Source organism: Pseudobacillus sp. FSL P4-0506, assembly GCF_038003025.1.
Lineage (GTDB): Bacteria > Bacillota > Bacilli > Bacillales > Domibacillaceae > Pseudobacillus.
This window is the reverse complement of record NZ_JBBOOI010000001.1, coordinates 1,517,501-1,575,171: the sequence shown is the minus strand read 5'-3', so window position 1 is coordinate 1,575,171 and position 57,671 is coordinate 1,517,501. Positions and strand designations below refer to the sequence as shown.

The window sequence follows — 57,671 nt, the reverse complement described above, 5'->3', positions numbered from 1 at the left end:
GTGACGCACAAAAACATCAAATGTCGTTCCGCTTGAATCATGTTGAACATTGCGCGCCTGAAAATCATTTTCTTCTGCAAAACCGTAAAAAACAACCGGTACTTTTGCATGGATGCCTTGCAGGTATTCATCATCCCCACATGCAAAAATTCCTTTTTTCACTTTTAAGGCCATTTCTTGAAAGGCAGAAAAAACATCTTCCACATCAGCAAAGTAATCTGGATGATCGAAATCAATGTTCGTCATAATGGCATAATCAGGATCATAAGACAAGAAATGGCGTCGATATTCACACGCCTCAAACGCGAAGTATTCCGCATCCTTCTCCCCTTTCCCTGTGCCATCTCCAATAAGAAAAGAAGTCGGCTTTGCCCCGCTAATCACATGGGCAAGTAAACCGGTTGTCGATGTTTTTCCATGGGCACCCGTTACCGCTATACTCGTAAAGCTTTGCATAAAATCTCCGAGAAAGCGATGATAACGAATAACAGGTATTTGCAATTCATTCGCCCGTTGAATTTCCTCATGTTCATCAGGAAATGCATTTCCTGCAATCACAGTCATGCCAGGCTGAATATTATCAGCCCGAAAGGACAGGATGGGAATGCCTGCATCCTCCAGTGCTTTTTGAGTAAAAAAGGATTTATCAACATCAGAACCTTGCACGGTTTCACCTCGGTCGTGAAGTACTTGTGCAAGGGCGCTCATTCCCGAGCCTTTAATTCCAACAAAGTGGTATGTTGTCATAATAGAACCTCCAGCATTCGTCTATCCGTAAGCATTATATGTATTTTAAGCCATTTTGCCCTTTTATAGACGACGGACAGTTAGCATTTTACATTGAAACATTATAACACTTTTTTGGGCGGATGACTATGCAGCGTTTTGTTCTCTAATTAAAAAAGGAGGACGCCTTGATAGCGACCCTCCACAAATTACCTTTCAAGGAAAAAATCAGTTGGCGTTCGACTCATGAAGAGCCTGCAACTCTTCTTCTGTTAAAAGAACTTCCCGTGGTCTTCCGGCCCGCTGCCCGGAAACAAACCCTTGGGTTTCCATCATCTCAATCAACCGAGCAGCCCGATTATAGCCAATTTTGAAATGTCTTTGCAGAAGCGAAGTTGAAGCTCCTCCTTGTTGAACAACAAACTCGCATGCTTCCGGAAAAAGTTCATCCTCTGTTTCTGAAATGGCCGCTTTCTGCAAAAGCTCTTCTTGCTCAAACAAATAATTGGGTTCCTGTTCCTTTTGTACGTGCGCCACAATCGTATCAATTTCATCGTCGGATACAAACGTTCCCTGTAAGCGAACCGTCTCCGATGCCCCATTATTTAAGAAAAGCATATCACCGCGGCCAAGCAGTTTTTCTGCACCGCCTGCGTCGATAATTGTACGCGAATCTACTTGAGAGGACACAGAAAAAGCAATCCTTGTTGGAATATTCGCTTTGATCAATCCGGTAATAACATCAACGGAAGGACGCTGCGTCGCTACAATTAAATGAATGCCGCACGCCCGGGCTTTCTGAGCAATCCGGCAAATGGCTTCCTCTACATCTGCTGGTGACATCATCATCAAATCAGCTAACTCGTCAATAATAATAACGATATACGGCAAATGTTCACTTTTCCTGCCATGCTCTGCTGCTTTCTCATTATATTTGGTAATGTCACGGACACCCGAATGAACAAACAATTCATACCGCCGTTCCATTTCCTCCACTGCCCACTTCAAAGCAGCCGTAGCTGCTTTTACATCGGTAATGACAGGGCTCACTAAGTGAGGAATGCCATTATAAGGGGCCAATTCTACCATCTTTGGATCAATAAGCATTAACTTAAGTTCGTGCGGAGCTGCTTTGTATAAAAGGCTGACAAGAATCGAGTTGATACAGACACTTTTCCCCGATCCCGTCGCTCCGGCAATTAAACCGTGGGGCATTTTTTTCAAGTCCAACACGACCGGTTCCCCGGAAATATCAAGACCAAGAGCTGAAGTGAGTGGAGAAGAACTCTCTTTAAACGCCGGACTGGAAATAATTTCGCTAATTTGAACTGGACGACTTTCCTTATTCGGCACTTCAATTCCAATTACCTGTGTCCCCGGAATAGGTGCCTCAATTCGGATGTTACGTGCAGCAAGGCTCCGTTTAATATCATCTGTTAAATTGGTAATTTTACTTACCTTTACGCCCCGCTCCGGCTCGACTTCAAACCTCGTAACAGAAGGACCGACAGTCACGTTGACTACTGAAGCTTTTACATTGAAGTTTTTAAATGTTTCATTTAGAACTTCACTTTGACTCTCTACGAAATCTCCGCTTACTTCTTTTATAATAGGCGGGGATAAATACGTTTCATAAGGAAAGACGTAATAATCAGGTTCCTCATTGTCCATAGCCCCTTCTACACTTTCCTCCACAGCGACAGACGGCAGCAGGGTGCCTTCTGGTTCCTTTTCATAAGGCTGAACAGAGTTATCAAAGTCATCAGCTGGCTCTTCTACGGGTTTCTCAACCAACACCTGTGGCTCTTCTACGCGTTTTTTCCATAATTCACGATCCTGCTTTGACATAATAACATTGAACGGTGTTTGCCTTCTTTTGCGGCTTCTTTCTTCCGCTCGGGAAAAGTTTTTTTCCGCTGGCAGCTTTCCATCCGGATTTTCCGGAGGGGCTGGCTTTTCCTCCATGACCAACTCGAGATCAGACTCTTCCCTTAATAAAACAGAAGCTTCTTCTTCATACGGAGGCTCTACTGACATGACAGTGACTTCCTCTTTCACGGCGAAGGAGGATACCGCTTCTATATCAAATGCTTTTTTCTTTTCCTCGGGCTTAAATAAGAGCAGTGGTTCTTCTTTCGGTAATTTCGGTGAGGGCTCTTCTGTTTGAACGGAATCAGTCGGCTTGAATGCTATCTCTTCTTTCTTATCAATCACGACCTGTTGTACATCCACCCGTTCCTCGTCAATCGCGGCTGGCAATTCTTCTTTTCTCTCTGGCTTTCTATCAATATCTTTTTTCATTTCTTCGCGTTTAAATAAAAGCCCGGGTTCTTCTTTCGGTAATTTCGGTGAGGGCTCTTCTGTTTGAACAGAATCAGTCGGCTTGAATGCTACTTCTTCCTTCTTATCAACTACTACTTGTTGTACATCCACCCGTTCCTCATCAATTGCAGCTGGCAATTCTTCTTTTCCCTCTGGCTTTCTATCAATATCTTTTTTCATTTCTTCGCGTTTAAATAAAAGCCCGGGTTCTTCTTTCGGTAATTTCGGTGAGGGCTCTTCTGCTTGATCGGAATCAGTCGGCTTGAATGCTACTTCTTCCTTCTTATCAACTACTACTTGTTGTACATCCACCCGTTCCTCATCAATCGCAGCTGGCAATTCTTCTTTTCTCTCTGGCTTTCTATCAATATCTTTTTTCATTTCTTCGCGTTTAAATAAAAGCCCGGGTTCTTCTTTCGGTAATTTCGACGAGGGCTCTTCTGCTTGAACAGAATCAGTCGGCTTGAATGCTGTCTCTTCTTTCTTATCAATCACGACCTGTTGTACATCCACCTGTTCCTCGTCAATCGCAGCTGGCAATTCTTCTCTTTCCTCCCGCTTTGTCACTGTTTCATTTTTACTTACAGGCCGTTTATGAAACCCATATACGGGAGAAGGGATTTCTGTTGGTTTGAAAGGACCGGGAGACGGACGGTACGTCGTAGATGCCTTGACAGGCTGCTTGGAAGGAGCGGGCTCTTCTTGATGATAAGTATATTCCTGCTCCCGCCTATTATCTGAGAAATTCTGTTTTTCTAATTGCAATCGCCTCTCTCGTCGCGGCCGCTGTTGTACCTTCTCCTTTCTGGAAGGATACAACTCTCTGGAAGGATAGCGGTAAGCTATTTTGGTTTTCATCTCTTGTGTTTCTTGAGGACGTTCATGAAAAACAGGAGGGACCGGCAGCTCATCGGCTCGTTGTGAAGGCGTCTCCTCATATTTAGGCAGCTCGACCGGCTGTTCAAATTCTTCATCTATTTCTTCACGAAATAATCCCATTATTCTTTTGAAAAAACTCATTAAAATCACCTTTTCTTTTTAGAAAATCACTTCTTATTTTAACAGCTTTTACCGCTATGACGATAGCAAATAACAACATTTGAGACTTTTGCACCGAAAAGCCCAAAAAAGCTTGGAAACAGGTAGATGCTTCCAAGCTTTTTGGGGCTTTATTTATCTTTTTTTTCAACTGTCCGGTTTTTGGCCATAATGAAAATCGGCTCCAATTTTCCCTCTTCATAAATAAAAGAAAGTGCAGTGATTGGTACATGCCCCCCTGTAAAAAAGCTCATGGTCATCTGAGCAAGTACATCGTAACCCGTTTCATTGCGAATGTCTCCTATAATAAGTACATCCCCATGAGGAACAGATACTGTCATTTCTCCTTGTGCCTTTTCAGCCATATCTTTCAAAAACTTATCATTCAAAATTCGGCTGGCATCATAGCCGTCATTTGTATTTAGAAAATAAAATATATTGCCGGCGACCTTATCTTGTTTGGTGTCCGTTCGCAAAGATCGTAAATTAAAGCGTGCCATCTCACGAATGCGTTCTTTCGTCCAGCCTTCTTTTTTCATGAGCTGTTCGTCGATCAAACGATAAGTCTTTCCCAGGTCTAGGGCATAATAAATATTTGTTTCTGCCGTATGTTCATCAATAAAAAACGGGTTGCCTTCTGTTGCTTCCTTCGGAAAAGAAGTAGAGCGGATAACAGGAAAAATATTTTTTTCCTGATCAGACAAAGAATGCTCCGTTCCCATAACTGCCAATGCTTCCTCTGCGTAATATACCACTTCATCGATGGCTTGCTCCTTTTTCTCATGCCATTTGGCTACAATTCCTGGCAGAGAAACGGTAATTCCTTTTCCTGATTCTTTGTTCTCGATTCGCAGCTCATCTTTTTCGCGATCAAATGTAAACGAACGGTTTTCCTTTTGCAGACGTTCTTCAAGAATGCGCCTTAATTTTTTTGAGTCCACACTCTCTCCCCTTTCTCAATAAAGACGTCTGGCTGCCCGGCTGCCAAAAAAAATTGGCGTTGGCCGATAAACCAGACGTTTGCTCTTTATAATCCTTCGATAAACTGTTCAATTTCTTCCTTCGTTTTTCGGTCCTTGCTTACGAAACGGCCAAGCTCTTTGCCGCTATCAAAAGCAACGAAGCTCGGTATTCCAAAAATGTCCATATTGATACATAAATCAAGAAAATCATCACGATCTACATATACAAATTGATATTCGCTGTATTTTGCTTCGATTTCCGGCAGCACAGGTTCAATTACCCGGCAATCCGGACACCAATCAGCTGAAAATAAAAAAATACGCTTTCCTGATTCCTTCAACTGTTGAAATTCTTCCATTGATGCTAATTTCTTCACCCTTATTTCCTCCTGTCGAGATAATCATCTAGCTGGCTTAAACCAGTCTTTCGTCACATCTTTTAATATGAGTAAGCTTATCACAAGATGTCCGGCAAAATGAAGCAGAAAGACTTGCATGCGCTCATCACATCGGAACTAGCTACAGTTAGAGCGGATGCCCTATAGTCACTGATACATAAAGAATAAACCTACACTCATTTTTTATTATTTAGCAAAAATTGCCCTAACAATAATTTTGCTACGTGAAAGAACATTTCATCCCTCGTTACCAGACCATTCGTAAAAACACCAATAGCTCCTTCGTGCTGGCGAATCTCTTCACGAGCCGTAAATTGATCCATTACTGGGCCAAGCTCTTCACCACCACGAAGTGACTCCGCTACCTCTTCAGGCAGCAAGATTCTCGCTCCACCGGCTGTAATAATTGGATGCTCCTTAACAGCAAGAGCTCCCCAATTACATAAAAACAGCCCCTCTGCGGTTTCCATGACCCCTCCTTCAAGACCAATACCCATATGAGCTTTCGTTTCCTTAAGAACAGCCATCGCCCGATTAACTGCGCCTTGTCTCGTTTCTTCATCAGAAAACGGCTGTTCCCTAACCCCGGAAGGAACAGACAAAGTAACAACGTCTGCTTCTAAGTTAGCTGCTTCTACCGCCTTTTCTACAGCCAGCTTCTTCGCTTGATTGGATGAGCCAATTGCTATTTTCATTTTATTTCCTTCTTTCTCTGTTAAATTCTTGACCCTTTCATATGGCTTTGTCAAAACAAAAACAGGCGCCTTTTGTAACAAGCGCCTGGCTGTTTATCAGCTTCCTGCCTTCAAAGAATCGACCGTTGCTCTGTCGCTTGCTTTCACGAGGCGAATGAGCAATTCCTTCGCTGCTGCGTAATCATCCACATGGATAATGGAAGCATGTGTATGGATATAGCGCGAACAGATGCCGATAACCGCACTCGGCACTCCCTTATTGGACGTATGAACACGGCCAGCATCTGTGCCCCCTTGCGAGATAAAATATTGATAAGGAATATTATGACTCTCAGCTGTATCAAGAATAAACTCTCTCATCCCTCGGTGAGTAACCATTGTCCGATCGAAAATACGGAGGAGAGCACCTTTTCCTAACTGGCCAAATTCCTTTTTGTCACCGGATGCATCATTTGCCGGACTTGCGTCTAGTGCATAGAAGATGTCCGGATTAATCATCTCAGCGGCTGTCTGGGCACCACGCAGACCGACTTCCTCTTGTACAGTCGCACCAGAGTAAAGATGATTCGGTACTGTTTCATCTTGAAGCTCTTTTAACAGCTCAATGGCAAGTCCGCATCCATAGCGATTATCCCAGGCCTTAGCAAGAATTTTTTTCTCATTAGCCATTGGAGTAAAAGAGGAAACTGGCAAAATGGACTGGCCTGGTTTGATACCGATCTTCTTTGCATCCTCTTTATCGTCCGCCCCAATATCAATAAGCATATTTTTTATTTCCATCGGTCTCTTGCGCTGCTCCTCATTAAGTAAATGAGGAGGTACTGAGCCAATAATACCGATAACGGGACCGTTGTTTGTCATAATTTGCACACGCTGGGCGAGCAGCACCTGCCCCCACCAGCCGCCAAGCGGCTGAAACCGGATCATGCCATTATCTGTAATTTGCGTTACCATAAAGCCCACTTCATCCATATGACCGGCAACCATAACGATGGGGTCATTGCTTGCTCCCTTTTTCACCCCAAAAATACTTCCAAGGCCATCTTGCACAATCTCATCGGCATACATTTCCAACTGCGTACGCATGAATCGGCGCACATCATGCTCGTTTCCAGGAGCCCCCGGGAGTTCCGTTAACGTCTTAAAGAGTTCCATTGTTTCTTTATTCATGCTCTACTCTCCTTTTAAAGTCTGAATTGCCTTCATTCTACAGAAAGATGGACTAAACTTCCAGTTTAGACTATGGCAATTTTCTGAACATGGATGACAGAAGTTTCAGCATTTTTTAAATTAAGGTATACTTATATCAGTCTATTAAAAACAGGGGTGAAAAATATGAGTATGAATTGGGGAACTTTTATTTTGGGAGCAGCTGCTGGAGCAGCCAGTGCTGTATTTGTACAGCAAAGCTTAACGAAGACTACATATGTCTCAGCGGAAAAAGCATTGAAAGAAGTCAAGGAAGCATTTAAATCAGAGGGCGCTATTGACGGTTCTTGGATCAAAATGAAACCGGAACCATTGAAGAAAGTGGGCATGGACAAAATGGTTTATAAAGGCGGGATTTCCCGTACCATTGGTCAGGAGAGAGAACAATTCGAGTTTATCGCTGACTCTAGAACAGGCGCCATTATGGATGTATACAGAACCTATTAATGAACAGACTGCTCAATGACCATGAAGGTCATGACTACTGTAGGCGAACGAACAATAATGGCTGGTTTGCAGCTTAAGGGCTGTCCAAGTGGACAGCCCTTTTCATTATTCATTTTTAGTTTCCGATCATAGCTTTTTCTCGCTTCACCGCTGCTATCATTTCTCCAGCTTCATTCCACTTTATCGCTCGGTAGACAGCATCATGATAAAAGAAAAACCAGGCGTTTTTTTTCATTCCTTCTGGCAGCCATTTCTGCTTCGCAGCAATAGAATCCATTGGATAATCGTCATATGCCAATACCCACAGTACATTTTGATGAGCATGCGTTGGCATTAAGTCCGCCATATGAATGAGCCATTCTCCATTGCTTTCAATAATAATAATCGAATGGCCATTGCTGTGACCGCCCGTATGGATCATTTTAATTCCCTTTACCGGCTCAGCCTGTTCTTTATAAGTTCGTACCTGATGCTCAATCGCTTCCCAGTTTTCTTTCCAATACGTATTTTTTGAGCGGATATTCGGGTGCCGCATTTCCTCCCACTCGGTTTCTGACGTATAAATAACAGCGTTTGGAAAAGCTGGCACCAACTTGCCTTGTAACAGCTTGGTTAACCCTAAGGCATGATCAAAATGCATATGAGTCATCAAAACAATATCGATATCAGCAGGTGTAACCCCTAATTCCGCTAGACATTCTTCCACTCTTGATTCCTCATCTACCCCGTAATTGCGTATTTGCTTTTCTGTTAAACGCCCATTTCCAATCCCTGCTTCAATTAAAATATTTTTCCCATCTAACTGAAAAAAAATAGGATCCGTTCGCAACTCAACCTGGTTTTTTTCATTGCTGGCATACTTCCTTGACCACAGTGGCCTTGGTACAACACCAAACATCGCTCCGCCGTCCATATTTGTTACTCCGCCATTTAACCAAGTTAGTGTAAGATCTCCCACCGTTAACGTTTCCAACTGTTTGTCCCCCCTTCATTTGTACAAGTTTATTGTAGCACTTATTGAAAAATTGCGTCATTTATCAATACTTTTTAAAACTTAAGAGGCAAACAGCTGATGAATAATTAATTAGATATTTGTTCAACTTAAACATGTAGATTAAAGAAAGGGGTACACATCATGATCAGATTCAAACACGCTACTATTGCTTTATTACCATTTGTCTTATTGTTCGGATGTAATAACGATAATGCAGCGGATGAACGCCGGGGCGTAGATATTGAAAACGCTCGATATAACCCGCCGAATAACAGAAGTTTTAATGAAGACCGAAACGCGATGAACGATCCGAACCTTACCCTTGATGATAATACTAACAATCGTAACGATAACAACGTGACAAATAACAACACCAACGACAATAATAACGGAAACGTTAACGGAATGGCAGTATCAGACCGAGCAGAAAATCGATTAGAAAAATTAAAGGAAGTACGTACGGCAAAAGTAATCGTGACAGATCAAAATGCCTATGCTGCCGTTTTGCTCAGCAACGGCAAGCAGGATCAGCTCACTAATCAGCTTGAGGAAAAAGTAGCTAATGAAGTAAGAAAAGCCGATCCTAACGTAAAAAAAGTGTATGTGTCAGCTAACCCTGATTTTGTTCAACGGATGCAAGGATACGGTGACAAAATTGATGAAGGTCGTCCAATAACAGGTTTATTTGATGAATTTACAGACACGGTGCGTAGAGTATTTCCAGACGCCCATTAAACTGTACGTCCGTGCTCATGAATAAAGAAAGAGGCCCTGACAGTTTTTGACTGACAGGGCCTCTTTCTTATCAACAGCAAAAGCTGGTACATGTCAGCGATATTTTGCTTCAACCCGATAAATACGCTGGCCTTTTTTGGAGAATTTCTCCTCATATTCCGTCATAATATTGCCTTCGAAATCACTTTTATGAAGATCTAGACTTAAGAATGTCAACAGCATCCCATAGGCGGAAAAACTCTTCAAGGAATATTCGAACAAACTTTGATTATCTGTTTTAAAGTGAATTTCGCCGCCGTCCGGCATGATATCCTCATATAGCTTTAAAAATGTTCGGTACGTCAGTCTTCGTTTTTCATGGCGTTTTTTCGGCCATGGATCAGAAAAATTCAAATATACTCGACTGACATCTCCTTTTGCAAAATATTGGGCGAGATTTCTAGCGTCAGCATTCAATAGCTTTAGGTTCGGGAGTTCTGCTTCGATCAGACGATCCAGCGCCGTTACAATCACGCTTTCATATAGTTCGATACCAATGAAGTTTACATCTGGATGAGCTTTTGCCATTTCTGTAACAAACTGGCCCTTGCCCGTCCCTACTTCAATATATATAGGCTGATCGTTATTAAATACGCTTTTCCAATTGCCTCGATGATTCTCTGGAGTTGGAACAATGTATTGTGGATAGGCCTCGATTTTTTCTCTGGCCCATGGTTTATGTCTTAATCGCATTCTGGCACCTCATTAAAAAAGTTTCGTTCAAACCATATCATGCTTGTCTTCCACATTCAAGAGAGAATATGAGACAAGTCCCGAAAGCCTTCCTTCATCTCCCGAAGGCGGCCCGTTTCTTTGTTCCATTGAATGGATAAAAGCGTCTGAGCTAGAAAATACCACTTCATTCGCAAAGCAAGATGAGCAGTATAAACAAGACCGTATTGAGCAAGCCACTCTTCCCAGTAGGTTTCTTCAATATAGGTATACAACATCATCCCCAAATCTACAGCAGGATCAGCAATCAACGCTCCATCCCAATCAATTAAATACAATTGATCTTCATCTGACAACAGCCAATTATTATGATTAATATCTCCGTGGCAAACAACATATTCTCCATGACCAATTTCAGAAAGGCGGCTATGAAGAAATCGAAGGGCCTTTTGGACATGCTCATCACTCTTTGTTTCCTTATCAAGCTGTCGCTCAATCTCGGTTAAGATCATGTTCGGCTTCATTGGCTCTTTACCAAGCTTTTCGAGCATGGACAACAACGGCTGGGAAGAATGAATTTTGCTCATTAGCCTGGCTACCCTGCTGTCTCCCATTTCAATTGGAGCAAGCTCGCGTCCTTTCAGCCAATGCTGGGCCGTAATGACGTCTCCATTCTCCAGTCGCTTTGTCCAGATCAGCTTCGGAACGATCCCTTCAACCGACAAAACTGCCAAAAAAGGAGAAGAATTTCTTTTTAAGAATAATTGCTGCCCTCCATGCTTGGCCGCGTAAGCCTTTCCTGTTGCTCCGCCGGCTGGAGTGATTTCCCAATCTTGTCCAAGTAAGTGTTCCACCGTTAGTCACCTTCATTTTTGTTTGGCTCATTTCATGCCCGAATAAAAAAGACAGCTATCGCTTGATCATACAATAGCTATCTTCGTATTATGACAGGATTCACTTTTTATCTGTCATTTACGCGCTCATTTTAAAAGTTATCTAATATTTTAACATGAAATACTGTCTTCGGCTAGGTATTTCGCGCATGCCAACAAATGGTCATCTCATAAGGAAAACACTTTCATCAGTCGTCCTGCTCCTCCGTGTCGCTTATGAATAAAAACTCTTCCTCTTCATCCCACTCCGGACGGCGGACACTCGTTGTCTGTCCAAATTCTAACACGCTTTTTGCCGCTTTTAATTGAATGGTTTTTAACGGGGAAGGCATCTTCCTCATTCGGTCGATCCAGGACAGAAATGATCGGTTGTCTACTACCTCCAATCCAAACGGCGGATCAGGGTAATCAACAAAACCATTACGCGAAATAATGGCTTTTCTTATAGGAAAGTCAAGCTCTTGTCGCTGAAATACATTCTTCAGCACTGCTTCCATCCGGCTCAGCGCAAGTGTAGGATTCAATACCCTGCCTTCCTCTTCTCCCTTTCTTTTCAGCCAAAAACGTTCTCCCGATCCGATGTATACCGACTGCTCTTCCCCTTCTAAAAATGTTAGACACCATACTTCAGTCGGTGTCAATAAAAGGATATCAAGCTCCATTGGCGCCTTTTTTAATTGGAGAACAGGCTCATACATAACGAGAAAGCTATCCGGCAGGCTTTGCAGCAAAAATTTTAGCCGCTCATCATGAAAATAGCGCGGATCAATATATGATTTTTCCCTCACTGTTGAACTTGCCCATTTCAGTTGAAAGTTGAACAGCTGATTGAGAAACTTATGTCTTAACTCATCGAGGTTCGCTACCGAGTTCACTTCAATAGTATCAAACAACGACCTATCCTCTTCCTCTATTGAGGCTGATTCTTCCGCTTTTTCACGCAGAAAAAAAGACTTAAGTTTCTGCACCATCCCCCTTCCTTCCGTCTCTTCCTCAGGTTCTTCGTCAGAAAGAAGGCTTGCCTCGTCTTCCCAACGATTTCTCTCCCAAAACTGCCTCATGCTTTCCCATTGCTGTTTCTTCAGACGGGCAAACTGGGCAGGATAATGAAAAATATCTGTTTCATATCTAGAAATATAATCCTGTAGCTTAATCAACTGCGCCATGTTTCTTTAGTCCTTTCCCTCACCTGTATGTAATTGGATTATTTGCTTCTCTTTATATTTCGGACTCCTGTCCAAATAAGTTTCGTATAAAACGACCGTTTCCGCTAAAAATTTTTTATTTAGCTGTAATTGTGGCAATTGGAATGGAGATTCTCCTTTCCATTTTCTAGCGACGGTAATATGTGGGCTGAACGGCCGGCTGTCTAATTTAAACCCAGCTTCACGGCATGCAGCGGTAACAGCGGACTGCAATTCATTTAGACGACTTTCCTGTTTAACTCCCGCCCAGAAAATGCGCGGATCTGTCTTTTTACCGAAAAAGCCTAGTGAATCAATGATGAGCGGAAAAGCTTCAATATCCTGCACAGAGGAAGTAACGAGCGAAAGAGCTGTTTCAAGCTGCTTTTCTTCTGCTGCTCCTAGAAAAGCCAATGTAAGATGCAAATCTTGCTCGTGAACAAAGCGGGAGAATGGAAGCTGCTTTTCTTGAATTTGTTTGTGAAGCGTTTCTTTTAGCTCAGTCGGCAAAGGAAGGGCGAAAAAATAATGATTATGGCTCATGTCAGCTACCCCTTTATCATTGGTTTTCCTCCTATTTTACCAAATATCCGGAGTGTTTCACAAATCGAAGAAAACAACAATTCCTGTCTGCATTGATTGGATTAATCCGAATTAATATGATAATAATAGAAGTAAGAAAAATGGATGGAAGGATGAGCAGCATTGAAAACAGTTAACAACATCGCCGAATTAATCGGGGATACTCCTCTTGTAAAATTAAATCGCCTGGCTCCTGAACAGGGAGCAGATATATATTTAAAACTGGAGTTTTTCAATCCAAGCAAGAGCGTAAAAGATCGCGCAGCTTTCAATATGATTATTGAAGCAGAAAAAGCAGGCCTCTTAAAGCCTGGCTCTACTATTATCGAGCCAACAAGCGGCAACACGGGGATTGGTCTCGCTATGAATGCAGCAGCGAGAGGCTATAAAGCCATTTTAGTCATGCCTGATACGATGACCAAAGAGCGGATTAACTTATTAAAAGCATATGGTGCAGAAGTAGTGCTCACACCTGGTAATGAAAAGATGCCTGGCTCCATTCGAAAAGCGGAAGAGCTTGCAAAAGACATTCCTAACAGTTTTATCCCCATGCAATTTGATAACCCGGCTAACCCAGATGCTCATCGAAAAACAACAGCTGTAGAGATTTTGGAAGCTGTAAAGCAAATTGGCAAAAATCTCGGCGCTTTTGTCGCTACAGCTGGCACAGGCGGCACCATTACTGGCACAGGTGAAGCATTGAAAGAACAAGTTCCCGGATTAAAAGTTCATGTAGTCGAGCCAGCTGGTTCTCCTGTCTTATCTGGCGGTAAACCAGGGAAGCATAAGCTCGTTGGCACAAGCCCTGGCTTTATTCCAAATACACTTAATGAAGACGTATATGATTATATTTACAAAATTGAAGACGAGGATGCCTATGAAACCGTGCACCAGCTTGCTCGTAAAGAAGGAATCCTTGTAGGCCCTTCTTCAGGCGCCGCTTGCTATGCAGCGATCCAAACGGCGAAAACTCTAACAAAAGACGATATTGTTGTATGCATCGCCTGTGACACGGGTGAACGTTATCTATCAAGCGACTTGTTCCAATTATAATAAAAACGCCCTTCCATTAGTGGAAGGGCGTTTTTGCTAAAAAGGATGCCGAGCCTGAAATCAGTCCACTGGTCTTCTAGCCAGTCGGGCAAGATCATTTATTGTCGAGCCAGCTCCCAAATGGCCTGTGCGTAAATAGCTGTGGCTTTCAGCAAATCCTCAATAAACATATATTCGTCTTTTTGATGGGCGACATCTTCCCGACCAGGAAATAGAGCGCCGAATGCCACACCTGTTTCCAGACTGCGAGCATAAGTGCCTCCGCCAATCGAAAGTAGCTTTGCTTGTTCTCCGGTTTGTTCCTCATACACTTTACAAAGGGTCTGAATGAACGGATGATCTTTATCGACATGATGAGGAGAGCTGTCAGAGAAGTGTTGAATTTTAAATTGTTCTTCTGCCAGTCGTTCGATTAAAAATGATTTTTTCTCCTTTAGAGGAAATGTGACCGGATAGCGCATATTTAATCCAAGCTTTCCGCCAGTACCCTCATTGAATGATAATTTTCCTACATTGATGGTCAAGTCTCCGGTTATTTCATCTTTATAGTCAATTCCTAGCTTTCTTCCGCGTGATTCTTCGAAGAACAATCGGCTTGTCAGCTTAAAGAAATGGGCAGCTTTCTCATCCAGCTCTCTGCCGGCTAAAAATTCAGCCAAATAAAGACCTGCATTTTTTCCGAGGTCCGGCTCCATTCCATGAGCAGAGATTCCTTTTAATTCCAAAATCAATTTTCCGTTATCAATATGGAAACGACCATCCAGCCCATGCTCGTCAACGAATGCCCCGTAGCTTTGAATGATCTCCGTCTGTCCGCGATTCACCGTAACAGCCGCTTTTGCATAGTCCGGCACCATATTATATCTTCTGCCTGATTCAAAAGAGTGGACAATGATATCACCGGAACGGCTTTGCATCGTCTCTTCTGCTTGCTGGACAAGATCAAAATCAGCAATCCCTTTTTCTGCATAAATAATTGGAAAGTCAGCGTCCGGTGCAAAGCCAACAGATGGCATTTCTTCTGTTTCAAAATAACGTTCGACACAGCGCCATTCACTTTCCTCATCCGTGCCAATAATCATCCGCACTCGCTTATGTAAAGGCAAACCAAGCTCCTTAATTATTTTCATGGCGTAGTAAGCGGCCATCGTTGGGCCTTTATCATCAATGGCTCCACGGCCGAATATTTTTCCATCTTTTATTTCACCGCCAAATGGGTCCGTCGACCACCCGTCCCCTTCCGGCACCACGTCTACGTGACATAAGATGCCTATGAGCTCTTCTCCTGATCCAAACTCTAAATGACCAGCCAGGTTATCTACATTTTTCCCTATAAATCCATCCTTTTCACCAAGATTTAGCATAAAATCAAGCGCCTCTTTTACCTGCTCACCAAGCGGAGCTGAAGATGTCGCTGCTTCTTCATTCAGTACACTTTTAATGGCAATTAAGGATCGTAAATCCTGCAGGAGCTCCTCCTGCCTTTTCTCTACTTCAGCCTGCCAATTAATTTTTTCCACTGACTTTTCCTCCCATCCATCATTTTCTTTATTTTACCTTTATCTCCTCTAAAAAAGTATTATTAACCCTTACTAGCACGATTGCAATAAAAAAAGCGGTCTGTTTTGTTAGTTTTATGAAAAAAAAGGGTAAATACTATATGAAGTTTCATGAATTTAAGTATTTTTTCTAGAAAAATAAATATAAATGAGGTAAAATACAATTGTCAGACATCTTACACATTTAAGTAAAGGAGCTGTCTGCGTCTCATTAACTACATATAATGAGAAGCATTGAACTTCTCAATAACCGTCGTCTGTTGTATGCCTCTGTGAAAAAAGATGAGGGAGTGGTTTTTTGAAACCTTCAACAAATCGGATGCTAAATCGAATCAAATCAGTCTATATGTTTATTAAGGAAAACGGGACTGTTTCGACTCAAGAAATTGTGGATGAATTTGGTATCACTCCTCGCACCATTCAAAGAGATTTGAATGTGTTAGCTTACAACGACTTGGTCATCAGTCCAAGCCGTGGCAAGTGGACAACGACACAAAAGAAAGTTCGAATGACTTCATGAACAAGCCCCTGCCTGAATTGGCAAGGGCTTTTTTTGTTATACATAAAATTCTTTCGAAAATCCGACAATATTTATCTTATGATTCTTTCTCTCCACTTTTCAAAAGTTCTACTTCTTCTTCCGTCAGCTCCCGGTACTCACCAAGCTCCAATTCCTCATCCAGTTGAAGCGGCCCCATCGAGATTCTCTGCAAGTAAACCACTTTTTTCCCAACTGCTTCAAACATTCTCTTTACTTGATGAAACTTTCCTTCTGTAATCGTTAATTCAATATCTGAGCGAAGTCCACTTTTTAAAATATTCAGTTCTCCTGGTTTGGTCACATAGCCATCATCCAGGGAAACCCCCTTTTGAAAAGCCTCTACATCTTCTTCGGTTACTTCGCCGTCAATCACCGCAAAGTATGTTTTAGGCACATGCTTTTTAGGAGAAAGCAGTTGATGGGCAAGTACGCCGTCGTTTGTTAGCAACAGCAGACCCTCTGTGTCTTTATCAAGACGGCCGACTGGAAACGGCTTGAATACCGCATGTTCCGGCCCTAGCAAATCGATCACCGTCTCTTCCCTTGCATCTTCTGTTGCTGAAATCACACCTGGTGGCTTATTCATCATTAAGTAAATAAACTCACGATAATTTACTTCTTCCTCATGCAGCATAACCTGATCCTTTTCGGGGTCAACATGTTGCTTAGCATCTTTTACCACTTCTCCATTGATCGTGACTGCTCCAGTCTTTAATAATTGTTTGACTTCCTTGCGGCTTCCATAACCAACATTTGCTAACAATTTATCAATTCTCATTGTTCTCCTCCTCTGTTTATTATTTAGTACGTGATAACATTAATACAGTTGTGATAATAAAAAAGGTGCCGAGCCATTCTCCAAATCCAAATGGTACGGATAGTAAAAAGACAGATAAAAATACGGCAGATAATGGCTCAACACAGGCGAGAAGGCTCGTTTCCGACGCACGCAGATAATTAAGACTCTCTAAATAGAAATAAAAAGCAAGCAGCGTACCAAAGATAATAACAAAACTAACCGCCGCTACTGTGGCAAAGGAGAACATTCCCTCCAGCTTCCAAGGAGGATGAACAAAGCTGAAAACAACACCGGCTACTGTCATTGCCCAGCCGACTACTAAAATGGAGCCCCATCTTTTTAATAATTCAAGCGGATGCAAAGTGTAGAAAGCGAGCGCTACGGCTGAACTGAGCCCCCAGAATAAAGCCGTTCCAGAAATCGTCAGTTCGTTTGGGTTTCCACCAGTTACAAGAAAGAAAGTTCCGAACACAGATAAAAGAACAGCAACTACTTCCTTTGAAGATGGGCGTGCCTTTGAGCGAATGGCAAGATACAAAACAATCAACACGGGAGCCAAATATTGCAAAATGGTTGCTGTTGCTGCATTTCCGCTTCTAATGGCCGCAAAAAATGTATATTGAACACCAAGCATGCCAAACAAGCTGAAGAGAATGAGAGACGGCCAGCTAAACCGGTCTCTCCACATACCAAAGATGGATCTTTTTTCTTTTATTGCCGCGAAGAGAAGCAAAAGCAAGCCCGCCAGCAACAATCTCACTGTTACAAGCCATTCTACTCCAATTCCTTGCTTCTGGAAAAGAAATTGGGCGATTACACCGGATGCCCCCCAAAATAAGGAACTGGCAAGAACCATAATAATCCCCTTTGTTCTTGATGAATAAGCGAGTTCTTTTTCCACATTCCCCCTCCTTTCTTTCTCATTAGAAAAGCAGTCTCCTTCAAAAAAGAAGCCTGCTTTTCTAATCATTCATTAAGCTCTTACTCTTTTAAACTTATTTTTTATCCGGTCAAGTCTCGTTCCAAACAGTGCCGTTGCCAGTCCGGATCGGAAACTCAAGAAGAAATAAATCGCTGCACCAATCACCGCGCAGACGGCGATCAAAAGCGTGCTTTGTATTTTGCTGTCTGCATTGAACAGCGGGTGAAGAATAAAATAGACGATGTACACTGCAGCTGCCATAATTAAATTAAACACTGTGATTTGGCCAATCTTTCTTCCGATCGAACGAAGAGAGTAACCAGAATAATATCTAATAACGAGCAAGTTAATTATAATTGAAGCCCCATACCCAATCGCTGTCGCATAGATGGCGCCTTCTCCCTGGAACAGCTTAATTAGCGGCATGTTGAGCACCAGTTTCAACAAAATGCCAAACAGCAAGCTGAATACTGTAAACCGCTGCTCATTGATTCCTTGCAGAATAGCTGCTGTCACAGTGAATAAAGCAAACAAAATGGCAACCGGTGCATATACCCGTAAAATATCTGTGCCTAGGCTGCTATGTTCATAAAACGCTGTATAAAAAGGCTCCGCAAGCAGCATAATTCCAACAACAGCTGGAACAGTTAAATATAAAAGAACTTGGAATGTCTGATCGAGCTGCTTTTTAACTCTGTCAGGTTCCCCTGACACGAAAGAGCTTGTCACAAGCGGGACAAGTGTCATGGCAAAAGCGGTTGCCAATGAAACGGGGATAATAACGATTTTCTGTGTGCTAAAGTTGACAATTCCGAACACAGTATCTGCGATTTTTGCCTGTCCGATTTCTGCCATTGCTCGGTTAAAGGTAATGGTATCCACAAGTTGGTAAAGCGGGATCGCAATGCCGACAAAAATAAACGGAATGGCATATACGACGATCTCACTATAAATATCAAAGAGCTTTACGTCTGCATGGCTTTTATCTTTTTCAAGCAGTTCATTTAAGTGGTTTTTCCGCTTCTTCCAATACCAAAACAGAACAAGCAAACCGAATAAAGCCCCGACAAATGCTGCGAATGTGGCCACACCAATTGCCTTTACAACCGTTCCATCTAACACATTTAAAACAATATAAGCACCGACAAGCAGAAAAATAATACGAGCAATTTGTTCAACTACCTGAGATACAGCTGACGGTCCCATTGATTGATGGCCTTGGAAAAATCCGCGCATTAGGCTCATGAACGGAACGATAATGAGGGCAAAACTGACGGCGCGAATGACATAAGCCACTTCTTCCGCCGTATAAATCTGTTCTTTATCAACGATCATAATACTAGCGAACCAAGGGGCACAAACATACATGATAAGAAACGCAAGGAATCCTGTTATAGACATAATCATAAGACCTGACTTAAACAACCGGCGCCCGATGGCATACTCACCAAGTGCATTATATTTAGCTATAAACTTAGATACGGCGAGCGGGACACCTGCAGTGGCTATACTGATGAAGATTGTATACGGCACGTAGCCATATTGATAAAGTGACGTCGCTTCTTTTCCAACAATTGAGTAAAATGGAATAACGTAGAACAATCCAAGGAACTTGGAAATAAATGTTCCCAACGTTAAAATGAATGTTCCTCTGATAAGCTTCGAAGACATAAAAATTCCCTTTCTATTCCGTTAAGATAAATACAAATGCTAAAAATCAGTTTACCTCTTTCCTAACGTTCAGGCAATTTATTAAACAAAAATTTCTTATTACTTCATAAAATAAATAGTTTACTTTGTTAAGTATTTTCTCTTAAAATAGTTGAGTGCAAAAGAGAGCCCTAAGGAGGATGATCATGGAGAACAATCGGCACACGAAAGAGAAAATGAATGAATTGGCTGCTGTCTTACGGACATCTTTCCGATCATTCAAACGTGAAATGTCGGTTTTTATTGGTGATAAGCTTACAAATAATGAGTACTCTGTTTTAAAATTACTCTCCTCTCCGGATGTAAAAACAGTCACCGAAATTTCAAGAGAGCTTGGTGTGTCTGTCAGCCATATTACTAATTTAACGGATTCACTCGTTAAAAAGGAACTGATTATGCGCCAGCGTTCTGCAACAGATAGAAGGATTGTACAAATTTCCTTAACTGAAAAGGGCGCAAAACTCACTAATGAACTGAAAAAAAAGAATGCTCAGTTCTTATATGAAAAGTTCGGACAACTGACACCGGAAGAGCTTAACACATTCATTGAATTATTTAAGAAGATTCAATGATTTTTTCGGGTAATAGTTAATAAAGTTAACTATTAATATTATGAATATTTAAAGGAGTTGTATGTAAATGAATGTAAGAAGAATCGTTCTCTTAAACGTTTTAACGATTGTTATTTTAATCGGCGGCGGTTTTCTCGGTTATTACTTTTTTACTCAGACGAACAATTATATAAAGACAGATAATGCAAAAATTGATGGCCAACAAATGGCGGTTGCTGCTCCAGCGGCTGGAAAGCTTGTCAGCTGGAATGGCGAGTTCGGAGAAAAATATAAAGCGGGCGAGAAGCTTGGTGAAGTTGAAACTCAATCTCCATCTGGAACTGGAACAATCAAAGTACCAGTGACTCTTCCACAAGATGGAACAATCGTTGAAGAAAAAGCTGTAAAGAACAGCATGACTGCTGCTGGAACACCACTTGCTTACGCTTATGATTTAAATAATCTGTGGATAACAGCGAATGTAGATGAAACAAAACTTGAAGATCTTTCTGTTGGTGAAAAAGTAGATATTTACGTAGATGCCTATCCAGACACTACTTTAACAGGAAAAGTGAAAAAAATTGGTCTTGCGACAGCCAATGTCTTCTCAATGCTGCCGTCAAGCAACTCTACAGCTAACTATACGAAAGTTACACAAGTCGTGCCGGTAACTATTTCCATTAATGATCAGAAGTCATTGGATATTGTACCTGGCATGAATGTTTCCGTTCGCATTCACAAATAAGGAGGAGGGATACATGGCATCAGCTTTTCTAATTGGTTACTTTATTTTAGCCGTTATTGTGGTAGCTTTTGTGAACAAGCGTCTGGCCGCAAAACGCAAGAAGACAGAACCTGATTTGCCTGTCGCAGGAAAAGAAATGCCGCAGCAATCAGCTATAGCTGTCCAGCAGGAAGATGCATCTCAGCAAACAGCAGTACCAGAGGACATTCAGCAAGAGGCCCAAGAAGAAACAAAAGCTGAAGTAGCTGAAGAAATCCATTCCTCTTCAGAAGATGCACCACCAAAACGGGTTGGTCCCGTTCTTGCTGTGCTACTGTTTGGAATGTTTGTGGCCATTTTGAACCAGACGTTGATCAATGTCGCTCTGCCGGTTATGATGAGTGACTTTAACGTATCAACAAGTACGGCTCAATGGCTGATGACCGGCTTTATGCTTGTCAATGGCATTATGATTCCAATTAGTGCCTTTTTGATCTTAAAGTACGGTTTTCGAAAATTATTTATTTTGTCGATGATTTCTTTTACAGTTGGGTCTATCATTTGCGCCGTCTCCGGCACATTCACTATTATGATGGTCGGACGTGTAATCCAAGCGATCGGTGCAGGTGTGCTCATGCCACTCGGAACAAATGTCTTCATGACACTCTTTCCACCTGAGAAACGTGGAGCTGCCATGGGAACAATGGGGATTGCAATGATTCTTGCTCCTGCAATTGGCCCGACACTTACTGGCTGGGTCATCCAGCATTACGAATGGAACGTGATGTTTTATGGCATGTTCATTCTTGGTGTAATTGATATTTTACTGGCCATTCGCCTGTTCCATCTTAAGAGTGAAACGGTTGATTTGAAGCTCGATGTGTTCAGCCTCATTACTTCTTCTATCGGATTTGGCGGGTTGCTATATGGCTTTAGTGAAGCTGGCAACAATGGATGGGACAGTGCAGAAGTTATCCTATCCCTTGTCATTGGAATTATCTCTCTCGCCGTTTTCGTTTGGAAGCAACTTGTTTCGGAAACACCGATGCTTAACATGAATGTATTTAAATTCAATATGTTTACCTTTACGCTTATCATCAACTCAATTATTACGATGGCACTATTCGGCGGTATGCTTTTGTTGCCTATTTACCTACAAAACATCCGTGGCTTTACTCCGATGGAATCCGGGCTTCTCTTGCTTCCTGGAGCATTGATCATGGGTCTAATGGGGCCGATCGCAGGAAAGTTGTTCGATAAATACGGCGTTCGTTGGCTCGCTGTTATTGGTCTGGCCATTACAACCTACGGGACGTTCGAATTTACGCACCTAACATCTGATACCCCGTATCGCAGCATCCTGATGATTTATATTTTGCGCTCCTTCGGGATGTCGCTCATTATGATGCCGATTATGACGGCTGGTATGAATGTGTTGCCGATGAAACTGATCGCTCATGGTACAGCCATGTCCAATACAATCCGTCAGGTGGCTGGCTCGATTGGCACAGCCTTCCTCGTTACCATTATGACGAGACAAAGCACCTTTCACATGGCGGATTACGAAAACCAAGTAACAACAACAAATTCTTTTATTCAGGATAAAATCAATTCGTTAAGTCAAGCATTTGGCGGCGGAGAATCCGGACATATGATGTCAATCATGTCGCTCTACAGCGAAGGAATGAAATTGTCCACCATTAAAGGTATTAATGATGCGTTTGTTGTGGCGACAATTTTAGCCGCTATCGCATTCATACTCTCTTTCTTCCTTCCTTCGAAGAAGAAAGCAGCCTAAGAGAACCCTTTAGGGTTCTCTTTTTTTCTATTCATTGACAACCGATGAATAAATCAACTACTATGAAAAGAATTGCTTAAGAAAGAAGGGATTCCATATGGACTATGATGTAATTATTATCGGTGGCGGTCCTTCCGGTTTAATGGCAGCCATTGCAGCCGGTGAGCAAAAAGCGCGTGTATTGCTTGTTGATAAAGGCAGCAAGCTCGGCCAAAAGCTTGCTATATCAGGTGGCGGCCGCTGTAATGTAACCAACCGCCTACCGGTTGATGAAATCATTAAGCATATCCCGGGAAATGGTCGTTTTCTATATAGCGCTTTCTCTGTTTTTAACAATGAAGATATCATTCGTTTTTTTGAAGACCTCGGTATTGCCCTAAAAGAGGAAGATCACGGGCGCATGTTTCCAGTAAGCAATAAAGCGCAGTCAGTCGTTGACGCACTTCTTAATAGGATGAAAGAGCTCAACGTTGAAACACGTGTGAACACGGCCGTGGCCGATCTGCTATTTGAAAATGGCCGTACAGCCGGAGTCATTTTCCGCGACGGCCAAACCATCCGCAGCCACTCTGTCGTTATTGCTGCAGGCGGCAGTTCTGTTCCACAAACTGGTTCAACAGGCGATGCTTATCCGTGGGCTGAAAAAGCGGGCCACACAGTAACAGAGCTCTATCCGACAGAGGTGCCGGTCACTTCGGAGGAACCATTTATTAAAGAGAAAAAACTACAAGGACTTTCTCTTCGCGATGTAGCTGTAAGCGTTCTGAACCCTAAGGGCAAGCCAATCATTACTCACCGCATGGATATGATTTTTACCCACTTCGGCATATCTGGTCCCGCAGTGCTGCGCTGCAGCCAATTTGTCGTTAAAGCGCTCAAGAAAAGCAAAACAGGTGAAGTATTCATGGCGATCGACAGCCTGCCTGACAAAAATGAAGAAAAGCTTTTCCAAGAGGTGCGCCAACAGCTCGCTGATCATCCAAAAAAAGCGGTGAAAAATAGTTTAAAAGGGTTGCTTCCTGAGCGCTACTTGCTGTTTTTACTGGAAGAGGCGGAGATCCATGAGGAAACACCAGGAAACGGTATTAGCACCGAGAAAATCCGCCAGTTTGCGCACTTGTGCAAGCAGTTTCGTTTTGCTGTCAACGGTACCCTGCCACTGGAGAAAGCCTTTGTCACCGGCGGTGGTGTTTCTATTAAAGAAGTGGACCCAAAAACAATGGCTTCTAAAAAAATGCCCGGCTTATTTTTTTGCGGTGAAGTACTCGACATCCATGGTTATACAGGCGGCTACAATATTACCTCCGCACTTATTACTGGTCGGCTGGCTGGCTCAAATGCTGCCCAGTGAAAAAAGCAGAGGACATTTTCCTCTGCTTTTTTCTTTACATCAACAAAACCGATTTTCGTTTGAGACGCTTTGGTTAATGCGTGTCCGCCGGGATACTTCCGTATGACCATTCACCTGCGAGTTTGTACGCTTCGGTCTCGTCCAATTGTGGTGAAACTTTTGAGAAGTCGGATCAAGCCAATCTTTTCTGCTCATCATTTTCACCTCACCGTAAATTTGTGAAAGGATATTCAACTGCTGAATATCCTTTTTAGCTTGTGTTAAAAGCAGGGAAGTATGTTTTTCTTGTTTACTTTTTTATGGCAGCCTAATTGTTGATATTCCGTGCATAAGTGATGATACCAGCTCTGCATGCCCGATATCCCTGCCTGATTCAGGATATGTTCACTTTGATTCCAGTTAGGCCTTTCTCCTTCTCAATTTCTCCAATAAAAAAGCTGCTCCCCTTCTGATGAAGGGGAACAGCTAAGCACATTATTTTGTTTCGCCGGTCCATTCAAGCATGCCGCCTGCCATATTACGGACTTTAAAACCTTGATCGCGCATATAATAGCAGACATTTTCACTGCGTCGGCCCGAGCGGCAGACAAAAATATATTCCTTCTCTTTATCAAATTGATCTAAGTGATTCGGGATGGTTCCCATTACAATGTGTTTAGCCTGCGGAATTTTACCGCCTGCCACTTCCTCATCTTCCCGTACATCCACAATTTCCAACTTTTCACCGTTGGCTAATTTTTGTTTAAGTTCTTCAGGTGTAATTTCTGGAATTGGCTCCATCTGTACCATCCTCTCTTTAGTTTGCTACGATGTTAACAAGTTTGCCCGGCACTGCGATGACTTTACGTACTGTTTTTCCGGCAACCTGCTCTTGCACCTTTTCATCGTTCATTGCAATTTGTTCCATCTCTTCTCTCGTTGCTTCCTTGGAAATCATTAATTTTGCTTTCATTTTGCCGTTTACCTGAACGACAATTTCCACTTCGTCGTCAACAAGCTTAGACTCGTCATATGTTGGCCATTGCTCATAACTGATTGTACCTTCATGGCCAAGCTTTTCCCACATTTCTTCTGCCAGATGCGGCGCAACCGGAGCAAGCAATTTAACAAAGCCTTCTACGTATTCTTTTGGAATAGCTGTTGCTTTATAACCCTCGTTAATGAATACCATCATTTGGGAAATAGCCGTATTAAAGCGTAAATGCTCATAATCCTCTGTCACTTTCTTCACTGTTTGATGATACACTTTTTCAAGCTCATTGCCTGAGTCTGTAATTTTCTCACTCAATTCGCCAGTCTCCTGAATGAACAAGCGCCAAATGCGGTCAAGGAAGCGGCGGGCACCGTCAAGTCCCGTTGTAGACCAGGCAATGGAAGCATCAAGCGGCCCCATAAACATTTCATACAGGCGAAGTGTGTCGGCCCCGTGGCTTTCCACGATCTCATCCGGATTTACGACATTTCCTTTCGATTTACTCATTTTTTCATTGTTTTCTCCAAGAATCATTCCTTGGTTAAACAGCTTTTGGAATGGCTCTTTCGTATGAACCACACCGAGATCATATAAAACTTTATGCCAGAAGCGGGCGTATAATAAGTGAAGCACAGCATGCTCTGCTCCTCCAATATAAATATCGACCGGAAGCCATTCTTTTAACTTCTCTTCAGAAGCGAGCGCCTCGCTGTTACGAGGGTCGATAAAGCGCAAATAATACCAGCAGCTTCCCGCCCATTGCGGCATTGTATTTGTTTCACGCCGGCCTTTTTTGCCCGTCTCTGGATCAATGACATTAACCCAATCATCAATATTAGCAAGCGGAGATTCACCTGTTCCACTCGGCTTAATTTCTGTTGTTACAGGAAGCATAAGCGGCAATTCTTCTTCCGGAACAGTGCTCATGGTACCGTCTTCCCAATGGATAATTGGGATTGGTTCTCCCCAATAACGCTGGCGGCTAAACAGCCAGTCACGAAGACGGTATGTTACTTTCTTCGTACCAATGCCTTTCTCTTCAAGCCATTCAATCATTTTCTGAATCGCTTCTTCTTTATTGAATCCGTTTAAAAAGTCGGAGTTTACATGTTCGCCATCGCCAGTATAAGCTTCTTTTTCAACGTCTCCGCCGGCTACTACTTCCTTAATCGGCAAATCGAATGCTTGAGCGAACTCATAATCACGCTCATCGTGTGCTGGCACGGCCATAATGGCTCCAGTTCCGTAGCTCATTAATACGTAATCAGCAATCCAGATCGGCATCTTTTCTCCATTTGCCGGATTGATTGCATAAGCACCAGTGAAAACACCAGTTTTCTCTTTGGCAAGATCCGTGCGCTCCAGGTCACTTTTCGCTTTAATTTTATCTAAATAGCCAGCCACTGCCTCTTTTTGTTCATCTGTAGTAATTTTAGCCACAAATGGATGCTCCGGCGCTAAAACCGCATATGTTGCTCCAAAAAGTGTATCTGGTCGCGTTGTGAACACAGTAAATGTTTCATCATGACCATCAATAGCAAATGTCACTTCTGCTCCCTCGGAACGGCCGATCCAATTGCGCTGCATGTCTTTAATGCTTTCCGGCCAGTCAAGCTCCTCTAAATCTTCGAGCAAACGATCAGCATAGGCTGTAATTTTCAACATCCATTGCTTCATCGGACGACGTTCAACAGGATGGCCTCCCCGTTCACTCTTGCCATCAATAACTTCTTCATTGGCAAGCACAGTACCGAGAGCCGGACACCAGTTCACCGCTACTTCATCAATATAAGCGAGGCCTTTTTTATAAAGCTGCAGGAAAATCCATTGCGTCCATCTATAATATTCCGGGTCTGTCGTATTAATTTCCCGGTCCCAATCATAAGAGAAGCCAAGCGATTTAATTTGGCGGCGGAAGTTATTAATGTTCTGTTCAGTAAATTCTGCCGGGTCATTTCCTGTATCCAATGCATACTGTTCCGCTGGCAGTCCAAACGCATCCCATCCCATTGGATGAAGAACGTTATACCCTTGCATCCGCTTCATGCGTGATAGGATATCTGTTGCTGTGTAGCCTTCCGGGTGGCCGACATGAAGGCCAGCCCCTGATGGATAAGGAAACATATCAAGCGCGTAAAATTTTGACTGTCCTCTTTGTTCCTGTGTTTTGAATGTTTTATTTTCTTCCCAATATTGCTGCCATTTCTTTTCAACCTTTTGATGATCGAAACTCATCTGTAACACCCTTCCATGTTGAATATTAAAAAACTCCCGTCCCATAATTGGGACGAGAGTATATTTCCCGCGGTACCACCCAGATTAGTGCCTTCATTTGGCACTCTGCTTGACGTCTTTAACGCAGATCGGCGGCAGGCACTACTGTTTATGGTTCGCACCTGCGATTCCAAGGCGAGTTCATGGTATTCCGGACTGGCTTGCACCTCCCGCCAGCTCTCTAATTCCGAAAATCGTCACTACTATTCCTCATCATCATCTTTTACTTATTCAATCTACGACTATTTTAGACAAAATTGCCCACAGTTGCAAGCTTAAAGAGAAGATATGGAAGGAGATGGTACTTCATTTTTCTTTTTTAATGGCCGATCGTAAATCATTGTTAGTCCCATGCTAATAAGCAAGAAAGCCATCAGAGTGATAAATAGTATCGGCATGCCGTATAGATCCACGAGAATCCCGCCGAGCACCGGTCCAAACATCCGTCCGGCTGTTGCGGTGCTATTTACGATTCCCTGGTAAAACCCTTCTCTGCCTTTTGGTGATAATTGGCTGGCTACGGTCGGCACCGCCGGCCAGACAAACATTTCACCGATAGTTAAGATAAGCATAGCGGCGAGAAACCCTCTAAAGTCGCTTGCAAAAGCGGTAATAGCAAATGATCCCATGAAAATAAGAATTCCAATCATAATTTGCTTTTTTAAATTATCCTGAAAAGCCCGAACAAAAAAGTTAACGAGCGGCTGGCCAAACACGATTAACAAGCCATTAACTGTCCATAGAAAACTGTATTCTTTCAGGCTGATATTTATTTCTTGTGTATAGTTTGCGATAGTCGACTGCCATTGAACATAGCCAACCCAGCAAAGCATATAAGCTGTACATAGTATGAAAAGTGCCGTCATCTTGCTGCGGTTCTTCACTTTGCCATTTTCCGCAATGACATTTGTTTGTACTCCGGTCACATTGGCCATTTGGCGATAACCAAAAGCGGCTATGAGAAAGAAAACAACAAACATAGCCAAGTTGGCCGCAAAGATATAATTAAAGGAGAAAGAAGCAACAAAACCACCCATTGCAGAACCTAGCGCCACCCCGGCGTTTTGCGAAATATACACAGCATTAAATGCCCGGCGTCCTCCTTTTGGCCAAACCGCACCAACAAGCGCGTAGACAGCCGGAAAGATCGCTCCTGATCCGAAGCCGACAATCGTTAAAAAGATAACATAATGGGGCCAGTCATGCCACATTGTCATGCCAGCCATCGCAATCAAATTTAAGCCTGCCCCAAGTAAAATCGTTCTGTAACCACCAAGACGGTCAAATAACGCCCCACCGAGCAAATTGCCTACAACGGTAGCCCCAGCATTTAACATTAAAACAATCCCTGCTATCGACAAGGATTTTCCTAATTCACCATGTATGTAAATGGTATTGAGAGGCCATAAGAACGAAGCACCTGTCACATTAATCACCATGCCGATCACTAACAACCAAACTGCTTTTGGCATACTGTATCCCCTCCTGTTTTATTTAATTATTTCGAGTTCCAAAATAGTATTGTAGATCGCCAAGCCAAATTTTTCAAGCCGTTTTCTGAACTTAAAATTCTGACTAATCTTCCACGGATGAAGCTCGCTTTCTATTGCTTATTCATGATAAAATTTCCTTTATGCTGCAGCATTTGCCCAGCTTGAAAGAGAGGGTGAGTTTAATAAAGATGAATCCATTTCCTTACGCAAGTGACAATAAGCGCTATCATACATGGAATTATCATTTACGCAATCATTTTGGACATAAAGTATTCAAGGTTGCGCTGGACGGAGGGTTTGACTGCCCAAATCGCGACGGAACAGTCGCATTCGGCGGCTGCACCTTTTGCAGTGCCGCCGGGTCGGGTGATTTTGCCGGCAGCCGGTCTGACAGTCTAGAGAAACAGTTTCACGATATTAAAGGAAAAATGCATCAAAAATGGAAGAACGGCAAATACATGGCCTATTTTCAGGCATATACAAACACTCATGCTCCCGTAGAAGTGCTTCGCGAGAAATATGAAACTGTTCTTAGCCAGGAGGGTGTCGTCGGTTTATCGATCGCTACACGCCCGGATTGTCTTCCGGATGAAGTAGTCGAATATTTAGCTGAACTAAATAAGCGCACTTACTTATGGGTGGAACTCGGTTTGCAAACTGTTCATGAAAAGACGGCACAACTTATTAACCGGGCACACGACTTTTCTACTTATGTAGAGGGGGTAGAGAAATTGCGCAAGCATGATATCCGCATCTGTTCCCATATTATTAACGGCCTCCCTCTTGAGACACCCGAGATGATGATGGAAACAGCGGAGACAGTTGCCCGCCTTGATGTTCAAGGAATTAAAATTCATTTGCTCCATTTGTTAAAAGGCACACCAATGGTGAAGCAATATGAGAAAGGGCTGCTTGAGTTTTTATCTCTTGAAGACTATGTGAATCTCGTATGTGATCAGCTCGAAATCTTGCCGCCGGAAATGATTATTCATCGCATTACTGGCGATGGATCTATCAACTTAATGGTTGGCCCAATGTGGAGTGTCGATAAATGGACCGTGCTCAATGCCATTGATGCTGAATTAAAACGGCGTAACAGCTTTCAGGGCGCACGACACCTCGAACTTTGCAAAAAAGGTGAGAAACGGATTAATTATTAAAACTGGTGGACTTAAAATAAATGCTGGCTGTCGACTTTGTCGACAGCCATGTTTTTTATCAGCTTAAATAGCTTTTTTAACGGCATTTAAAATATTGTACATTTGTACAAGAAAATTTTTTTATCTAGCATTTATAGTAATAGGGAGCTTATCCAGATGTTAACGAAGTACATGCCTAACAAACGCCAGCCTGCAAAACCTTTGAAATGTATGCACTCTCCTTAGATTTATCAAAAGAAGGAGGTCCAAAATGAGCTTTGATAAAAATCTTGATGATTATAACGACGAAATGGAACGGGAGAAGAACGACGTCCAAAAGGTAGACGTTTTCATTGAAAGAGATGGAGAACGAATTGTTGCTAAGTCCTCTGTTCCTGAAACAACCAAAATTGTTATCGTTATTAATAATCAATTCACCAGCGCACCAAATACTACGCAAATTGCGAGCGGGGCTGGAAGAAATAGCACAGCAGGAAATAATGCCGCGATTGATTCGTCAAACACCGAACAACAGCAAAGTGTGGGAGCGGAAGGAGAAGCCAAAAACTTCGGCCTAAACGGCGATCAGCAAGAGCCGCATGAAAAACATGGAAGCTGGAAAGATGATGAGGAAGGAATTGTCATTGTTATCAACAATCAGATCAATCGATCCGAAGAAACAGCAGGAGCGACTCAGGTGGCAAGCGGCAGTGGAACAGACAGCGCCGCTGGAACAAATGCAGCCGTCGCGAGCTCTAATACGAAACAGCAGCACGCTGTCGGCGGAGACGGCATTGCAGTCAACGATGGCGAGAATGGCGACCAAGAGGAAGTCTAATGCCAAGCTTTAGTAAGAAAGAAAACCCGCTCTTTGTAGCCAAGAGCGGGTTTTCTTTCTTACTCCTTCTCCTCAGTTAAATCTTGAATGGCGACTCGTGTTCTTTCTTCCAATGGGCCTCTTAAATGAACAGTTGCCATTTTCTCCTCTTCATGCAGTTCGTCAATCCAAACGGAAACACCTTGGAATGTTACATCAATATCTGCAGATGAAGATACGATTTGTTTTGCTCGTTTTATGTCCACATTACTTACCTCCTAAATGATTTCATGCGCTTATTTTTTGGAAGTAAGTAAATTTTATACCTCGAGCTATAAGGAGAATCCCTAATGATTCATTCTCCCTTATCCAATCAATAATGACCCTATATTTTGACTCTCACCCAGCAGCATCCGTCGATTAGTCGAATTCTACGCGTATCCCGCCTTCGGGTATAGATGTTCCATTCTTTACAAGGAACATCCACTATACTTTGTGTCGTCTAATAGCTGGCCTCAATCAGGCAAGCTGTCTCAATCTCAAAATAAAAAACCGGCGCATTAGCAGCCGGTCTTTCTCTTCTATTTACTTATCAGTACTTTTAATGCCGGGTGCTCATCCGCCAACTCCCTAAGCTGGTCCATCACACGTTCCCGCATTTGTTCTGGTATTTGCTTTAGGCTCTTTTCTGCTTCCTCTTCCTGGTCAAGGTCAAGGCACGCAAGTATCCTTCCGACATAGCCTTCTATTTTGAAAGGGGCTTTTTTAATAAGTGCTTTATATTCTTTTAGGGCTGCCTTTGGTTCACCGAGGAAAAGAAACGAATCTGCGAGCATTTCCCGGACATCTGCATCAGCAGGATGCTTCTCCTTTAGCATAAGCAGATATTCCTGGGCCTCCTTAATATATTTGTCTTTTCCATTTTCTGTCCCATGTGCCAAAGCTGAAGCAGCTGCTTTAAAACAAAAATTGTCATCCTCATGCCGTTTTAAATATAATTTTAATACCTTTAATGCCTCGTCTGCTACCTCTCGCTCTAAGTAAAAAGAAGCCAGCTGGCTATAGTTCTCAGAGTTATCAGGATCTAACTCAATTGCCTTTTCATATAAAGCGATAATCACACTAATTAATCCAACCGTCTTCAAACCGCCAGCAATCTTCTTCCATATGCCGCTTTTCTCTTCCTCGAGCTTTTCTATATAAGGGACAAGTGCACTGCCGCTGTTTCTATATATAGCTGCTGCATCTTCTGAAGGTAGCTTCATGCTTTTGATCAACTTTTCAATTTTCAATAATTTTCTCGAACTGTACAGAGCTTTCATCCATGGGGCATACAAATGTTCATTGGTCGGTTCTTTTTGAATCAATGTTTTTATTAAGGCCAAGGCCTCTTTCTCCTGCCCGTTATCGGTATAAAACTCCGCCAATTTCGCTCTCAAGTTTACAGCTTCTTCTTTCTCAAGTAAATGGATCGCTTCTCTCGTCTCCAATACTTCACTAAGGGCAGCCAAGCGCCATTCTTCATCGATTGTTCCTTGCAGATTGATCAAATGATTCTTTAATTTCTGCCGCTCGGCTGGAGAGGCCATCCACTCTGCAAGCTGCTTTATCTCGCATGCTTGCGGAATGGCTTCAAATACGCGAAATCGATACTTTTTCGCCTTCTCTATATCGTCCGCTTCTTCATATAAACCCGCCAACTCTTCATGGGCAGCAGTAAAATCAGGATCGATTTTGATGCACTCCAGCAAATGACGCTCGGCAAGCTTATGTTTCTCCAACGCTCGATACAGTTTTCCGAGGCGATAATGAGGAAAGGTGTTCTTTTTGTCAAGCTCTACCGCTTCCAGCAAAAGCGATTCAGCTATAGAAAAGTTTTCCAGATCCTCCTGAAAAATCGCCTCATAACAATACAAATCACTTAACGGATACTGGGTTCGAAGCTTTTGCAAAAAAGTGAGCGCGCGGTGAATAAAAGGCGTATCTTCTACATATTCAACGTATAAAGAAACCTGTTCTCCTAATCCGCTGCCTTGTATTAATCCTGTTTCCATAAAATCAAGGCCAAGCTCCTTTTCCTTGTCTTTTTCAGCTTCTTCCATCATCATGGCGCCAGCTCTTACGTATATATCGGGGTTATCCGCAGGCTCAGCATAACAGCGAATAACATTTTCAGCCCGCTGCCAGTCCCCTTGCTTAATAATTGACTGTGCTTCGTATACTGCCGCAAGCAGTTCTCCATCGCTGTCAAGCTGCACAGCCTGTTTATAAGCTTCCTCCGCATGACTATACATCTCACGGCCCATGCGCGTATGACCGATATATAACCAAAGAATTCCTGTTTCTTCCGGCACCACTTCCTCTGTCCCTATTTGCAAATATGCTTCTGCCCGCTCCCACTTTTCTTCATTCATTCGAATTTCGGCAATGCGCAAATAAGGATAGGGTACTGCAGGATTCATCTCCATTGCACGCTTTAGCCACTTAATCGCTCGGCTATCCCCCATCTCCATATAGCAACGGCCAATTTCATATATATAATAATGATCCTGTGGATAATCCTCAGACAGCTTTTTAAACTCAGCCATCGCCTCTTGAACTGCTTCCGACTCCAATAACATAAGTGCGTATGTTGAGCGAATAAATTCATCTGTTTGCGCTTGCTCAAGCGCTATAAGCGCCCATTGCTGTGCCAACTGAAACTGCGAGAACTCTGCATAACATCGCGCTAAGTAGGCATAAGCAGAAGGCTGAAAAGGATCTTTCTCAAGTGAACGCTTTAAATGAAAAATAGCTCTCTCTGTTTGATCGTTCTGATAATCTACGATTCCGAGAAGAAAATGGGCGTAAGCATTTTTTTGCTTGATATGATGCATGGCACGTTCGAATTCCTCGCCAGTTTGGTCATGCATATAATAAGAATGAGCAATGAGCAGCTGGATCTCCTCATCATCCTCACCAAATCGCTGTTTTACGTTTTTAATCCACTTATTCAGAAATGGCTTAGCTTTTGGGTGCTGAATCATCGTCAAACCGATAATAGAAGAAAAAATTTCCTCGTCATTTTCTGTCAGATAAGCGAGAAAATCAGCAACGACTGCTTCCGCATTCTCTTCCATTTGTTCTAAATAGACAAATATTTTTTGAAAAAACTTATGAGTGCGCAGATCTAGCTGTTCAAGCATCTCTTTTTGTTCTCCCTGAACAAACACGAGCGAGAGCCGATCTTTTAATCGATAAGTGTGCGCAGCTTCTTCATAAGGAACAAGCAGTGTTTCCAGCTCGTTAGGATCTTGAACAAACAACACTCCAAGTCTGTCATCATACCCGGTAACAAGCTGAACATGTGACTGGTTTTCAATCAGCATATCGAGTACGACCGGACATCCGTTATCAATGAAATGCTTGTATAACTCGACCGTCCCTTTAAAAAATGCAGAGGAGAAGCCTAAAGAAGCCATATAATCAATAGCTGTCATTAACTTGGAGCCAGTCACATCAAAAACGTGCTCGGCAACTTCATCCTGCGACACATTTTTTCCAGCTGTTTGCATCATCATTGAAAGGGTAGCCGGTACACAATAATTCAACTTTTGCCGAATTGGCTGAATCATGATTTGTTGATAAGCTTTATTCGGATCTATTGTCCGTTCACTAAATATTGTCTTTTCTAGCACTGTTTTGTGTGCGGCAATCCATTGTTTTAATTCATCCCACTTTTCCAGCTTGTAAAGCGCTTCGGCTTTTAAATAAATGAAATAATCCTTGTTTTCATGAAAGGGATTTTTGTTATTTAAATAATCAGCATGATCAAGAATCGCTTGGAAGTCACCAGCCAGACGAAAGCTACGCATTTGTTCCAACTGAAATACAGGGCATTCTGGGAAGACCTCGGTTCCTTTTTGCAGCATGTGAAGTGCTGCTTCGTGATTTCCTTGCCTTGACAACAAATCTACATATACGAGCAAGCTGACGTCACCACGTTCGTGAAATGGCAGATCAAGCCCTTTTTTCACTATCTGTTCAGCTTGTTCCCAATTATTCGTTTCTAAATAGAAATCCGCTAGCTGATCGGGCGACAACAAATTGCCTGACTCTTCAATGAGACGTATATAATCGGCCGCTTCCCGGTAGCGGTGCAATTGGCAAAGTGCTTTGACAAGCAAAAGCCAAGCCGCTTTTTTTTCTTCGAGCGTCAAGGAATCGACGCCTTCATCAAACAAGCGCTGTTTCATCTTTGCCTCCGCCTCTAGACTCTTTCCTTGTTCAAGCAGGCTATAACAATACCAAGAAAATGTGCGGACAGAGCGAAAGCGCTTGTTGGCAGCCGTTGCTAAAAAATTGCTGTATCGATACATTGCTCCGGCATCGGCCAGCCGGATCAAACGGTAATATTCATCTTCAGTTTCCACTTGTGCAAGCCACTCCTGCAAAGCATTATATGATTTAAGTGCCCAGAGCTGCTGAATTGTCTCTATCAAGTCCGAAACAGTTTTGACGTAAGGCGGCTTTGTGACTACTGTGTTCAAAAGGCAACGCCCTTTCTTTTTTTTATTTTTCCACCACTATTATTCTAGTAATTATATGCATTATATCAGCAACCGTTTATTTTATGTATAATCATCAGAGACTATCTTAATTATTTAAGCTGTGAAAGAGGGATATGCAATGAATGTAGATGGAATTCTTCCGTTCGCACGCATACTTTTAGAGAAAGCTATAACTAAAGGCAGCGCAGCGATTGATGCAACCGTTGGCAATGGCCATGATACGGTATTTTTAGCCAAGCTTGTTGGCGAAGAGGGGCATGTATTTGGTTTTGATATTCAGGAGCAGGCACTGACTAATACAACTGTCCGTCTCGAAGAACACCAGCTAAGTGAGCGGGTCACTCTATTTGGTTGCGGCCATGAACAGGCAGCGGCACTTATTCCTGCTGAATGGCAAAGCCAGTTAAAGGGAGCCGTATTTAACCTTGGCTATTTGCCAAAAGGAGACAAATCTATCGTTACAAAGCCAGACACTACCATTGCCGCTGTAGAGCAAATTTTCTCCATGCTTATTTCCGGAGGCATTATTGTGCTCGTTATTTATCATGGTCATGAAGAGGGAGCAGTGGAAAAAGAGAAGCTGCTTAGCTTCGTAGAAAACATCGATCAACAAAAAGCTCACGTCCTCCGTTACGAATTTATCAATCAGGCAAATCATCCGCCGTTTATTATAGCCATTGAAAAAAGGTAATTTTCTGCGCTCTGATTATCTAACAACCATTTGAATCCTTTGTCTGACCATCAAAAAAGCAGGCTATAGCCTGCTTTTTTATAATTCAGCTGCTTTTGCCAGCAGCTCCATTGATTTTAATTTGTCCTCGAAATGATACATAATGGACACAGCCATGATATTCTCCGTTTGATATTCCTCACTAATCTGCTTATATTGTTCACGCACACGTTCAGGACTCCCAATCACCATTCGCTTCCTGTTTTCGCAGATAAATTTACGTTCATATTCACTGTAACGGTAGGGTGCTGCTTTTTCAGGGCTCGGTGTGCCGTTCGACTTCATGCCTTGGGCCGTCATCAACAAGGATAGATCCAGGCTGGAAGCCAGCCACTCTGCCTTTTCATCCGTTTCAGCACAAATAGTGAACACAGCCACCATGCTCTTTGGCTTTGAAAGCCAGGGCGACGGCTGAAAGGAGTTCAGATAAGCAGCCAGACTCTCTTGCCCATCCTCTCCGTTGATAAATTGGGCAAATGTGTATGGCAATCCTTTTTTTGCCGCAAGGAGGGCGCTTGCCGGACTGGAGCCAAGCAGCCAGACATCCGGCCTTGTTTGAATGAGCGGTGTGGCTTTCAGTCCTGGGTAAGGTATATTCTCTTCATCTCCCGCAAGATAGGCTAGTAATTCATCAATCTGCTCAGGAAAACGGTCCACTTGGCGATATTCGCCTCTATTAAGCGCCAAAGAAGACATTGGCATGCCACCCGGTGCCCGACCTATCCCCGCATCAATTCGGCCAGGAGCCAACCCTTCGAGCACTCGGAAATTCTCCGCTATCTTGTAGGGGCTGTAGTGGGGAAGCATGACTCCTCCGGAACCAATGCGAATGGCCTTAGTCTTAGCTGCCAAATAAGCCATCAATACCTCTGGCGAAGATCCAGCAAGACTTGAAGCGTCATGATGTTCTGAAACCCAGAAACGTTCATATCCTAGCGCTTCAGCATGACGAGCAAGCTGAACGGTTTGCGCTAGGGCTTCCTCTGCTCCCATCCCTTCTGAAATTGGCGATTGATCCAATATGCTTAATTGTAAACTCACTGCGCCATCTCCTTTTATTTCTGTCCATCTTTCTTCAACGAAATGTTGTTTTATGGAACAATCGCGGGAATACTTGCTGCACGTATCTGTACATTCGGCCATTAAAATAGAAAAAGCGGGAAACTGCTCCGCCTCTGCGAATGACTTTTTTGGAGAGCTTGTAAATGCCTGTTTGTTCATAAACTTTGCTATCCGATAAATACACACCTAGCAGTCCACGATTGATCAGTTTATGAAAGCGAGAATCTTTTATCCCTTCTATCTGCTCGTCCGCCTTCTCCATAAAATAAACGAGCCGCTCAAACAATTGTTTTTCATCCTGATAATAAAAACAGAAATTTAAATCTCCACCTTCCCGGTCTTCCTTCTGATCAATCAGATAATCAAGCAGAATGTGAAGCCCCTGTATATAGGGAAAATAACTGTTTTTTATTTGCTGTGCCTGCGCATGGCTTAATGGCTCATTTAAGCCGTATGATACTAAACAAAAAATAGCAAGCGTCGAACCGGTACAAGCAGAGAATTCGTACCATTCCATTTGCGGCCACTCATCTTGGTACTCTTCGAACCATTTAATCAGGCGGTGCTCTCGTTCTTCTTTTTTAACATGCTTATGTATTTGTAAATCACAATAATAACGGCATAGCTCTTTAAGGTGAGGGGCAATCACCTCATACCCCTTCATTCCAGCGAGCACAGACTGACATGTGGTCACTAACTCAGATAAGTAACCGCCATCGTTTTGATCCATCCGGCCACGGTAGTAATCACGAAGCGGGACGCCCGGCGTCAGAGAATCTTCCATCGATTCATGAAGCGCAGCAAAATCAGCTGGATCAAGGGACGTACTGCGGTCACAAAGATTGTCGAGATAATCACTGATGGTCTGGTAGGTAACAATAAAGCGGACAGCCTGAACGAGCCGGTCTCTCGACAATAATGCCAGCACAGCTCCTCCTTCGCAATGAAACGTCTTATGTTCAATGCTGGAGAGAGCCTGGCGGCGCAGTTCTTTATTTGGAATCATCCCTGCTTTCTCTTTCCAATATTGCAGCTGTTCATGCACGACAGGAAACACTTTTTTATAAATATTGTGCATTAGATGAAGCGGCGTTACTGGTACAGGCATTGTGTCACCTCACTCCTCAATCACATATCCTAGTAAACGCAACCGATTTTCCACGAACCCTTTCGCATAATGGAAAACTTCCTCTCTCTCTGGCTCGTTAAATATTTCATGATAGAGTCCCGGCCACTCTTTATAATGCATCTCTGACAAATCGAGCCGGTGAAACCATTTTCTGACGCTTTTTTTATCGACAATCAAGTCATCCCCCGCCTGCATGACAAGAAGCGGAACATCAGGCACTGCCCCTGTCTTTAAATCAGCCGTCTTGATGGCTTGAAGCAGTTCGCGGTACCAGCGAACTGACACTTTATTTACATAAAGCAAATCTTCTTTATCTGCTTGTCTTACCTCTTCATTTCTTGTCGCCATTTCAACTGTCAGTCCGGAAGAAAACTTCACTGAGGGCGAGAGTGAATTCAAACCGTGCGATAGAATATCCATTACTTTAGGTGGCGTATGATTCATACCGAGACAAGGCGATGACAAAATCACGCCTGCTGTCTCCACTTCCATCTCCTGCAGCAGACGAATAGCAATTAGCCCTCCCATGCTATGTCCTAATATAAATAAAGGCAAATCAAATTGATACGCTGCCTGCACCCAGTCTTTTACTTCCTCTATATACTCATTAAATGATGAAATATGTCCTCTTTTAGCTCTCGATGTCATGCCTTGGCCGGGCAGGTCGCCCATCACTACATGAAAGCCGTTTCTGCGCCACATTTCAATCAGCCAACCATAACGGCCATGATGCTCCATCGCCCCATGAATCATAACGATGACACCTTTCGGCTGTTGTTCTGTTTCCCATTTCCACATCAAGCATCTTCCTCCGGCTTTTTGTAATCCTATACGTTTGTCTTCTATTATACAAATCAAATCGTTTTAGATAAAATAATAAGCAAGTCCATCCTGCTTTCTGTTGCAGGAAACATAAAAGGAGGAGAGAAAAAATGATCTATCCTTATAACAATAAAACTCCTATTGTTGCTGATTCTGCTTATATCGCCGATTATGTAACAATTACGGGAGATGTAACTATTGGCGAAGAAACAAATATTTGGTTTAATACTTCTATTCGCGGGGATGTAGCCCCGACTGTAATCGGCAAAAAAGTGAGCATTCAGGATAATTCTGTATTGCATCAAAGCCCGAACAACCCGCTTGTTATTGAAGATGAAGTCACAGTCGGCCATCAAGTTATTTTGCACAGCTGTAAAATTAGAAAAAAAGCTTTAATCGGTATGGGTTCCATCATTCTTGATAATGCAGAAATTGGTGAAGGAGCATTTATCGGGGCCGGTAGTCTTGTTCCCCAGGGAAAAGTCATTCCTCCTCACTCCGTGGCATTTGGCCGGCCGGCAAAAGTGATTCGCCCAGTGAATGAGGAAGACAGAAAAGATATGGAGCGCATTGTCAGAGAGTACGTAGAAAAAGGACAGTACTATAAAAGCATACAAAAAAAGCCTGAAGACCGTTAAAGAGTCTCCAGGCTTTTTGCTGCTTATTAATTTGATGCCTGATCTTTTAAGATTTCAGCTTTGTCTGTTCTTTCCCAAGGAAGATCCACATCTGTACGACCAAAATGTCCATAAGCGGCTGTTTGTTTATAAATTGGACGACGCAGTCCAAGCATATTAATAATGCCCGCTGGACGCAGATCAAAATTATTGCGAACAAGTTCAACAAGCACATCTTCAGAAACCGTTCCTGTGCCGAACGTATCGACAGCAATTGAAACAGGCTGAGCTACACCAATCGCATAGGCGAGCTGGACTTCACATTTATCAGCAAGGCCGGCCGCAACAATATTTTTTGCTACGTAACGAGCTGCATAAGCTGCTGAACGGTCTACCTTTGTTGGATCTTTACCGGAGAATGCTCCGCCTCCATGGCGTGCATAACCACCGTATGTATCCACGATAATTTTCCGGCCTGTTAAGCCCGCATCTCCTTGAGGTCCGCCGATAACAAAACGGCCTGTTGGATTGATAAAGAACTTTGTATGTTCATCGATTAATTCTGCAGGGACCATCGGGTCAATGACATGCTCGCGCAAGTCGCTTTGAATTTGTTCAAGCGCAACTTCCGGATGATGCTGTGTCGAAATAACAATTGTATCGATTCTTACTGGCTTGTCGTTTTCATCATATTCAACTGTTACCTGAGTTTTACCATCTGGACGTAAATACGATAACGTTTCTTCTTTTCTAACTCTCGTTAATTGACGGGATAATTTATGAGCCAATGAAATCGGGAGCGGCATTAATTCTGCTGTTTCATTACAAGCAAAACCGAACATTAAGCCTTGGTCACCCGCACCAATCGCTTCAATTTCTTCATCGCTCATTTGGCCTTCACGTGCTTCAAGAGCCACGTTCACACCCGCTGCAATATCAGGTGACTGCTCATCAATGGATGTCAACACACCGCATGTATCGGCATCAAAACCGTATTTTGCACGAGTGTAGCCAATTTCCTTAACTGTCTCCCGAACAATTTTATTAATATCCACGTACGAAGAGGTTGTAATCTCCCCTGCTACGAGTACGAGTCCAGTTGTAACAGATGTTTCCGCTGCGACACGCGCATTTGGATCTTTTGATAAGATTTCATCTAGGATAGCATCGGAAATCTGATCGCAAATTTTGTCCGGATGCCCTTCAGTGACTGACTCTGAAGTAAAGAGACGACGATTTTTAGTCATGAAACTTCCTCCTTAAAATGATCAACTTACTGCCGATCGATAATGGTACGGTACTCATTTCCCCTAAGTTTACCCTTTTAAAATAAAAAAACCCCTCCTGAAATAAAGAGAGGAAAGGTTGGTCTTATCAACATAGGCCTTTCACTCTTATCGTTCAAGGTTTGCCCTTGCTGCAGGTTAGCACCTTTGTCTTGAGTACAAACTTATATTGTATAAGTGCCGGCAGTCGATATAACTACCAATCACAATCAAGCAGGTTGCCGGGCTTCATCGGGCCTGTCCCTCCGCCAGCTCAGGATAAGAGTATCCGTTCAAGGTTACATCATACGAAATCCGTTCGACAATGTCAACTGGTTTCGTATAAAATCTCTTCATTTTTTCGGTTTCTTTTATAGGAAATCGGACAATCTGTAAATAAAAAAAGTCGCAAAAAAATAAGTGAATAGTATAGACTATTAAATGTAATGTGTTATACTATTTTTGAACAAATAATGCGATAACAATTATTTAATTTCAGATAAAGGATGGTTATTAATTTATGAAGACTGTAAGTGTTTCAAGTGAAATTTTGGAACTTTTAAAAGGTGATAACGTAACAATGCAGCCATCTGTGCCGCAGCTCGTAGAAAAAGTACTTAATCGTAAAGAGGGCGTGTTAACTGCTTCTGGAGCAGTATGTGCTGAAACGGGAAAATATACTGGCCGTTCTCCTAAAGATAAATTTATCGTTGAAGAGCCTTCAGTAAAGGACAAAATTGATTGGGGACCGGTTAACGAACCAATTTCCCCTGAAGTCTTCGATCAATTATACACTAAAGTGATCAATTATTTAAAGGAACAAGAAGAATTGTTTATTTTCAAAGGATTTGCAGGGGCAGATCCAACCCATCGTTTACCAATTCAGGTGATCAATGAATATGCATGGCATAATCTGTTTGCTCATCAACTTTTCATTCGTCCAACTGAGGAAGAATTAAAAGATCATCAAGCAGGCTTCACAATCGTATCTGCTCCGAACTTTAAAGCAGACCCTACAGTAGACGGAACAAAATCAGAAGCATTTATTATCATTTCTTTTGAGCGCCGTATCGTTTTGATCGGTGGAACGGAATATGCAGGAGAAATGAAAAAATCGATCTTCTCTGTAATGAACTACTTGCTTCCTGAAAATGATATTCTGTCTATGCACTGCTCAGCCAACGTTGGCTATGAAGGTGATGTGGCCCTATTCTTCGGTCTTTCTGGTACAGGGAAAACAACTTTGAGTGCAGACCCGAACCGCCGCTTAATCGGCGATGATGAACATGGCTGGTCTTCTAATGGTGTATTTAACATTGAGGGCGGCTGCTATGCAAAAACAATCGGCCTTTCCCGTGAGAAGGAACCACAAATCTTTGATGCCATCCGTTTCGGCTCGGTTCTTGAAAATGTAGTGCTTGATGAACAGTCTCGCATTCCAAATTACGATGATAACACCCTGACAGAAAACACGCGTGCCGCTTATCCGCTACAAGCAATGGATAACATTGTTGATCCAAGCGTAGCTGGCCATCCAAATACAATTATTTTCTTAACAGCTGATGCATTCGGCGTACTGCCTCCAATCAGCAAGCTAACTAAAGAGCAAGCGATGTACCACTTCTTAAGCGGCTATACATCTAAACTTGCCGGTACAGAGCGCGGTGTCACTTCTCCGCAAGCAACATTCTCTACTTGCTTCGGTTCACCATTCCTTCCGCTTGAAGCTACACGCTATGCGGAAATGCTTGGTGAGAAAATTGATGAGCACAACGTTCAAGTGTTCCTTGTAAACACTGGCTGGACTGGTGGCGAGTATGGCGTTGGTTCCCGCGTAAAGCTTGCGTATACACGTGCTATGGTCCAAGCAGCTCTCGAAGGCGAATTAAATAACGTAGAAACGTATACGACAAAAACATTCGGCTTGCAAATTCCTCTTCATGTACCTGGTGTGCCGGATGATGTTCTCATTCCGCGCAAGGCATGGGCTGATGAAGATGCTTTCATGACAAAAGCAGCAGAGCTTGCTGGCAAGTTCCGTGAAAACTTCAAGAAGTTCTCCAACGTCTCAAAGGAAATTATTGAACTTGGCGGACCACAAATCTAATATACAAAAAGAGGCCTCTGCTAAATAGCAGAGGCCTCTTTTTGTATATGACTTTAACTGTCCGCTTTTCGAACAGGTTCCTTTTCTGAATGCGTGTCTGCCCGATCTTTTTCAAAGATCATAAGTAAAGCCGGCAGCAGCAAACCGCGCACGATAAATGTATCAATTAATATTCCGACGGCGACAATAAAACCAAAGACAAATAAAATTTCTATTGGCTGTGTCATTAATACGGCAAAGGTCGCAGCTAAAATAATGCCGGCAGACGAAATAACCCCCCCTGTTTTAGCAACAGCAGTGTTGACTGCTTTTTTTAAAGAATGGCTGCTTCGCTCTTCCATATAGCGTGATACTAAAATAATATTATAATCGATGCCCAGTGCGACAAGAAAGATAAATGAGTAAAGCGGCACCCTTGTGCTGATGGCATCAATGCCAAATAGCATATTTGTTAAAAACATCCCAATACCAAGGGCAGCTAAAAATGAAAGCAGAATGGTACCGACCATGTACAGGGGCATTTTAACGGAACGGGTCAATATCACCAGCATGACAAAAATCAATAGTGTTTCCAGCAGAACAATTACTTTAAGATCACGGCTGTTTAACGTACGGTCATCCAGCTTCTCTGCTGTCTCTCCAGCGAAATAAAGGGTTCCCTTTGCTCCGGAATCAGCAATGACCTTCTCTGACTTCTTTCGCAGACTGGCAAGCGCATCCATAGCCGGCCGTTCATAGGGGCTTCCGTTGAATGATAACGACAATTCATGCGCTTTATTATTCTCTGTTGAAGCTTGGAGCCGTACCTTAGCCACATTCTCCTGCTTCTCAAGCTCGGCCGTAAGCTTTGTCATATCTCCTGTTCCTTCAAATAAGACTATTGTGGGAGCAAGATCTCCTGCCGCAAATTTTTGTTCAATGATTTCATATCCCTCAAGTGACGGCATATTGTCCGGAAAGGATTTTAACGTGTTAAATTCATATTTAACATTTAATACATTAAGTGAAGCTAGCAGTAACAGCGCGATAACGATACTGCCAATAGCAATCGGCTTTGTTGACACTATCCGGGCGATCCGGTTCCAGAACCCGCTATCTCTTTCAGTTTTGTCCCCTGCTTTCGGTACCTTCGGCCAGAATGCTTTTCTGCCAAACAACACAAATAATGCAGGAACCAGCGTGACGGAAGCAAGCATAATAACAGCCATGACGGTAGCGAAAATTGGGGCAAAGTTTTGATAATCCCCAATGACAGCGAAGAAGAGTACGAGCATAGCTGCAAGCACAGTTCCTCCTGAGAAAAAGACCGGTTCTCCCGTCTCGCGCATAGCATGTTTCATCGCTTCAAACTTGCTTTCATGCCGCTTTAATTCTTCTCGATAACGGGCTAGCACAAACAATGAATAGTCCGTTACTGCTGCAAACAGCAAAATCGTCATAATAGACAGTGACTGGCTGCTCATTTCTAAGCCAGCTTTTCCATATAACCCTAAAATACGGTCGGTTACCGCATAAACGACCACTGAGGCAAGCAATGGGATAAAAGCTAGCAATGGGGAACGATAAATAACAATAAGCAATACTAAGATGAGTCCAACAGTGGACAACAAGAGTACAATATCTGCTTGAGAAAAAAGCGCAGTTGTATCTACTGCAATACCTGCTGGCCCGGTTACACGCACTTGAAGATCGCTTGCTTCCTTTTCAGCTGTTGAAGTTATTGATTGAATTCCCTTTTTTAACTGATCATTTTCCAGGCCTTCTTTAAAATTTAATGGAATAGCTGCAGCTGAGCGGTCCTTTGATAAAAATTGGTTCTGTGCGGGTGGAGGAAGCTGGTCGAAGGGCACTATTTCCTTTAAATGGTTTATTTGTTTTTGCTTAATCGCCTTGACCACCTTAGCGAGCTCGGCAGTTTCAATTTTTTTGTTGCCAGCACTAAAGACAAGAATAGCTGGCACGCCCTCATCGTTCGGAAAGTACTGGTTTACTTTTTCTGCGGCTTCTATTGCTGGCGAATCGCTTGGGAGTGACTCAATGGAGGAAACACTGTAATCACGTGAGCTTGGGGCGATGCTACTTAACAGCCCTGCAATCAACAGCCAAATGATTAAGACTGTCCACATGCCTTTTCTTGTTGATATCCAATCAGTTAACGCTCCAAGTATTTTTTTCATTTTTCCTCCCCCTTTTGTTAAATTTTATTCCTTCTTTTTATTTAAAATTAAAACCGACATATGTGTCAAATATAATTGTTTAAAAAGGAGCTTCAATTTAATCCGCTCCCTCTATACCAAACTTCAAATAAATAATCAGCCCATTCCTCTATCGGCAATGCCAATACATTTGGGGTATTAATCAGCTGAAAAAATAAACTCGCCAGTATGGCAAACGGTACATCTTCACGAATGTCCCCTTCCTGCTGCGCTTGCTTAAATAGCCGCTCCAGTTGTAAGCTCAATGCCTGATGCATCTCCATCACTTCTCCCACCAGCTCTTCTGCTTTCTTCGATTGCGACACATCGATTTTACGTATGTCACCGAGAATAAAGTGAAGATCGGCTTCATCCATATAAATACGTAGTAATTGGCGAAGGGCTGGTATGGGTTCTTTTTCGTCTACCCTGGATGCTCTGCTGACTGTTCGGTCCATCGCTCGTTTCATACAGGCAGCCGCCACCTCCTCACGATTGGAGAAGTATTGATATATTGTACTGCGTGCACCCGAAACAAGATGTTCGGCGAGTCTTTTTAAGTGAAAACCATTATAGCCGTGCTCAATGATGAGCTTCTCTGCTGCGTCTAGTAGTTCTTCCTCCGTGAATGCTCGTTTTCTTGCCATCTGACCTCATCTCCTTTCTAGTTGTACAGTCTATAATAAAAAAGCGGCTGAAATCGCTTCCGCCGCTCTGTTTATTAGTTTGTTGAATTTAAGGAAATCAGCCTGTATGTAACCTCTGTATGATCTTTTTGCCATTCAATTTTTTCAATAATAGCTGTGCCCGTAATATCTCCGTCTCTTGTTTTATAAACATGAATAGGAATATCTATAGGGTACAAGCGGTATCCTTCTTTTTTCAAGGAAAATAAATTTTCTTCTTTTCTATGCTCCTTCCCCTTTGTCACAATCATTGTATTTAGTTCCATTGGCATCCCCATGCCAGTCCCCTCCTTGTTATTCTTTTTTATCTTGTTTTTTCATCCATTCACATAAATCAGCTACAATCTTTCGGTTAATTGCCGGTGGGAAATAGTGATCATATTGATCAAAATACCATGTTTCAGCCGGATGTTCTACTTCTTTCAGCCTCTCCTCTAAACGAAATGCGTGCTCAGGTGAAACATTTTTGTCTTTTAATCCGTGGATAATCAGGACAGGCGCTTTTAGCCTCTCAAGTTGATAAAGTGGGGTACGCCAATTATATAGCTCTTCCTGTTTATAAGGGCTCGCTCCAATGACCCTTTTCATCATCCGGCGTAAATCTTTTCTTTCCTGGTAGGTTAATACCATATCAGCTACTCCTCCCCATGTTACCACCGAAGCAGCCTGTTCCTTTTCAAGAGCAGTGAGCAATGCCATGACCCCACCTCTAGAAAATCCAAAAATATGGACCCGATTCGTTACACGCGGATGGGATTCCAACAGGTCGAAACCAGCAAAGGCGTCTTCTCTATCTTCTCCAGCAAAATCTTCATTCCCTTCTCCACCGCGATTGCCACGATAAAAAGGAGCGAAAACGATAAAACCTTCAGAAGCAAACTGAGCAATGCGGGCAGGGCGAACCATCCCCACATTTTTTATTCCGCCCCGCAAATAAAGAAAACCGTCATATGTACCTTCTGTTGCTGGTTCTGCCAGAAGCCCCTTGACTTTTAATCCGTCCGACCAGTAAGTAACCATCGATAGGATAACATGCGGATTTGGGGAAGGGAAACGAAAGCTTTCAATTATTCTTTCCATTTCATCACCCCATTCCTTCTCATTTCAGCCATTGTTTATCGAGCAAAAAATCCAATGTCCTCTCAACCACTTCATCTTGCATTAAAAAGCTGAAACACTCAGCCATTCTTTCTACACGCAAGTTTTGGCCAAACAAAACTGGACCAGCTGTCTCCAAATAGTCGTCTTTTTTTTCTATTTCCCTTATTTTCGCAAAAAAAATCGCCTTTACAAAGGGATTTTTTGGCCTTCTCACAAAATACTCGCCCACAAACCGCAATTCTTCGATGAATGCTCCTGTCTCTTCAAACACTTCTCTATTGGCTGCCTCTTCAATCGTTTCCCCTTCTTCTACCTTGCCTCCGGGAAATTCGAACCCTCTCTTCGAATGGAGTGTCAGTAGCCATTTTTGCTTGAAACGACAAAAAACAATGACATGCCGGGCAGGCAATGAAAAGGCCTCGCGCTCGAAAGCGAGCGTCACCCGGCAGCCATTTTTATCTATAAATTCAACCATGCCCTCCCCCTGTCTCCATTCCACATTCACAAACAGAGCCGCTTGCAAAGTTTCTCAAGTTTGAATTTATTATACCTTATTTTTCTCTTCCAGGGCGAACAAAGTCCTACTTATTACATTTCCCACACCTCTTTTACATACTGCTTTGCTTCTTCATCTCCAAGTTTATAAATGATTTTATAAATCTTTTCCATATGTTCATCATATTGGTCGTTTTCCTTGTCTTTGTGGTATTCCCGGTAAGGAATATGGGCTCGGAAAAAATTCGCCCATTCCGTTGTATAGTTAGCATCAAATAGCTCTCTCAATTCTGTAATTTCAACATCTGTTGCATAAATTTTAAAATTCCAGGGAGATACTGTTGGCTGCCTCATAATCTCCCCGTTAGCAAGCGAAATATAATATTCATTTTTCTCTTCTTCCATGTTAGACACCTCCTCTGCTTATCGTTCCCTGTCTATTTATAAAAATGAATGAAATGAATCATTTTCTCTTCGTACTTATTCATTGGTTTATTCGGCTGAATTAGGGTATAAATGTTAATAAAGGGACAGGAGAGAGAACGCATCTACACTAAAACAAAGGAGATGGTCAAATTGAAACTGGTAGATGAACTGTTTGAAATTTACCGCGGAAAACTTCAGGGAACAGAAGAAGACTTAGACATGATTACCTTAGCTGTACTTGAACAGCTCTCTCAAAAAGAAATTTTAAATATAATTAAAGAATTAAACGAGGAGGAGCTAGCTTATTTTTTCCGCCTCTATCTATTTGAAGCGTTAAAGCAAAAGTTTGATATGTACGATATAGAAGACAATCTTGGCGATAAGCGCATGTACCATTAAATACATAAAAAATTTCTCCAATGGCAAGAACCTTTGGAGGACAAATAAATTGATTTCTCTATACATGAACTGGTATCGTTTGTTGAAGAAAAAGCGGCGCCTCTATAAGATGGCAGTCGAGCGAATACTTATTAGTAAACCAAGTGCTCCCAGTGGTGGGGGCATTCTTTTATTGCCATTTAGTTGATGCTGCTTATGATGATCATTAAAAAGGATGCTCCCCACGGAAGCATCCTTTTTACAATTATTTTCCTAAGAAAGACTTCAACATCCAGACATGCTTTTCAAGTGATTGGTGAATGGAAAGCAACATATCGCCTGTTGTTTCATCGTTCACCTCTTCAGCAAGGTCCATAGCTTCTTTCAACTCATTAATCATTGTTGTAAAGTCGTTCACTGTAGATTGAACCATTTGCTCTGCTGATTCTCCACCTTCTGCTTCATTTACAGAAGCCATTTGTAATGACTCTTTAAGCGTAGCCACTGGCTTTCCTTCAAGCGCAAGCAAACGCTCAGCCAATTCATCAATATGAACTCCTGCTTCTGTGTAAAATTCCTCGAACTTTTCATGAAGAGCAAAGAATTGCTGGCCTTTTACAAACCAGTGATAATTATGTAATTTCGTATACATCACTGTCCAGTTGGCAATTTGCTTGTTGACACTTTCAATTAATTGGTTAGACATCACTATATTCCTCCTGTCATTTATCCTACTCTTTAGTTATTACCACTATTTTTGCCTTTTAAAACCCCTATTCTTTTCTGCAGACAAAGAAGAAAAATGATATGATAGTCCTGGGAGGGAAGTTAATTGGTTATTATTATGATTGTTTCTGTTATTATAATTGGAATCGTTATTGCGCTGTCTGTATTTACAGTGAATAAGGGTTATTCGTATAAACATACAGTCGATCCCTTGGAAAACAACCCGCATTTGCCTCCGGAGGACGAAAAAAAAGAATCAGATTCGAAATGAAGGCGGATGTCTCATGCTGAAACAACTTCTTGTCTTTATCATCCGATTTTATCAGAAAGTGATTTCCCCACTAAAACCACCAACCTGTCGTTTCTATCCGACATGCTCTCATTATGGAATGGAGGCTGTCAAACGGTTTGGTGCATGGAAGGGCGGATACTTAACAATTATTCGGATTTTAAAGTGTCATCCCTTTCATCCTGGCGGATTTGATCTTGTTCCAGAAACATGGGCGGACCGCAAGAAAAAGAAAGAAAGCTTTAAAGAAGAGACGAACAAATGAAAATGATGGAATAGCCTCGTTTTGAAAGTAAAAAGATGATGCGAAAAGCAGAGACACGCCTGACTTTTCGCATTATCTTTTTTATAAGAAGAATCATTTTTCGGCATCAGCTCTTATGTTCAAACTGAGCTTTTAATTGTCGGCGCAGCAATTTCCTAGAAGCATTTCTCGGTAATGTGTTCACTTTAATAAAATAAGCCGGACATTTATATTTCGCTAAACGTGCTTCACAAAACTGTCTTAGCTCCTCTTCAGTTACCGATTCTCTTTCGACGATAAAAGCCGCAGGAACCTCTCCCCATCTCTTATCAGCCACACCGGTAACACCTACTTCTCTAATTGCCGGATGATGAAGCAGGACAGATTCTATTTCTGCAGGATAAACATTTTCTCCACCAGAGATGATTAAATCAGACCGGCGATCCAGCACGAATAAAAAGCCATCTTCATCTATATAACCAATGTCTCCAGTATGAAACCATCCATTCATAAAAGCCGCTTGGTTGGCCTCTTCCCTGTTCAAATAGCCCTTCGTCACATTGGGACCTTTAACGAGGATTTCTCCCTCAGCGCAAGGAGGGGCATCAATTTTTAATTGGCATGGGAACAACGGTTTTCCTGCTGAGCCTAGCTTTGTCAAGCTATACTCAGGAGGAAGCGTGACAATTTGCGACGAAGTTTCCGTCATTCCATACGTTTGAAAGACTGGTATCCGCTTTTCCGCACAAGCTTCGAGAAGCGGCTTTGGAGCCGGTCCACCACCAAGAAGCATACAACGAAAATTTTGATGATAGCTTCCTTCCAGTGTTTCTACAAGACGAGTCAACATAGCTGAAACCACGGAAATAATAGTTCCTTCGCCGCGCTTAAGCGCCTCATTAATTACTTTCTCATCAAAATGCGTATATAGACGCACAGGCATTCCGTAAAGGACACTGCGCATTAAGATGGAATAGCCGCTTATATGAAAAATCGGCACCGCACAAAGCCAGCAGTCATTCTCATGCAGTCCTAAATTAAAAGCTGAGCCGGTTGCACTCCACCAGTGATTTCCATATGTTTGCCGAACCCCTTTCGGCTTCCCTGTTGTACCAGATGTATACATAATGGAACAGGTCTCTTCAAGAGAAAATTCTTCCTTGCTCGTAAATGGATGAGCAACGAAAGTGTCAGACAATCTTTTTCTAACAAAGGTGCCCTTCAAATTTTCGACTTTTTTTTCATATATAGAATCATAAATAATAGCTGCTATTTCTGCATCTTCCAGTTGCCACATCAATTCAGCTGCTGTTAACCGATGATTTAAAAGAACAGCTTCAGCGCCGAACTGCTGGAGGGCATGGATGACACATACGGCATCTGGCGTGTTTTGTATGAGCAATCCAACCCGTACGCCTGCTTTTAACCCTTCTCTTTCTAACTCAGCTGCCCAGCATAGTGACTTTTCATATAGCTGAGCAAATGTCCAGGTGCTTTCTTCAAAAAACAGAGCTGGACGATCAGGCGTCAAAAAGGCCCGCTGTTTTAACCAATTGGGTACTCTGTCGGCCATTCTTCAGTCCTCCTGCTCCGCTCTGACTGACAAAAAAGCTTGATGGCTGCCCATCAAGCTTTTTACATATACCCGCCAGCCGGAGGGTTTTAAATAATTATTCGCTTTTAATATACCTAGTTGTTGCCTCTTGTCTCCCAAGAATAAGGAACCTTGCCTCAATGAAATCAGAAAGCAATTGTTTTAAGGAACGAACAAATGGCTTTTATTTTCATTATGGAAATCTAGGGAATTGACCAAAGTCTGGCTTGCGTTTTTCTTTAAAAGCGTCTCTGCCTTCTTTTGCTTCCTCAGTCGTATAGTAGAGAAGTGTCGCATCTCCAGCAAGCTGCTGAAGGCCAGCTAGACCGTCTGTGTCTGCGTTCATAGCTGCTTTAAGGAAACGTAGAGCTGTTGGGCTCTTTTCAAGCATTTCTTCACACCATTTCACCGTTTCTGCTTCAAGCTGGTCAAGTGGAACAACCGTGTTTACAAGACCCATGTCAAGAGCTTCCTGGGCATTGTATTGACGGCACAAATACCAAATTTCACGTGCTTTTTTATGGCCGACAATACGAGCTAAATAACCAGAGCCATATCCTGCATCAAAGCTGCCGACTTTTGGTCCTGTTTGACCGAATACTGCGTTTTCTGCTGCAATTGTCAAATCACAAACAACGTGAAGAACATGTCCGCCACCAATTGCATAACCTGCTACCATAGCAACGACCGGCTTTGGAATCACACGGATGAGACGCTGTAAATCCAACACATTCAAGCGAGGAATTTGGTCTTCTCCTACGTAGCCGCCATGTCCGCGCACTTTTTGATCGCCGCCTGAACAAAATGCTTTATCGCCGGCTCCTGTTAAAACAATGACGCCAATTTTCTCATCATCTCGAGCATAAGCAAAAGCATCAATCATTTCCATTACCGTTTTAGGACGAAAAGCGTTATGCACTTCAGGACGATTAATCGTTACCTTCGCAATACCATTGTATGTTTCGTATAAAATATCTTCGTATTCGCGTTCACTGACCCAATTAATAGCCATATATCATTTCCTCCTTATTATGTATGGGATAAAAACTCCTTTATTATTGTACCAAACTTCTCGGAATCTTCCACATGAATCGCATGTCCCGCTCCCTTTATTTCTTTCCAGATGGCCGAAGGAAGCAGTTGTGCCATTTCAGAGGCAATCTTTGTAAACTTTACGTCCTCTGTTCCTGTAACAAGCAACACCGGCATAGAAAGCATCGGAAGAACCTCCCACCAGGAAGGCTGTGAACCGGTTCCCATTCCTCTTAATGACCTGCTAAGACCAATGACAGAGTTTCTCAGGCGCTGTTGATAAATAGCCTGTTGTTTCCACTGTGGCAAATTATTCTGTGTCGCGAACAAAGGGAGCCTTTGCCAATAATCAACGAAGGACTCTATTCCCTCCCGTTCAATTCTCTCTGCCAGCGCTTCATCTGATCTTTCCCGTGCCTGGCGCTCCTCCGGCGTTTTTAATCCAGGGGAAGCACTCTCCAATAGTAAAGACTGTACAGACTTCGGGAAAAGAACAGCAAGCGTTAGAGCCAGCCTCCCTCCCATAGAATAACCCATAACATGGAATCGGGGATGGCCAAGCTCCTTCATTAGCGCTTTCATATCCTCGGCTGCCAGTTCAATGCTGTACGCTTCCTTCTCCAATGGGCAGCTGCTTTTTCCATGACCAATAATATCGACAGCGATGCACGTATAATCCCTTTTTAAATGAGTTATCGTTTCCTTCCATGTTTCTGAACTTCCAGTAAATCCGTGAAGGAGCAGCAAAGGAGCTCCTTCGCCGCTTACTTCAACATAATAACGGCGTTTTTGAATGATTATTTCCAAAAATCATCACCCGCCGTCAATTTGTTCATTTCCTGGGAAACCTTTTCCCATAATCCGCGGTGAGCGACTACATTTTTTGCACGATCGGTTATTGCCTCGATAATGAACAGCCCTTCTTCTGCTGCAGCTTTTTTCATACTTTCGTGAAGAGAAGCTAAGTCTGTCACCTTTTCGTAACCAGCTCCATACAGGTTGGCTGCATGGACAAAGTCAAGATCAGCCGGTGTTCCAAATAATTGCTCAAAATGCTTTTCTTCAGCAGCTTGCGGCAAGTAAGAAAAGATGCCGCCTCCATTATTATTAATAACAATGACTGTCATTTTTATGCCATTTAGCTTTGCAGCCAATAAACCGGTTAAATCATGAAAGAGAGACAGGTCTCCTAAAATTAAATAAAGTGGAGAAGCAACAGCTGCCACACCAAGCGCGCTAGATACTAAACCATCGATGCCGTTTGCTCCCCGGTTGGCCAATAAACGAATTCTCCGCTCATCTGTAAAGAAGAAAGAATCAAGATCACGAATTGGCATGCTATTGCCTACAAATAAAGCCGATTCATTTGGAAGCTTCTTTAGTATTTCATAAAATAGCTTCCCTTCATCGAGTTCCTCGTGTTCCTCTACACTTCTCATTATTGCCCTCGCTGCTTGATTCATGTGAACCCAACTTTGCAGCCAAGAATCTGATTTTACCGGTTCATTTAAGCAGGCGGAGAGGGCGGAACAAAAAGCGCTCTCATCTGCAGCCAGCATGTGGGTAGCCGCGCCAATTGGATCTCTCCAGCCACCACCGCTGTCCACTACACAATGCATTTTGACAGAATGTCTGTTGATAAACTGGGTAAGAGCTTTTGAGACAGGCATTGCTCCGAAACGGATAACAACATCAAAGGACGCCTGTTGCTTGACTATCTCATTTCTTAGAAAAGCGTCATAACTGTCTATAATGACCCGCGAGTGAGCCGTGCCGCTTCGCAAACCAGACAGCGGATCTGCCAGTATGGGATAGTTCAGCTTTTCAGCCAGCTCAATTACCGCTTTTTCAAAGCCTTCTGACTGCTGTTCTCCACAAACAATGATCCCTTTTTCAGTTTCCTTCAAAATAGCAGCGATCGCTTCTATATCTTGCTGCGGGAGGATACGTTTTCCTTCGCTAAGATGAACAGCCGGTAAGGCTTTTGTTTCCAATCGTTCAAATAAACCATCATACTCTGGAAGAAGTGGTTCACGAAAAGGAAAGTTTAGATGTACAGGGCCTGCTGGCGACTGCTTAGCCATATGTACCGCTTTTGCAGCAGTCATACGTACATAGCGAAGCATACTCTCTTCTGCATCTGGAAGGGCCATCTCAGCAAACCACTTTGCATGGGTTCCATATAAACGATTTTGATCAATTGATTGTGGTGCTCCTACCTCTCTTAACTCATGTGGCCGGTCTGATGTAAGCACAATAAGAGGGATACGTGCATTTTTAGCTTCTGCTACTGCGGGCAAGTAATTAGCTGCTGCTGTGCCAGAAGTGCATAATAAAGCAGTTGGCTTTCCAGAGGCTTTTGCTAATCCAAGAGCAAAAAAAGCAGCAGAGCGTTCATCAATCTGAATGTAAACCTTTATTTGAGGATGCTCCGCTAACAAAAGCGCCATAGGAGTAGACCGCGAACCCGGACTAATCACGGCGCTTTCTACTCCTGCTTTTACAAGCCCATCAATAAAGTGGGCATTATATAATGTTAAATTTCTTCGATTACTACTCATCAGCCATTTCTCCTAACGCTCGCAACATAGGCCGAAATTTGATATGCGTTTCCGCCAATTCGCTTTCTGGCTCTGAATCTGCTACAATCCCACAGCCAGCATATAAAAAGGCCTGTTGCTTGCTTAATAAACCTGATCGGATGGCAACAGCAAATTCACCGTTTTTTCGGTAATCCATCCAGCCAATAGGTCCTGCATAAAAACCTCTATCCATTTTCTCAAGCTGGCGGATAACAGGGAGCGCCTTGTCATTCGGAAGCCCGCCAAGCGCAGGCGTAGGGTGAAGCTTTTCGACGAATTGCAAAATAGAACGACTTTCTTCCGTAAAACCGGTAACAGGTGTATACAAGTGCTGAATATCCCGGACTTTCATCAGCCCAGGGGTTGATGGAATATTTACTGTATAACACAAGCTTTCCATTTCTTTCTTAATCATTTGCACAACATAATCATGTTCTATACGATTTTTCTCATCGTTCAGCAATTCATTTCCTAAGTGTTGGTCCTCCTCCTCTGTTTGCCCTCTTTTAATAGAGCCGGCAAGACATGTAGACAAGGCTCTCTCATCTCGCTTGCGAACTAACCTTTCAGGGGAGGCTCCAAGAAAGCATGATTCCATCGCTTCCAAGGAAAAAATAAAGCTGTCTGGCTGCTCCTCAATTAACCGCTCCAATACTCGATCTTGAGCAATCTCCTCATCAAAGACAGCCATAATCTTTCTTGCAAGCACGACTTTTTTTAATTCATCATCCGAGCGAATCTGCTTGACTGCTTTATGAACCGCCCGTTTCCATTGCTCGGTGTCCTTCTCTTCTACATGAGTGAAGGGCCTATTAGACTCTTCCACTTGTTCTATACAAGCCTGTTCCAGCAGCCAGTCCTTCTTAGACTCCAGCTTATCAATGAGCTCGTCTAGTTCATCGGAAGGACAAATGACATTCGTTGTTAAGTAACATTCCCCTTCATATACGGTTAGCATGTATTCTGGCAAATAAAAAAAAGCAGATGAAAATTTAGACCATTCCTGTTCTTGTTTCTGCTTAGGATCAAAAGAAAAGCCACCAAATAAAACCGGACCGACCCCATATGCATCAAAAGAGTTGTGAATAAATGCACATTTAATCATATCGTTCCATTTTTCTTCTGTCTCAGCATAACGTGATTGATCCGTTTTTTCGTTGCGTATAGTATAGATATTGCCTAAGCCGACAATCTCAACGTCCCCATCGCGGTCTTTCCAAAAAAAGCGTTCTCCTGCATAAAGTGCTCGTCCGCTTTTATAAAATTGTAAAGAATCCATCCAATTCATCTTTTCTACATAACTAAATAGAGCAGTTTGCTTATTATGCTGCTTTTCATGAATCGACTGTATAAAAGCTTCTTTAATCGGCTGGCTTTTTATAGTAGACAATGAACTCTCCTCCATTGCACTTAAATCAATTATTTCATTCTAGTCAAACCTATTTAAAGATACACCTCTAGAACTCTTCCTGTCAATGATTCCCCCTTTATTTGCTGTTCATCCAATAAAGAGCTGTTGTTTCTTCCTTATTTTTCCTTACTTGCATTGTATGTTTCAACTAAGAGAAGAAAGGAAATAAGAAATAGAAGAAATATTTCTTCGGAATGTACCTATTAGAAGATAGAAGGATGTGAAGGCAATGATATCAAATGAACAGATACAAACATTAAAAAATGAGTTGCTTACACAAAAAGAACAGCTTACTCACCATAAAGACAGAGAAGGAACAGATCCTGAAGCGGGTAGTGAACGGGATACAACAGGTGAACTATCTATGTATGATAACCACCCTGCAGACATAGGAACAGAATTATATGAGCGTGGAAAAAACCAGGCACTGAGTGATCATCATGAAAGTGAATTAGAAAAAGTGAAAAACGCATTAGCAGCAATTGACAATAATAAATACGGAAAATGTATGGAATGCGGAAAGGATATTCCTTTCGAACGTTTACAAGCTGTGCCAACTACACTCTATTGCGTAGAGCATACACCAGAAAAAACAACGGCAGACGACCGGCCTGTAGAAGAAGAAATTCTTCAACCGGGCATATATGGACGCTTCCAGCATAGAGATAAGGAAATAAAAGATTATGAAGATAGCTTCCAGGAGGCAGCAAATTACGGAACCTCAGAAACCCCGGCTGACTTTACTAGAGGACACACGGACTATAACACCTTATATGAAGATATCGAAGAGGTTACCGAAGGATTTACAGAAGAGTACGAGAACTTTACGGCCACGGATGCGGAAGGAGAAAATGAAGGATTTTATCGTTCTTCAAAAGAACAGCACTATGTGGAAGAGTTGGATGAGGAGGAAATAGAATCTCCTCTAGGAAACATTCCTTATAAAGAAAAAGACAGTTATATTGAGGACAAAAAATAAAAGAAAGCCATTTGACTAGGTAGTCAAATGGCTTTCTTTTCATGATCGTTACAATAAAAAAACTGTTTTCAAGCGAATGAAAACAGTTTTTATGACCCGTACGGGATTCGAACCCGTGTTACCGCCGTGAAAGGGCGGTGTCTTAACCGCTTGACCAACGGGCCTTATGGCGGAGAAGGAGGGATTTGAACCCTCGCGCCGCTTACGCGACCTACACCCTTAGCAGGGGCGCCTCTTCAGCCTCTTGAGTACTTCCCCATAAAAAATATGGCTCCGCAGGCAAGATTCGAACTTGCGACCGATCGGTTAACAGCCGATTGCTCTACCACTGAGCTACTGCGGAACGAAGTGGGCCTGAATGGACTTGAACCATCGACCTCACGCTTATCAGGCGTGCGCTCTAACCAGCTGAGCTACAGGCCCATTTAAAATGAAATGGAGCGGGTGATGGGAATCGAACCCACGACATCAGCTTGGAAGGCTGAGGTTTTACCATTAAACTACACCCGCAAAAACAAAAGGTGGCTCAGGACGGAATCGAACCGCCGACACATGGATTTTCAGTCCATTGCTCTACCGACTGAGCTACTGAGCCATCACATGTTTGATCAACTGTTATGTATAAATGGCGGTCCGGACGGGACTCGAACC

General features: G+C 42.7%; 54 protein-coding genes, 7 tRNA genes, 1 riboswitch and 1 other annotated feature (2 of these 63 running past the window's edge). Of the genes, 17 read left to right on the top strand and 44 right to left on the bottom strand.

All coding sequences use genetic code 11. The features are described 5' to 3' along the window. The 6 genes from murC to MKZ02_RS07720 form a co-directional block, all read right to left on the bottom strand. On the bottom strand, positions 1 to 747 hold the 5' portion of the coding sequence (gene murC / locus MKZ02_RS07745; protein ID WP_340852837.1) for a UDP-N-acetylmuramate--L-alanine ligase. Its footprint begins 558 nt before the window's first position; 747 of the gene's 1,305 nt are visible here — the first part of the coding sequence; it begins with the start codon at positions 745 to 747; its stop codon lies off the left edge, out of view. A gap of 207 nt (positions 748 to 954) precedes the next feature. Continuing rightward, positions 955 to 4,068, bottom strand: coding sequence for a DNA translocase FtsK (locus MKZ02_RS07740; RefSeq protein ID WP_340852836.1), 3,114 nt, complete (start codon positions 4,066 to 4,068; stop codon positions 955 to 957). Between the two features lie 149 nt (positions 4,069 to 4,217). Further along, positions 4,218 to 5,027, bottom strand: coding sequence for a DUF1444 domain-containing protein (locus tag MKZ02_RS07735; protein ID WP_120033876.1), 810 nt, complete (start codon positions 5,025 to 5,027; stop codon positions 4,218 to 4,220). Between the two features lie 86 nt (positions 5,028 to 5,113). Further along, entirely contained in the window at positions 5,114 to 5,425 is a 312-nt protein-coding gene (locus MKZ02_RS07730; protein WP_340852833.1) for a thioredoxin family protein, read from the bottom strand. Between the two features lie 197 nt (positions 5,426 to 5,622). After that, positions 5,623 to 6,141: a DUF84 family protein gene (locus MKZ02_RS07725; protein WP_340852831.1), complete on the bottom strand. Its 519-nt coding sequence runs from the start codon at positions 6,139 to 6,141 to the stop codon at positions 5,623 to 5,625. Positions 6,142 to 6,237: 96 nt separating this feature from the next. Continuing rightward, a complete protein-coding gene (locus tag MKZ02_RS07720; protein WP_120033880.1) occupies positions 6,238 to 7,311 on the bottom strand; it encodes a M42 family metallopeptidase in 1,074 nt (357 codons plus the stop codon). A 165-nt stretch (positions 7,312 to 7,476) separates the two neighbouring features. On the opposite strand from MKZ02_RS07720, the gene MKZ02_RS07715 reads away from it, so the two are divergent. Beyond that, a complete protein-coding gene (locus tag MKZ02_RS07715) occupies positions 7,477 to 7,797 on the top strand; it encodes a PepSY domain-containing protein (protein WP_340852829.1) in 321 nt (106 codons plus the stop codon). A 115-nt stretch (positions 7,798 to 7,912) separates the two neighbouring features. Here MKZ02_RS07715 and MKZ02_RS07710 read toward each other — a convergent pair whose 3' ends face one another. Further along, complete coding sequence (locus tag MKZ02_RS07710; RefSeq protein WP_120033882.1) at positions 7,913 to 8,770, bottom strand: YtnP family quorum-quenching lactonase; 858 nt, start codon at positions 8,768 to 8,770, stop codon at positions 7,913 to 7,915. A 162-nt stretch (positions 8,771 to 8,932) separates the two neighbouring features. Between MKZ02_RS07710 and MKZ02_RS07705 the strand changes: the two genes are divergently transcribed. Beyond that, on the top strand, positions 8,933 to 9,526 hold the full coding sequence (locus MKZ02_RS07705; RefSeq protein WP_340852826.1) for a YhcN/YlaJ family sporulation lipoprotein: 594 nt from the start codon (positions 8,933 to 8,935) through the stop codon (positions 9,524 to 9,526). Positions 9,527 to 9,619: 93 nt separating this feature from the next. Here the strand turns inward: MKZ02_RS07705 and trmB are convergent, their stop codons facing one another. From trmB to thpR, 4 genes are all read right to left on the bottom strand, one after another. After that, positions 9,620 to 10,258, bottom strand: a complete 639-nt coding sequence (gene trmB / locus MKZ02_RS07700; protein WP_340852823.1) for a tRNA (guanosine(46)-N7)-methyltransferase TrmB — start codon at positions 10,256 to 10,258, stop codon at positions 9,620 to 9,622. A gap of 56 nt (positions 10,259 to 10,314) precedes the next feature. Next, positions 10,315 to 11,091 carry a phosphotransferase family protein gene (locus MKZ02_RS07695; protein WP_120033889.1) on the bottom strand — a complete coding sequence of 259 codons (777 nt, stop codon included), beginning with the start codon at positions 11,089 to 11,091 and terminating at the stop codon, positions 10,315 to 10,317. 227 nt (positions 11,092 to 11,318) lie between these two features. Continuing rightward, on the bottom strand, positions 11,319 to 12,296 hold the full coding sequence (locus tag MKZ02_RS07690) for a nuclease-related domain-containing protein (RefSeq protein ID WP_120033891.1): 978 nt from the start codon (positions 12,294 to 12,296) through the stop codon (positions 11,319 to 11,321). A gap of 6 nt (positions 12,297 to 12,302) precedes the next feature. Continuing rightward, complete coding sequence (thpR, locus tag MKZ02_RS07685; protein WP_120033893.1) at positions 12,303 to 12,857, bottom strand: RNA 2',3'-cyclic phosphodiesterase; 555 nt, start codon at positions 12,855 to 12,857, stop codon at positions 12,303 to 12,305. A 162-nt stretch (positions 12,858 to 13,019) separates the two neighbouring features. Between thpR and cysK the strand changes: the two genes are divergently transcribed. Then, positions 13,020 to 13,949: a cysteine synthase A gene (gene cysK / locus MKZ02_RS07680; protein ID WP_120033896.1), complete on the top strand. Its 930-nt coding sequence runs from the start codon at positions 13,020 to 13,022 to the stop codon at positions 13,947 to 13,949. 98 nt (positions 13,950 to 14,047) lie between these two features. On the opposite strand, the gene pepV is transcribed toward cysK, so the two are convergent. Continuing rightward, on the bottom strand, positions 14,048 to 15,469 hold the full coding sequence (pepV, locus tag MKZ02_RS07675) for a dipeptidase PepV (RefSeq protein WP_340852816.1): 1,422 nt from the start codon (positions 15,467 to 15,469) through the stop codon (positions 14,048 to 14,050). 337 nt (positions 15,470 to 15,806) lie between these two features. On the opposite strand from pepV, the gene MKZ02_RS07670 reads away from it, so the two are divergent. Beyond that, a complete protein-coding gene (locus tag MKZ02_RS07670) occupies positions 15,807 to 16,028 on the top strand; it encodes a DeoR family transcriptional regulator (protein ID WP_041097857.1) in 222 nt (73 codons plus the stop codon). A 76-nt stretch (positions 16,029 to 16,104) separates the two neighbouring features. Here the strand turns inward: MKZ02_RS07670 and MKZ02_RS07665 are convergent, their stop codons facing one another. The 3 genes from MKZ02_RS07665 to MKZ02_RS07655 all read right to left on the bottom strand — a co-directional run bounded on the left by MKZ02_RS07665 (position 16,105) and on the right by MKZ02_RS07655 (position 19,441). Further along, positions 16,105 to 16,827, bottom strand: coding sequence for a pseudouridine synthase (locus tag MKZ02_RS07665; RefSeq protein WP_120033900.1), 723 nt, complete (start codon positions 16,825 to 16,827; stop codon positions 16,105 to 16,107). Positions 16,828 to 16,846: 19 nt separating this feature from the next. Continuing rightward, on the bottom strand, positions 16,847 to 17,749 hold the full coding sequence (locus MKZ02_RS07660) for a DMT family transporter (RefSeq protein ID WP_445324304.1): 903 nt from the start codon (positions 17,747 to 17,749) through the stop codon (positions 16,847 to 16,849). Positions 17,750 to 17,821: 72 nt separating this feature from the next. Beyond that, positions 17,822 to 19,441, bottom strand: a complete 1,620-nt coding sequence (locus MKZ02_RS07655; RefSeq protein ID WP_120033905.1) for a putative polysaccharide biosynthesis protein — start codon at positions 19,439 to 19,441, stop codon at positions 17,822 to 17,824. A gap of 185 nt (positions 19,442 to 19,626) precedes the next feature. Here MKZ02_RS07655 and MKZ02_RS07650 point away from each other — a divergent pair, with 185 nt between their 5' ends. The 4 genes from MKZ02_RS07650 to MKZ02_RS07635 all read left to right on the top strand — a co-directional run bounded on the left by MKZ02_RS07650 (position 19,627) and on the right by MKZ02_RS07635 (position 23,904). Next, on the top strand, positions 19,627 to 20,052 hold the full coding sequence (locus tag MKZ02_RS07650) for a MarR family winged helix-turn-helix transcriptional regulator (protein ID WP_182916997.1): 426 nt from the start codon (positions 19,627 to 19,629) through the stop codon (positions 20,050 to 20,052). A gap of 67 nt (positions 20,053 to 20,119) precedes the next feature. Beyond that, a complete protein-coding gene (locus tag MKZ02_RS07645; protein WP_120033909.1) occupies positions 20,120 to 20,776 on the top strand; it encodes an efflux RND transporter periplasmic adaptor subunit in 657 nt (218 codons plus the stop codon). Positions 20,777 to 20,789: 13 nt separating this feature from the next. After that, positions 20,790 to 22,553: a DHA2 family efflux MFS transporter permease subunit gene (locus tag MKZ02_RS07640; protein WP_340852806.1), complete on the top strand. Its 1,764-nt coding sequence runs from the start codon at positions 20,790 to 20,792 to the stop codon at positions 22,551 to 22,553. 97 nt (positions 22,554 to 22,650) lie between these two features. After that, positions 22,651 to 23,904: a BaiN/RdsA family NAD(P)/FAD-dependent oxidoreductase gene (locus MKZ02_RS07635; protein WP_340852805.1), complete on the top strand. Its 1,254-nt coding sequence runs from the start codon at positions 22,651 to 22,653 to the stop codon at positions 23,902 to 23,904. Between the two features lie 39 nt (positions 23,905 to 23,943). On the opposite strand, the gene MKZ02_RS07630 is transcribed toward MKZ02_RS07635, so the two are convergent. From MKZ02_RS07630 to MKZ02_RS07615, 4 genes are all read right to left on the bottom strand, one after another. Beyond that, a complete protein-coding gene (locus tag MKZ02_RS07630) occupies positions 23,944 to 24,099 on the bottom strand; it encodes a YpzG family protein (RefSeq protein ID WP_120037870.1) in 156 nt (51 codons plus the stop codon). Between the two features lie 279 nt (positions 24,100 to 24,378). Then, on the bottom strand, positions 24,379 to 24,684 hold the full coding sequence (locus tag MKZ02_RS07625) for a rhodanese-like domain-containing protein (RefSeq protein WP_120033915.1): 306 nt from the start codon (positions 24,682 to 24,684) through the stop codon (positions 24,379 to 24,381). A gap of 16 nt (positions 24,685 to 24,700) precedes the next feature. Next, the gene (leuS, locus tag MKZ02_RS07620) at positions 24,701 to 27,112 is read right to left on the bottom strand and encodes a leucine--tRNA ligase (protein WP_340852803.1); all 2,412 of its coding nucleotides are present in this window, start codon (positions 27,110 to 27,112) and stop codon (positions 24,701 to 24,703) included. 45 nt (positions 27,113 to 27,157) lie between these two features. Beyond that, positions 27,158 to 27,377: a binding site (T-box leader), on the bottom strand. A 49-nt stretch (positions 27,378 to 27,426) separates the two neighbouring features. Continuing rightward, positions 27,427 to 28,623: an MDR family MFS transporter gene (locus MKZ02_RS07615; RefSeq protein WP_340852801.1), complete on the bottom strand. Its 1,197-nt coding sequence runs from the start codon at positions 28,621 to 28,623 to the stop codon at positions 27,427 to 27,429. A gap of 209 nt (positions 28,624 to 28,832) precedes the next feature. Here MKZ02_RS07615 and MKZ02_RS07610 point away from each other — a divergent pair, with 209 nt between their 5' ends. Beyond that, a complete protein-coding gene (locus MKZ02_RS07610; RefSeq protein ID WP_340852800.1) occupies positions 28,833 to 29,804 on the top strand; it encodes a TIGR01212 family radical SAM protein in 972 nt (323 codons plus the stop codon). Between the two features lie 289 nt (positions 29,805 to 30,093). Further along, positions 30,094 to 30,621, top strand: a complete 528-nt coding sequence (locus tag MKZ02_RS07605) for a hypothetical protein (protein WP_340856353.1) — start codon at positions 30,094 to 30,096, stop codon at positions 30,619 to 30,621. A gap of 59 nt (positions 30,622 to 30,680) precedes the next feature. Here the strand turns inward: MKZ02_RS07605 and MKZ02_RS07600 are convergent, their stop codons facing one another. Both MKZ02_RS07600 and MKZ02_RS07595 read right to left on the bottom strand, forming a co-directional pair. Further along, on the bottom strand, positions 30,681 to 30,866 hold the full coding sequence (locus tag MKZ02_RS07600) for an H-type small acid-soluble spore protein (protein ID WP_120033921.1): 186 nt from the start codon (positions 30,864 to 30,866) through the stop codon (positions 30,681 to 30,683). Positions 30,867 to 31,181: 315 nt separating this feature from the next. After that, positions 31,182 to 35,129, bottom strand: coding sequence for a tetratricopeptide repeat protein (locus MKZ02_RS07595; protein WP_340852797.1), 3,948 nt, complete (start codon positions 35,127 to 35,129; stop codon positions 31,182 to 31,184). Positions 35,130 to 35,268: 139 nt separating this feature from the next. On the opposite strand from MKZ02_RS07595, the gene MKZ02_RS07590 reads away from it, so the two are divergent. Continuing rightward, a complete protein-coding gene (locus MKZ02_RS07590) occupies positions 35,269 to 35,841 on the top strand; it encodes a class I SAM-dependent methyltransferase (protein ID WP_340852796.1) in 573 nt (190 codons plus the stop codon). A gap of 78 nt (positions 35,842 to 35,919) precedes the next feature. Here MKZ02_RS07590 and MKZ02_RS07585 read toward each other — a convergent pair whose 3' ends face one another. Genes MKZ02_RS07585 through MKZ02_RS07575 form a run of 3 tightly spaced genes read right to left on the bottom strand, consistent with a single transcriptional unit; the run spans position 35,920 to position 38,869 of the window. After that, positions 35,920 to 36,921 (bottom strand): LLM class flavin-dependent oxidoreductase, encoded by a 1,002-nt coding sequence (locus MKZ02_RS07585; protein WP_340852795.1) that lies wholly within the window; start codon positions 36,919 to 36,921, stop codon positions 35,920 to 35,922. A 34-nt stretch (positions 36,922 to 36,955) separates the two neighbouring features. Further along, positions 36,956 to 38,050 (bottom strand): tetraprenyl-beta-curcumene synthase family protein, encoded by a 1,095-nt coding sequence (locus tag MKZ02_RS07580; RefSeq protein ID WP_340852794.1) that lies wholly within the window; start codon positions 38,048 to 38,050, stop codon positions 36,956 to 36,958. A 9-nt stretch (positions 38,051 to 38,059) separates the two neighbouring features. Then, positions 38,060 to 38,869, bottom strand: coding sequence for an alpha/beta hydrolase (locus tag MKZ02_RS07575; RefSeq protein ID WP_120033931.1), 810 nt, complete (start codon positions 38,867 to 38,869; stop codon positions 38,060 to 38,062). Between the two features lie 134 nt (positions 38,870 to 39,003). Here MKZ02_RS07575 and MKZ02_RS07570 point away from each other — a divergent pair, with 134 nt between their 5' ends. Then, the gene (locus MKZ02_RS07570; protein WP_120033934.1) at positions 39,004 to 39,531 is read left to right on the top strand and encodes a gamma carbonic anhydrase; all 528 of its coding nucleotides are present in this window, start codon (positions 39,004 to 39,006) and stop codon (positions 39,529 to 39,531) included. Between the two features lie 26 nt (positions 39,532 to 39,557). Here MKZ02_RS07570 and metK read toward each other — a convergent pair whose 3' ends face one another. Then, entirely contained in the window at positions 39,558 to 40,757 is a 1,200-nt protein-coding gene (metK, locus tag MKZ02_RS07565) for a methionine adenosyltransferase (protein WP_120033936.1), read from the bottom strand. Positions 40,758 to 40,901: 144 nt separating this feature from the next. Continuing rightward, a riboswitch (SAM riboswitch) is annotated at positions 40,902 to 41,061 on the bottom strand. 234 nt (positions 41,062 to 41,295) lie between these two features. On the opposite strand from metK, the gene pckA reads away from it, so the two are divergent. Further along, the gene (gene pckA / locus MKZ02_RS07560) at positions 41,296 to 42,882 is read left to right on the top strand and encodes a phosphoenolpyruvate carboxykinase (ATP) (protein ID WP_340852793.1); all 1,587 of its coding nucleotides are present in this window, start codon (positions 41,296 to 41,298) and stop codon (positions 42,880 to 42,882) included. Between the two features lie 53 nt (positions 42,883 to 42,935). On the opposite strand, the gene MKZ02_RS07555 is transcribed toward pckA, so the two are convergent. The 6 genes from MKZ02_RS07555 to MKZ02_RS07530 all read right to left on the bottom strand — a co-directional run bounded on the left by MKZ02_RS07555 (position 42,936) and on the right by MKZ02_RS07530 (position 47,764). After that, the gene (locus MKZ02_RS07555) at positions 42,936 to 45,059 is read right to left on the bottom strand and encodes an MMPL family transporter (RefSeq protein ID WP_340852790.1); all 2,124 of its coding nucleotides are present in this window, start codon (positions 45,057 to 45,059) and stop codon (positions 42,936 to 42,938) included. Positions 45,060 to 45,151: 92 nt separating this feature from the next. Beyond that, positions 45,152 to 45,724 carry a TetR/AcrR family transcriptional regulator gene (locus MKZ02_RS07550; RefSeq protein ID WP_340852787.1) on the bottom strand — a complete coding sequence of 191 codons (573 nt, stop codon included), beginning with the start codon at positions 45,722 to 45,724 and terminating at the stop codon, positions 45,152 to 45,154. 74 nt (positions 45,725 to 45,798) lie between these two features. Beyond that, a complete protein-coding gene (locus MKZ02_RS07545; protein ID WP_340852784.1) occupies positions 45,799 to 46,041 on the bottom strand; it encodes a DUF2584 domain-containing protein in 243 nt (80 codons plus the stop codon). Between the two features lie 16 nt (positions 46,042 to 46,057). Next, complete coding sequence (locus MKZ02_RS07540; RefSeq protein WP_340852782.1) at positions 46,058 to 46,843, bottom strand: alpha/beta hydrolase family protein; 786 nt, start codon at positions 46,841 to 46,843, stop codon at positions 46,058 to 46,060. A 19-nt stretch (positions 46,844 to 46,862) separates the two neighbouring features. Beyond that, the gene (gene ytkD, locus MKZ02_RS07535) at positions 46,863 to 47,339 is read right to left on the bottom strand and encodes an RNA deprotection pyrophosphohydrolase (protein WP_120033942.1); all 477 of its coding nucleotides are present in this window, start codon (positions 47,337 to 47,339) and stop codon (positions 46,863 to 46,865) included. Between the two features lie 113 nt (positions 47,340 to 47,452). After that, positions 47,453 to 47,764, bottom strand: a complete 312-nt coding sequence (locus tag MKZ02_RS07530; protein WP_120033944.1) for a hydrolase — start codon at positions 47,762 to 47,764, stop codon at positions 47,453 to 47,455. A gap of 171 nt (positions 47,765 to 47,935) precedes the next feature. Between MKZ02_RS07530 and MKZ02_RS07525 the strand changes: the two genes are divergently transcribed. Further along, positions 47,936 to 48,184, top strand: coding sequence for a DUF6154 family protein (locus MKZ02_RS07525; protein ID WP_120033946.1), 249 nt, complete (start codon positions 47,936 to 47,938; stop codon positions 48,182 to 48,184). A 244-nt stretch (positions 48,185 to 48,428) separates the two neighbouring features. Here the strand turns inward: MKZ02_RS07525 and MKZ02_RS07520 are convergent, their stop codons facing one another. After that, a complete protein-coding gene (locus tag MKZ02_RS07520; RefSeq protein ID WP_120033948.1) occupies positions 48,429 to 48,869 on the bottom strand; it encodes a Dps family protein in 441 nt (146 codons plus the stop codon). Positions 48,870 to 48,995: 126 nt separating this feature from the next. On the opposite strand from MKZ02_RS07520, the gene ytzI reads away from it, so the two are divergent. After that, positions 48,996 to 49,160 (top strand): YtzI protein, encoded by a 165-nt coding sequence (gene ytzI / locus MKZ02_RS07515; protein WP_120033950.1) that lies wholly within the window; start codon positions 48,996 to 48,998, stop codon positions 49,158 to 49,160. A 13-nt stretch (positions 49,161 to 49,173) separates the two neighbouring features. Then, the gene (gene yidD / locus MKZ02_RS07510) at positions 49,174 to 49,443 is read left to right on the top strand and encodes a membrane protein insertion efficiency factor YidD (protein ID WP_120033952.1); all 270 of its coding nucleotides are present in this window, start codon (positions 49,174 to 49,176) and stop codon (positions 49,441 to 49,443) included. Positions 49,444 to 49,549: 106 nt separating this feature from the next. Here yidD and MKZ02_RS07505 read toward each other — a convergent pair whose 3' ends face one another. From MKZ02_RS07505 to MKZ02_RS07485, 5 genes are all read right to left on the bottom strand, one after another. Further along, positions 49,550 to 50,995: an o-succinylbenzoate--CoA ligase gene (locus MKZ02_RS07505; protein WP_120033954.1), complete on the bottom strand. Its 1,446-nt coding sequence runs from the start codon at positions 50,993 to 50,995 to the stop codon at positions 49,550 to 49,552. 214 nt (positions 50,996 to 51,209) lie between these two features. Further along, positions 51,210 to 52,028 (bottom strand): 1,4-dihydroxy-2-naphthoyl-CoA synthase, encoded by an 819-nt coding sequence (menB, locus tag MKZ02_RS07500; RefSeq protein ID WP_120033956.1) that lies wholly within the window; start codon positions 52,026 to 52,028, stop codon positions 51,210 to 51,212. A gap of 17 nt (positions 52,029 to 52,045) precedes the next feature. Beyond that, positions 52,046 to 52,855, bottom strand: a complete 810-nt coding sequence (gene menH, locus MKZ02_RS07495) for a 2-succinyl-6-hydroxy-2,4-cyclohexadiene-1-carboxylate synthase (RefSeq protein ID WP_340852774.1) — start codon at positions 52,853 to 52,855, stop codon at positions 52,046 to 52,048. Then, positions 52,846 to 54,609 (bottom strand): 2-succinyl-5-enolpyruvyl-6-hydroxy-3-cyclohexene-1-carboxylic-acid synthase, encoded by a 1,764-nt coding sequence (menD, locus tag MKZ02_RS07490; RefSeq protein WP_340852772.1) that lies wholly within the window; start codon positions 54,607 to 54,609, stop codon positions 52,846 to 52,848. Before menD ends, menH begins: the two co-directional genes overlap by 10 nt. Further along, positions 54,602 to 56,020 (bottom strand): isochorismate synthase, encoded by a 1,419-nt coding sequence (locus MKZ02_RS07485; protein WP_340852771.1) that lies wholly within the window; start codon positions 56,018 to 56,020, stop codon positions 54,602 to 54,604. Before MKZ02_RS07485 ends, menD begins: the two co-directional genes overlap by 8 nt. 250 nt (positions 56,021 to 56,270) lie before the next feature. Here MKZ02_RS07485 and MKZ02_RS07480 point away from each other — a divergent pair, with 250 nt between their 5' ends. Further along, positions 56,271 to 57,020 carry a TraR/DksA C4-type zinc finger protein gene (locus MKZ02_RS07480; RefSeq protein ID WP_340852770.1) on the top strand — a complete coding sequence of 250 codons (750 nt, stop codon included), beginning with the start codon at positions 56,271 to 56,273 and terminating at the stop codon, positions 57,018 to 57,020. A 92-nt stretch (positions 57,021 to 57,112) separates the two neighbouring features. On the opposite strand, the gene MKZ02_RS07475 is transcribed toward MKZ02_RS07480, so the two are convergent. The 7 genes from MKZ02_RS07475 to MKZ02_RS07445 all read right to left on the bottom strand — a co-directional run. After that, a tRNA-Glu gene (locus tag MKZ02_RS07475) sits at positions 57,113 to 57,184 on the bottom strand. Positions 57,185 to 57,187: 3 nt separating this feature from the next. Beyond that, positions 57,188 to 57,278 (bottom strand) — tRNA-Ser (locus MKZ02_RS07470). A gap of 10 nt (positions 57,279 to 57,288) precedes the next feature. Then, a tRNA-Asn gene (locus tag MKZ02_RS07465) sits at positions 57,289 to 57,363 on the bottom strand. A gap of 6 nt (positions 57,364 to 57,369) precedes the next feature. After that, positions 57,370 to 57,443: transfer RNA gene (locus MKZ02_RS07460), tRNA-Ile, on the bottom strand. 13 nt (positions 57,444 to 57,456) lie between these two features. Then, positions 57,457 to 57,530: transfer RNA gene (locus tag MKZ02_RS07455), tRNA-Gly, on the bottom strand. Positions 57,531 to 57,542: 12 nt separating this feature from the next. Further along, positions 57,543 to 57,615: transfer RNA gene (locus MKZ02_RS07450), tRNA-Phe, on the bottom strand. Positions 57,616 to 57,646: 31 nt separating this feature from the next. Then, a tRNA-Asp gene (locus tag MKZ02_RS07445) sits at positions 57,647 to 57,671 on the bottom strand (it continues 52 nt past the right edge of the window).

Coding starts and splice junctions, on each gene's coding strand:
- MKZ02_RS07740 (WP_340852836.1), bottom strand. CDS start 4,068: ATGAGTTTTTTCAAAAGAATAATGGGATTATTTCGTGAAGAAATAGAT.
- MKZ02_RS07725 (WP_340852831.1), bottom strand. CDS start 6,141: ATGAAAATAGCAATTGGCTCATCCAATCAAGCGAAGAAGCTGGCTGTA.
- MKZ02_RS07720 (WP_120033880.1), bottom strand. CDS start 7,311: ATGAATAAAGAAACAATGGAACTCTTTAAGACGTTAACGGAACTCCCG.
- MKZ02_RS07715 (WP_340852829.1), top strand. CDS start 7,477: ATGAGTATGAATTGGGGAACTTTTATTTTGGGAGCAGCTGCTGGAGCA.
- MKZ02_RS07705 (WP_340852826.1), top strand. CDS start 8,933: ATGATCAGATTCAAACACGCTACTATTGCTTTATTACCATTTGTCTTA.
- trmB (WP_340852823.1), bottom strand. CDS start 10,258: ATGCGATTAAGACATAAACCATGGGCCAGAGAAAAAATCGAGGCCTAT.
- MKZ02_RS07690 (WP_120033891.1), bottom strand. CDS start 12,296: ATGGCGCAGTTGATTAAGCTACAGGATTATATTTCTAGATATGAAACA.
- thpR (WP_120033893.1), bottom strand. CDS start 12,857: ATGAGCCATAATCATTATTTTTTCGCCCTTCCTTTGCCGACTGAGCTA.
- MKZ02_RS07665 (WP_120033900.1), bottom strand. CDS start 16,827: ATGAGAATTGATAAATTGTTAGCAAATGTTGGTTATGGAAGCCGCAAG.
- MKZ02_RS07655 (WP_120033905.1), bottom strand. CDS start 19,441: ATGTCTTCGAAGCTTATCAGAGGAACATTCATTTTAACGTTGGGAACA.
- MKZ02_RS07650 (WP_182916997.1), top strand. CDS start 19,627: ATGGAGAACAATCGGCACACGAAAGAGAAAATGAATGAATTGGCTGCT.
- MKZ02_RS07645 (WP_120033909.1), top strand. CDS start 20,120: ATGAATGTAAGAAGAATCGTTCTCTTAAACGTTTTAACGATTGTTATT.
- MKZ02_RS07640 (WP_340852806.1), top strand. CDS start 20,790: ATGGCATCAGCTTTTCTAATTGGTTACTTTATTTTAGCCGTTATTGTG.
- MKZ02_RS07635 (WP_340852805.1), top strand. CDS start 22,651: ATGGACTATGATGTAATTATTATCGGTGGCGGTCCTTCCGGTTTAATG.
- MKZ02_RS07630 (WP_120037870.1), bottom strand. CDS start 24,099: ATGAGCAGAAAAGATTGGCTTGATCCGACTTCTCAAAAGTTTCACCAC.
- MKZ02_RS07625 (WP_120033915.1), bottom strand. CDS start 24,684: ATGGAGCCAATTCCAGAAATTACACCTGAAGAACTTAAACAAAAATTA.
- leuS (WP_340852803.1), bottom strand. CDS start 27,112: ATGAGTTTCGATCATCAAAAGGTTGAAAAGAAATGGCAGCAATATTGG.
- MKZ02_RS07615 (WP_340852801.1), bottom strand. CDS start 28,623: ATGCCAAAAGCAGTTTGGTTGTTAGTGATCGGCATGGTGATTAATGTG.
- MKZ02_RS07610 (WP_340852800.1), top strand. CDS start 28,833: ATGAATCCATTTCCTTACGCAAGTGACAATAAGCGCTATCATACATGG.
- MKZ02_RS07605 (WP_340856353.1), top strand. CDS start 30,094: ATGGAACGGGAGAAGAACGACGTCCAAAAGGTAGACGTTTTCATTGAA.
- MKZ02_RS07590 (WP_340852796.1), top strand. CDS start 35,269: ATGAATGTAGATGGAATTCTTCCGTTCGCACGCATACTTTTAGAGAAA.
- MKZ02_RS07580 (WP_340852794.1), bottom strand. CDS start 38,050: ATGCCTGTACCAGTAACGCCGCTTCATCTAATGCACAATATTTATAAA.
- MKZ02_RS07575 (WP_120033931.1), bottom strand. CDS start 38,869: ATGTGGAAATGGGAAACAGAACAACAGCCGAAAGGTGTCATCGTTATG.
- MKZ02_RS07570 (WP_120033934.1), top strand. CDS start 39,004: ATGATCTATCCTTATAACAATAAAACTCCTATTGTTGCTGATTCTGCT.
- metK (WP_120033936.1), bottom strand. CDS start 40,757: ATGACTAAAAATCGTCGTCTCTTTACTTCAGAGTCAGTCACTGAAGGG.
- pckA (WP_340852793.1), top strand. CDS start 41,296: ATGAAGACTGTAAGTGTTTCAAGTGAAATTTTGGAACTTTTAAAAGGT.
- MKZ02_RS07555 (WP_340852790.1), bottom strand. CDS start 45,059: ATGAAAAAAATACTTGGAGCGTTAACTGATTGGATATCAACAAGAAAA.
- MKZ02_RS07550 (WP_340852787.1), bottom strand. CDS start 45,724: ATGGCAAGAAAACGAGCATTCACGGAGGAAGAACTACTAGACGCAGCA.
- MKZ02_RS07545 (WP_340852784.1), bottom strand. CDS start 46,041: ATGGGGATGCCAATGGAACTAAATACAATGATTGTGACAAAGGGGAAG.
- MKZ02_RS07540 (WP_340852782.1), bottom strand. CDS start 46,843: ATGGAAAGAATAATTGAAAGCTTTCGTTTCCCTTCCCCAAATCCGCAT.
- ytkD (WP_120033942.1), bottom strand. CDS start 47,339: ATGGTTGAATTTATAGATAAAAATGGCTGCCGGGTGACGCTCGCTTTC.
- MKZ02_RS07530 (WP_120033944.1), bottom strand. CDS start 47,764: ATGGAAGAAGAGAAAAATGAATATTATATTTCGCTTGCTAACGGGGAG.
- MKZ02_RS07520 (WP_120033948.1), bottom strand. CDS start 48,869: ATGTCTAACCAATTAATTGAAAGTGTCAACAAGCAAATTGCCAACTGG.
- yidD (WP_120033952.1), top strand. CDS start 49,174: ATGCTGAAACAACTTCTTGTCTTTATCATCCGATTTTATCAGAAAGTG.
- MKZ02_RS07505 (WP_120033954.1), bottom strand. CDS start 50,995: ATGGCCGACAGAGTACCCAATTGGTTAAAACAGCGGGCCTTTTTGACG.
- menB (WP_120033956.1), bottom strand. CDS start 52,028: ATGGCTATTAATTGGGTCAGTGAACGCGAATACGAAGATATTTTATAC.
- menD (WP_340852772.1), bottom strand. CDS start 54,609: ATGAGTAGTAATCGAAGAAATTTAACATTATATAATGCCCACTTTATT.
- MKZ02_RS07480 (WP_340852770.1), top strand. CDS start 56,271: ATGATATCAAATGAACAGATACAAACATTAAAAAATGAGTTGCTTACA.